Raw genomic sequence first — 55,980 nt, 5'->3', positions numbered from 1 at the left:
CAAGAAGAAAGCTCGCCGCAGCTTCCAGTTCTCGAAGCGCTAAGCGTCGAACAAACCTTTCGAAAAGGGCGGTCCTCGGGCCGCCCTTTTTGTTTGTCGGCGGGTCAACGGAATCGTTGACAGCAAGGGTCTTCGGCGGCATGAAACGCCTCATGACAAACAGGCCGACCATCCGCCGACGTATGATGGACGCTCCCGCTGCGCGAGCGCGATGACGGCTGTCCCAGTCTGATCGCAAGCCGCGCCCACCGCGCGGCTTTTTTGTTCTCTCCCACAAGCCATATATCAGCGGCCTGACAGGCAGATCGGATCGGCAATGACGACCATGGCGACCACGGCGGTAAAGACGGTTTTCATCGACGGGGAGGCGGGCACGACCGGCCTCGGCATCCGCGAGCGCCTGCGCGACATTCCCGGCATCGCGATCCGCAGCATCGCGCCCGAACTGCGCAAGGATCCGGCCGCCAAGCGGGACATTCTGGCCGAGGTCGATCTCGTCGTCCTCTGCTTGCACGACGATGCTGCGCGGGAGACGGTGAGCCTCGTCGAAGGGCTGAACGGCAAGCGTCCGCGCATCCTCGACGCCAGCACCGCTCACCGCGTCAGCCCCGGCTGGGCCTATGGCTTTGCTGAACTTGAGCCGGCGCAGCGCGACGCCATCGCCAAGGCAGAGCGCGTCGCCAATCCGGGCTGCTACCCGACCGGCGCGATTGCGCTGATCCGGCCGCTCGTGGATGCGGGTATCATCCCTGCCGACTATCCGATCAGCGTGAACGCGGTCAGCGGCTATAGCGGCGGTGGGCGTTCGATGATCGAAGCCTACGAGGCTGGCACGGCTCCGGCCTTCGAGCTTTACGGGCTCGGCTTCGAGCACAAGCATGTGCCCGAACTGCAGCGCTATACAGGCCTGACCCGGCGGCCGATCTTCATTCCGTCCGTCGGCAATTTCCGCCAGGGCATGCTCGTCAGCGTGCCGCTGCATCTCGACCTGTTGCCGGGCAAGCCTGCGGTGGAGGATCTCGAAGCGGTCCTTCAGAAGCACTATGCCGGCGGCGGTCAGGTCAGCGTGATCCCGACGGTCGATAGCGGCAAGCGCATCGAGCGGATCGAGCCGGAAGCGCTCAACGACACGGATCAGATGGAGCTGCGCGTGTTCCGGCACGACGCCTACCGTCACGCGGTCCTCGTCGCGCGCCTCGACAACCTCGGCAAGGGCGCGTCCGGCGCCGCGGTTCAGAACATCCAGCTGATGCTGGGCCTGATCTAAGGCCTCGTGTGTCCGTGCCCAGGATGGCTGGTGTCGAGGAGGCTGCCTTCGAACGCCATCACCCGCTGGCGCTGCTCGCCAAGGCCTTCGATCCCGAGGCTCATCACATCGCCGGGCTTGAGGAAACGCTGCGGCTTCATCCCCATGCCGACCCCCGGCGGGGTTCCGGTGGTGATCACGTCGCCCGCTTCCAGGATCATAAAGTGTGAGACGTAAGAGACGATCTGCGCGATGTTGAAGATCATCGTGCGGGTCGACCCCGTCTGCATGCGCTCGCTATTCACGTCGAGCCACATGGAGAGGTTATGCGGGTCTGCGATCTCGTCCGGCGTCACGAGCCAGGGGCCGAGCGGTCCGAAGGTCGGGCAGCCCTTGCCCTTGGTCCAGGTGCCGCCGCGTTCCATCTGATACTCGCGCTCCGACACGTCGTTGCAGACGCAGTAGCCGGCGACGAACTCCAGCGCTTCGTTCGCGCCCACATAGGATGCGCGCTCGCCGATGACGATCGCGAGTTCGACCTCCCAGTCGCCCTTTTGCGATCCGCGCGGAAGGATCACGTCATCATGCGGCCCCACGATGCAGGAGGGGGCCTTGTTGAAGATGATGGGTTCTGCCGGGATCGGCGCGCCAGTCTCAGCGGCATGATCGGCATAGTTCAGGCCAATGGCGACGAAATTGCCGACCTTGCCGATGCAAGGACCGAGGCGCTCGCCGGCTGGGGCGAGGGGCAGGGTGGTTGCGTCGACCTGGCCGAGGCGGGCTAGCGCGCCCTCGCCGAGGGTTACGCTGCTGATGTCGGCGACGACGCTCGATGCATCGCGGATCTGTCCGTTGCCGTCGATGAGGCCCGGCTTTTCGCACCCCGGCTTTCCAAACCGCACCAGCTTCATCCTGCGCTCCTCATCATGTGCCTTGATTATCTATCTGACAGATTCAAAACCCTCTGCAACGCACTTTTTGGACGTAAATATGTTGCCGTTTTGCCACTTGAGCACACAAATTGTGGAATTTTCGGGCCTGCAACGTCGGATAGAATAGCCGATCTGTGGTCGGCAAAATACAGCTGTTCATATATGAACCATCTCTGGTCAACTTAGATCTTCAAGTTGAGCAACAGTAAAAGTCAGTGCCGCGCAGCGTAATTCGCATGGGATTGGGTGGCGAAGCGTGCGCGTTCGTTTCTCATTAACCGATTGCGGCAAAAATAAAGCATGGGCAGACTGTCTCTCAACGCGGGTTCCGCGGCAGAATCAGAACAGTCCAATTTAGGGCAGGACCTTCCATGAGCCGTTTCAATCGTTCTTTGACCCTGGCTGCGGTTTCCTTCGCGGCTGTCATCTCCGCTCAAGGAGGAGCCCAGGCGGGCGCCTTCGGCCTTCACGAACAGAGCGCGACCGGCCTCGGCATGGCCTTTGCTGGCGTTGCGGACGGTGCCGCGGGCGTGTCCTCCATGTACTGGAACCCGGCCACCATCACGATGCGGCCCGGCTGGCAGTTCGAGTCGCATGTCAGCGGCATCATTCCGACCTCCGACGTCAACCCGACCTTGACCAATCCGCCCGGCCTGCTGGCTCTCGGCGGCGCTGGTGATGTCGGCCGGGATGGTGTCGTTCCGGCCTCCTATGCCAGCTTCCAGATCAACGATCGCCTCTGGCTCGCCTTTAATGCCAATGCGCCGTTCGGCCTGACCACGAAGCCGCACACCACCTGGGCCGGTCAGATCTATTCCCGGACCACGTCGGTGCTCTCCGCGGAGTTCGGCCCGACCATCGGCTACAAGGTCAACGATTGGATGTCTGTCGGTGCGGGCGTCCGCGCGCAGTACTTCAAGGTTCGCTTCTTCTCGGCCATTGCACCGACCCCGCTCGCTCCGAGCGCCGGTCTGGAAGGCGACAGCTGGGGCGTCGGCTACCAGCTCGGCGCGAACTTCACGCCATTTGCGGGAACTGCGATCGGCGTCGGCTTCCGGTCGGCCGTGAAACAGGAGCTCGAAGGCAGCTTCCAGCACTTCGGTGTTCCGATCAAAGCCAATCTGATGTTGCCGGAAACCGTTACGGTCGGTGTGACCCAGCGCATTACCGACGCGTTCTCTCTCTCTGGCACGGTGGAATGGACGAACTGGAGCCGTCTGGGCTTCCCGCGCGTCACCAACCAGCTGACCGGCACGCTCCTGGCCCAGTCGCCGTTTATTCCGCTCGACTATAAGGATGGCTGGTTCTTCTCGGTCGGTGGCGAATACATCATCAATCCGGCTTGGACGGTTCGCGCCGGTCTCGCCTACGAAATCTCGCCGATCGACGAGCATACGCGCAGCCCGCGCCTTCCCGACTCAGATCGCATCTGGCTGTCGCTGGGCACGACCTACAATTGGAGCGATCAGCTCTCGTTCGATCTGTCCTATGCGCATATCTTCACGGTCGGCAACACGAACATCAACATCGCGCCTGGCAACCCGACTTTCCTGACCCGCGGTGTCGTGCTTCAGGCGAATGTGGATGCGTCGGTCGACATTATTTCGGCTGCGATCAAGTATCGCTGGGATAACCCGGCGAAGGCGATCCCAGCCCCGATCGTGCGGAAGAACTAATATTCGCGAGGAAGAAGAAACGAGAAAGGCCGGCAGTTCGCCGGCCTTTTTTCTTATGTGCAGCGAATATCGGATGACAGTCGGCAGGAAGGAGCCGAAAGGATCGCGCTGGTTGGGGCCCTCATTGGATTTGCGCCGGTGATGACTGTTCCAATGGATCTCAAGGAGTTGTCTCCTGCTCAGCGCGCCGCGCTAGAGCATGTGGCGGCTCGTGCCGTCGTCGATAGGTTCTTCGAGGGCGAGCGGATTGGGGAATGGGGTGTGAAGCCATCTTTCTGGGCTGCGGTTCTATCGCGGCTTCAGACTGATGCGCGCGTCGCCGTTCATTTTCATCCGGACCGGCTCGGCTCCCGAGGTTTGAGCGTCGCCAAGGCTCTCTTCGAGGATGGTGTGTATCGCAGCCAGTTTGAGACGGGCATCTCCAACGGCGGGTTGAGCGCTTTTACAGGCGGGGAGCGGGACCTGTGGGAGGCCGATCTGTTTGGTAGCGCGTATCAGGTTATGGGCGTGGAGGCCGTTGAGCGGCCGAAATACGGTGCGCTGGATATTCTGCGCTTCGGGGATGGTCCCGCGCCTCGGTTCGGCTCCTGCTATCTTATCCTAAGGCAACCTGTCTTGCGCCGATGCACTTTCACCTTCGGGGACAGTCACAAGCCGACGGGACGCGTCGGGGTGATGGACCGCATGGAAGGCATTCTCCTGGCATTGCTGGAGGCTGTTGCCGCCGGAGCGTGGCCCGGCATCGAGGGAATGGGTGTGGTTCCAGCATTTCTGGAGGGCCTTGCCAATACGCTGCATGGGGCTCTGCCGGACCCCGCGACGCGCCCTCTCGGTCGTCTGCTCGACCACTATATCGAGGCGCAAATTCACGGGCCGCTGCGGCTCGATGCCGATGTCGAGCAATTGGTAGTCGATCCCTCGTTCCGTGGGACGCCGACCGGCTCGCTCCTGCAGGCAGCTTGTGAGCGCTTCGGCATTCCTCTCCGGTGGCACGCAGGCTTTTCCCTGCCGGTTGCGTCCGTCTGCGAGACATTTCGCGGGCCGGCAATGCCTATCCTTGCGCGCCGCATCGCCGGTGAGGGGTGGATCACGGCCGCAGTGATTGGCGAGGCCGCCGTGTCGCTACGCAGAAACCCCGAACAATGGGCCGATTGGGGATCGCCCGCGGAAACCGCCCAACACCTCAAACAACTCTGGCATGTGCTGGTCTATCGTGGAGCGCCCGACCGTTAGGAGCGCATCAAGACATAGGTTCCCGGCGCATTGCCAAGTGTGGGCAACTTGCCGCCGCCCGGTTCCCTGGCCGGGACCATCTTGGGGGCCTGCGCCTTGATCCATGACAGCCAGTAAGGCCACCACGTTCCCGGCGTCTCGGTGGCGTTCTGGACCCAGTCCGCCAGTTCGCCCTCCACCGGGCCGCCGGTCCAGAACTGGTATTTTGGCTTGCTGACGGGGTTGACGACGCCGGCGATATGGCCCGACCCCGCAAGGACGAATTCCACCGGGCCGCCAAACATCTTCGATCCGACGAAGACTGAGCGCGCAGGCGCGATGTGGTCCTCTTTCGTCGCCAGGTTGAAGATGGGGATTTTGATCTTCTTCAGACCCAGCTTGACGCCGCCGACTTCCATCTCGCCCTTTGCCAGCTTGTTCTCCAGGTAGCAGTTGCGCAGATAGAAGGCGTGGTTCGCCGCCGGCATCCGGGTGGAATCGGAGTTCCAGTAGAGCAGGTCGAACGGGAAGGGCGCGTGACCCTTCATGTAGACGTTGATCACATAGGGCCAGATCAGATCGTTCGGCCGTAGCATGTTGAAGGCGTTCGCCATCTGTGACCCTTCGAGATAGCCGCGCATCTTCATACTGGCCTCAAGGGACTTGATCTGCGTCTCGCCCGCAAAAACTTTCAGGTCGCCGGCGAATGTGAAGTCCACCTGCGCGGTGAAGAACGTGGCGCTGTCGATGCGCTTGTCGCGTTTGGCTGCCATGTAGGCGAGGGTGGTGGCCAGCAAGGTCCCGCCGACGCAATAGCCGATGGCGGTTACCTTCTTCTCGCCCGTTGCCTCCTGAATGACATCGAGCGCGGCGAAAATGCCCTCGTGCATGTAGTGCTCGAAGCTCTTGTCCGCGTGCTGCGCATCCGGATTCACCCAGGAAATGCAGAATACCGTGAGCCCCTGGGACACGGCCCATCGGATGAAGCTTTTCTCGGGGTTCAGATCGAGGATGTAGAACTTGTTGATCCACGGCGGCACGATCAGGAGAGGGCGCTTCAAAACCTCATCTGTTGTCGGAGAATATTGGATCAACTCCATCAGTTCATTGCGAAAAATAACTTTTCCTGGCGTTGTCGCAATGTTGACGCCGATCTTGAACCCGGTGGGGTCCGATTGGCGGATGCGCAACTCCCCGGCACCGGCCTCGATATCCTCGGCGAGCATCGTTATGCCGCGAACGAGGTTGGCGCCGTTCTGCCGGAAGGTTTCGCGGATGAGTTCGGGATTGGTCAAAAGGAAGTTCGAAGGCGAGAGCGCGCTTGAGATCTGCCGCAAATAGAATTGCGCCCGGTGCCGGGTCTGCTCGTCGATCCCCTCCGCGCCATCGACCATCTCCTCAGCCCAGCGCGAGATGATGAGATAGGCCTGCTTGAGGAAATCGAAAATCGGATTGGCGGACCATTCGGGGTCCTGAAAGCGATTGTCCCTCGGGTCCGGCTTCGCGACCGGCTCGGGCGATTCTCCCTGAGCGCGCTTGAGGGCCGAGGCCCAGAGTTCGAAGAACTGGACTCCGAGGCGGCCCTGCGCCTCCATGCTCTTATGCGGGTCGGACATCCACGATTCGGCAATGTGACCGAAGATCTTGATCGCCTCCTCGGTTTCAGTCGGAAGGCGCGGCTTGGCGGTTTGGTCCTCAAGGGGCTTAAAATAGGCGGCGGCGGCTTTCCCGGCCCCTTCGATGAACCGGGCCATGTTGCGCGACAGCTCCTCGAAATCGGGAGTGGAAGCCTGTGCCTTCTCGTTTTCGAGCATTGTGCTCATAAGGCGCTCTCCCGCCGGGGCCGACTGCCATTGCTCATGAGCCGCGTTTCGGACATTTTAACCTGCAAGCCGATCATACATCAGATATGCCTCACTCATGTTACGATTCTTGGAATTGAAAATGCGTTTCTCAAGCCCGCGCCGCCTCGCTATCTCCGGACTTGCGGTTCTCGCCGTCACCGGTCTTGCCGCCTGCGCAGGCGGGAATCCGACACGGGACGCTCTCGCGTCGGTCGGGGCGGGGCCGAACATGGCGGCAACTCCCGATTTCGTTGCTAAATCTCGGCCCGCTTCGATGGATTATATGCCGATAGGCACCTCCAAACCCGGCCGGGCGACCGCTGCGAAGACCGCCGATGAGATCAAGGCCGTCGAGGCGGAGCTCGACGCCATCCGGACGCAAAACGAAGCCGCAGGTGCTGCCGCCGCTAAATTGGGAGGCACGCCCGCGCCGGAGCCCAACGCGGTTCCGAAGAGGCTGGGTTCCGTAAAGAGACAATAAGCCAACGACCATTTCAAAGCGTCTGCTCCAGGATTTTGAGCCATGTCGGACTTTTACCGCATCAAGCGTCTTCCCCCTTACGTCTTCGAGCAGGTCAACCGCATTAAAGCCGCCGCCCGCGCCAACGGGGCCGACATCATCGACCTGGGGATGGGCAACCCGGATCTGCAGGCGCCGCAGCATGTCATCGACAAGCTGGTGGAAACGGTCGGCAAGCCCCGGACCGATCGCTATTCGGCATCCAAGGGCATCTCCGGCCTTCGCCGTGCCCAGGCCGGCTATTACGAGCGCCGCTTCGGCGTGAAGCTCAACCCGGATACGCAGGTCGTTGCTACCTTGGGCTCCAAGGAAGGCTTCGCCAATATGGCGCAAGCCATCACCGAGCCGGGAGACGTGGTTCTGGTCCCCAATCCCAGCTACCCGATCCACGCCTTCGGCTTCCTGATGGCGGGTGGCGTCATCCGTTCCGTGCCGGCCGAGCCGACCCCGGATTTCTTTCCGGCCGCCGAACGCGCTGTGGCGCATTCGATCCCCAAGCCGGTCGCGCTCGTCGTCTGCTACCCGTCGAACCCCACTGCCTATGTGGCCTCCCTCGACTTCTATCGGGACCTTGTGGCTTTCGCGAAGAAGCACGAGCTGATCCTGCTGTCGGACCTCGCTTATGCCGAGGTGTATTTCGACGAGGCAAACCCGCCGCCCTCGATCCTCCAGATTCCGGGCGCCATCGATGTCGCGGTGGAATTCACCTCTATGTCCAAGACCTTCTCGATGGCGGGCTGGCGCATCGGCTTCGCGGTCGGCAACGAGCGCCTTCTGGCTGCTCTGGCGCGCGTCAAATCCTATCTCGACTACGGGGCCTTTACTCCTGTCCAGGTGGCAGCGACCGCCGCGCTCAACGGGCCGGACGATTGCATCCGCGAAATGCGCGCGACCTATAAGCGCCGCCGTGATGTGATGGTCGACGCCTTCGACAAGGCGGGCTGGGCCATTCCTGCGCCCAGCGCCTCCATGTTCGCCTGGGTCAAGATTCCCGAGCAATTCCGCTCCCTCGGCAGCCTGGAATTCTCGAAACTCTTGGTGGAAAAGGCCGATGTCGCCGTCGCCCCCGGCATCGGGTTGGGCGAGCATGGCGACGAGTATGTGCGCATTGCTCTCGTGGAGAACGAGCAGCGTATTCGCCAAGCCGCCCGCAACGTCCGAAAATTCTTCGATACGGCGGATCAGACGCTTCACAACGTGGTGCCGTTCCCGCGAGCCGAGTAGGGGCCTACCACCGCCGGCACATGGACATGCAACCGTAGCAGTCGTAAAGAGCAACGCGACTTTTCCTGAAGGAGCTGTTGTTCGTGACACGTCCTCTTCGCATCGGCATTGCCGGCCTCGGTACGGTTGGTGCATCGGTCATCCAGATCCTCGACCGGCAGAACGCGGTCGTCGCGCAGCGCGGCGGGCGGCCTGTCGAGGTCGTGGCCGTCTCGGCCCGCGACAAGACCAAGAACCGGGGCTTCGACCTGTCGCGCTTCACGTGGTTTGACGATCCTGTTGCCCTGGTGAAGGCCGAGAACGTGGATTGTGTCGTGGAACTCGTGGGTGGTTCCGAGGGCGCGGCGCTCGAGACTGTGAGGACGGCCCTTTCGCTCGGCAAGCACGTGGTTACGGCTAACAAGGCGCTTCTCGCCAAGCACGGCCTGGAACTGGCGAAGCTCGCCGAAGACAAGGGTGTTTCCCTTGCTTTCGAGGCGTCCGTCGCAGGCGGCATCCCGATCATCAAGGTGCTGTGCGAGGCCCTGCCGGGCAACACGGTTTCGCGCCTCTACGGCATCCTCAACGGCACTTGCAACTACATCCTCTCGCGCATGGAGCTCGAGGGCCTGACCTTCGCCGAATGCCTCAAGGACGCACAGCGTTTAGGGTATGCGGAGGCTGATCCGACCTTCGATGTCGAGGGGTTCGACACGGCTCACAAGCTCGCCATTCTTACCAGTCTCGCCTTCGGGACCGAGGTGGATGCGGATGCCATCTACGTGGAAGGCATCTCCTCGATCACACCGCTCGATCTCTCTATGGCGTCCGAGCTCGGGTTCCGTATCAAGCTCCTGGGCGTTGCCGAACGGACTAAGACGGGCATCGAGCAGCGCGTTCACCCCACCATGGTGCCGAAGTCCTCCGCCATCGCGCAGGTCATGGGCGTCACCAACGCGGTGACCATCGATGCGGATGCGGTGAAGGAACTCACCCTGATTGGCCCCGGCGCAGGCGGCGATGCGACGGCTTCCGCCGTCGTGGCCGACATCGCCGATGTCGCTTCCGGCAAGGCGGAGCCGCCCTTCGGCCGCTCGGTGGCGCGGCTCGAAAAGGCTGAGCGCGCGCCAATGCAGCGCCATGAGGGCGGCTACTACATCCGCCTGACCGTTCACGACCGGCCGGGTGTTGCGGCGGGTGTCGCGACGCGCATGGCGGAGGCAGACATCTCTTTGGAAAGCATTCTTCAGAAGCGTTCCGAGGTCGCGGCTACGCAGGACCCGCACGGGCGCTCCGGCGCCCCCGTGTCGCTGGTCCTCATCACCTACGCGGCGACCGAGGCGGCGATCCGCTCCGCCGTGGAGAAAATATCCGCCGATGGCCTTATCGCCGAACCGCCCCAGGTCATTCGCATCGAACGGGATTAAGGGTTTAAGAGATGGCCTCGTCTGAGCCAGCGGGAGGGGTGATGTATCGGGTCGCGTTTTCCGGCAACGACTTCGACAACTACGACCTCGATAAGAGGCGATACTTTCTTCACCTCCCCGTTTCCGTAACTGACTTGGCTGCGATTCCCGGTGGTCCCAAGACAGGTATGCGGGTGATTATTTACGAGACTGGAGAGATGGAAATGGAGGCGGAACTAGAGTTCAGTCAGGAATGGGACTGCTGGATGGCACGCGCCTTCGATGACACCATCGTCTACTATCCTGAATCCCTGCCGCCATCATTCACTTGAAGCAGATTTTTCCTACGATCTGCGACTCAAATAGCCCCGAACATCTTTAGGGAGACGACACGTCCATGTCGCAAGACATTACCGTCAAGCCGGGCCAGCTCATCGAGCGCATTCTGACCCTGGAACTCGTCCGCGTGACCGAGCGCGCCGCCGTCGCGTCCGCTCGGCTGCGTGGACGCGGCAACGAGAAGGCCGCGGACCAGGCCGCCGTGGACGCCATGCGTCGCGAGTTGAACAAGCTCCCCATCGACGGCACGGTCGTGATCGGCGAGGGCGAGCGCGATGAAGCGCCGATGCTCTTCATCGGTGAAAAGGTCGGCAACAAGAACGGCCCCAAGGTCGATATCGCCGTCGATCCTCTCGAAGGCACGACGCTGTGCGCCAAGGACATGCCGGGCTCCATCGCCGTCATGGCGATGGCGGAAGCGGGCACGCTGCTCGCCGCTCCCGACGTCTACATGCATAAGATCGCCGTTGGCCCGGGCTATCCCACCGGGATTGTCGATCTCGACGCGTCGCCCGAAGAGAACATTCACAATCTCGCCAAGGCGAAGGGCGTGAAGCCGAACGAGATCAACTGCCTGGTGCTCGACCGCCCGCGCCACGCCGAGCTGATCGCCGCCATCCGAAAGACGGGTGCTGGCGTTCGCCTGATCACCGATGGTGACGTGGCCGGCGTGATCTTCACCACCAAGCCTGATGAGACCGGCATCGATCTCTATCTCGGCATCGGCGCGGCGCCCGAGGGCGTGCTGGCGGCAGGCGCGCTGCGCTGCATCGGCGGCCAGATGCAGGGTCGTCTGATCCTCGACACGGAAGAGAAGCGCGCGCGCGCCCTTCAGATGGGTGTGACCGATCCCAACCGGAAATACGACATGACCGATCTCGCCCGCGGCGACGTGATCGTGGCCGCGACCGGTGTGACCGATGGCGCGCTGCTCAAGGGCGTCAATTTCGGCAAGGACGTGATCACCACCGAGACGGTCGTCTACCGCTCGGCCACCGGCACTGTCCGCCGGATTTACGGCGAGCACCGCGAGCTGTCGAAGTTCCACCTCGACTAAGACACAAAGCGGCTCCCGTCGTCAGGCGAGGGGAGCCGTTTCGCAAACAAGCGGAAGAGAGGGGCGATATGTCTGACACTAACAACAATGGCATCGTCATTCGCCCCTTCCAGCCCGAGGATCGCGCGGCCTGGGGGCCGTTGTGGCAGGGCTATCTGACCTTCTACAAGGCGAGCCTCGCGCCGGAGGTTACAGAAACGTCCTGGCAGCGTTTGCTCAACCCCGCCGAGCCGATGCACGGCCTCGCCGCTCTGTTCGATGACGAGATCGTCGGCATTGTCCATTACCTCTATCACCGCTCGACCTGGATCCCAGGCAATTATTGCTATCTCCAGGATCTGTTCACGTCTGAAAAGGCGCGCAACAAGGGCGTTGGACGCGCGCTGATCGAGGCGGTCGCTACGAGAGCGAAGGCGGATGGCGCGAGCCGCGTCTATTGGCTGACCCACGAAACCAACGTGTCGGCGCAGGCCCTCTACGACAAGGTCGCCTCCCGCAGCGGATTCATTCAGTATCGGCGGGTGTTCTGATCGCGTTTGGCGGGTAACCTCTCAAGCGTGACCGAATCAGCTCCTCTTTCGACCCTCCGTCCGTTCCTGAACGTCACCGAATCCGTCCTCGGCCGCACTTGGGTCGAGCGATGCGATCCGGCGCAAAGTACCATCGCGGTCGCGATCGCGCAGACCCATGGTCTGCCGGATGTCTTGGCGCGCGTGCTCGCGGGGCGAGGGGTTGGGGTTCAGCAGACGGAAGGCTTTCTCAATCCGCGCTTGCGCGATCTGATGCCCGACCCGAATGTCCTGACCGACATGGAGGCGGCCGCCAATCGCCTCGCAGACGCGGTGCAGCGCCGGGAACAGGTCGCGATTTTCGGCGACTACGATGTGGACGGGGCGTGCAGCGCATCCCTGCTCGCTGAATACTTACGCGCCTGCGACGTACCTTATCTCATCCATATCCCCGACCGGATCACGGAGGGCTATGGGCCGAATGTCGATGCGATCCGGGGGCTGAAGGAGCAGGGGGCGCAATTGCTCGTGACGGTGGATTGCGGCACGGCGAGCGTCGCGCCGCTGGCCGAGGCGAAGCACCTTGGCCTCGACTCCGTGGTGCTTGATCACCACCAAGCGCCCGAAACACTTCCCGAGGCGCTCGCCATCGTCAATCCGAACCGGCAGGACGACCTATCGGGCCTAGGCCATCTCTGCGCGGCAGGCGTTGTCTTTCTGACGCTCGTTGCACTGAACCGCGCTTTGCGCGGGCGGGGCTTCTTCAACGGCAGGCAAGAGCCTGATTTGATGGCAAGCCTCGATCTCGTTGCGCTCGCCACGGTAGCGGATGTCGTGCCGTTGATCGGCTTGAACCGTGCGTTCGTACGCCAGGGCCTGGCCGTCATGCGCGGCCGCCGCCGGGTTGGCCTTGCGGCTTTGCTCGACACGGCAGGCTTGGCGGAGGCGCCAGAAAGCTGGCATCTCGGCTTTCTGGTTGGCCCGCGGATCAACGCGGGCGGACGAATTGGGGACGCCGCCTTGGGCTCCCGACTTCTGCTGACCGAAGATCCGGTTCAGGCTGGAAAGCTCGCCACCGAGCTCGATCAGCTTAACCGGGAGCGTCAGGCCATCGAGGTCGAGGCTGTCGCGGAAGCGGAGGCGCAGGCGCTTCTTGTGCTGGAGCATGCGCCCGATCTCCCCGTGGTGGTCACGGCGTCGCCCGAGTGGCATCCCGGCGTCGTCGGCCTCATCGCAGCGCGGACGAAAGAGCGCTTCCGGCGTCCCGCTTTCGCCTTCACCGTGAATCAGGACGGTACCGCGACCGGCTCTGGCCGCTCCGTGCTTGGTGTCGATCTCGGCGCGGTGGTGCGCGCGGCTGTCGAGATCGGTCTTGCGATCAAGGGCGGCGGGCACACGATGGCGGCGGGCATTACCATCAACGCGGGCGATGTGGACAAATTTCTGGCCTTCGTCACCGCCAAGCTCGCGGAGCCGGTGACGAGCGCGCGAATCAACGACCATTTCGCCATCGATGCCGCCCTGACTGCAGGGGGTGCGCAGCCGGGAATCGTGACCGATTTGGAACGGGCAGGGCCGTTCGGATCCGGCCAGCCAGAGCCCGTCTTTGTTTTCCCTCATCACCGAGTCGTCGAGGCGCGCGAGGTGGGAAGCGGCGGGCATGTGCGCGTGAAGCTGCGGGGCGGGGACGGCTCGTTCGTCGGCGGAATCGCCTTTCGCGCGGCCGGACAGCCGCTCGGAAACGCGCTTTCGGGGGCCATCGGCAGCCCGCTTCATGTGGCCGGAACGCTTTCCATCGACCGCTGGGGCGGTGGGGAAAAAGTCAGCTTGAGGATTATCGACGCGGCGAGGCCGGAATAGTTCATCTAGCGCTTGCCGTCTTCGGAGAACCCATCTATATGTCCGCCCACTTCGGCGGCACTGCCCCGATCAAGCGGCCTTCGTCTATCGGTTAGGACACCAGCCTTTCACGCTGGGAAGAGGGGTTCGATTCCCCTAGGCCGCGCCATTTCACATCCCCGTTAAAATTGCAGTATCTTATCGTTGCGGCGGCGTTAGTTTGATTCCGTCGCTCAGCCCTACGTTTTCCGCTTCGCGTTGGATGCCATGCCCCGATACTTCTTCAATATCCGCGATGGATACGATCTCGACGAGGATGATGAAGGAGTGGAGTTGCCGGACATCGAAGCCGCGCGCGCCGAAGCGCTGGCAACGGTCGAAGAACTCCGGGAGGAGTTGGCCGACGCGGGCAATATCGAACTCGAAATCACCGACGAAACCGGACGCCGACTTCTGACCGTGCCGTTCTTTCGTGGCGGCCGCGGTAAGCGGCGCTAACACTCCGGTACGGCCAAGCGTTACGCCGATTGGAAGGCTTGCATGGCCTCCGTGCGCAAAGCATCGCCCTCGGTGAGGTAGCGCGCGGAGTGATGAAACACGGTCAGGCGTGCGACATGCGCCTCGTGGGCAAGGCGCCCGGCTTCATGAGCGGTCAGGTGATGCGCTTCCTCGGCAAGTGCTCTGTCGCGTTCGGCAAAGACAGCCTCGATGAAAAGGTGGTCGGCGTTGCGCGCCAGAAAGAGGATCTTGCGCTCGTTCTGCAGGCTGATCGCCGTGTCGGTCACATAGGCGAGCGACTGGCCCGGACCGACGAAGAAAAGGCGATCCTTGATCGTGCGGAAATCGACTTTGCCGATTTCGGGTATGTCGATTCCCGCGTCCTCCACGCCCGCACGGACCATCGCTTTCGCTTCGTTGAGCCACTGGCCGCTCGGTAAACCGAGCTCCCTCAAGGCATCGCTGCGAACATTGACGCGCGTCGTCTCGCGAAAGCCGAAGGCGAGGCAGGGAATGCCGTGGTCGAGCGCGACGGCCTCGATCCGAAAGTCGTCTTCGGCCAACACAACCCCATCGGGCAGGTCTGCGACCGCCACGCCCTCGCGGCGGAAAACATGCCGGGCGGAAAAGACCGCTGCTCGCGTTAACCGTGGTTCGTCGAATTCAGCGACATGCAGCTGAAAGTCGATGGAGTGCTCGTTCACGAGATTCCAGGTGAAGCCCTGGAGCTTATGATCGACTCGGTCGATGAAACCCGGTGGGCCGATGAGATGGAGCGGCCCCGGCCGATGCAGACAGACGCGCAACAGCCTGTCGAAGCCGGCGAAGTGATCGATATGGGTGTGCGAGACGAAAACATGCGAGATGCGCATTAACTCGCGCGAGGAGAGGGGAGCAAGGTCACCCAGATCGAATAGGAGCGCGCGATGGCCGTAGCGAAAATCGATGTAGAGCCCCGGATCGTCGAAGGGGCTGTTAACTAGTCTCGGCTGGATCAGCCAGCTCATCCCGCCCGCAACGCGCGCAACGCCTCCGCGAAGGCTCGCGCGTTCTTTCTGATATCTTCAATAGGCATCGCCGGTGTGAAAAGGGCGGAGCCCAGGCCGAATCCATCCGCGCCTGCGTCCAGATAGGCTTTCATCGTGTCGGGCTTGATGCCACCGACGGGAAGGACGATGGCATCCTTTGGCAACACGGCTCGCCACGCTTTCACGACAACGGGCGGAATACCCTCGGCGGGAAAGACCTTGATGGCGTCCGCTCCGGCCTTCAGCGCGGCAAAGGCCTCCGTGGGCGTGGCGACGCCGGGCGTGCAGATGAGGCGCAACTCCTTGGCCCGCTGGATCACGTGCGTGTCGGCGTGGGGCATGACGATCAGTTGTCCGCCCACATCGTGAACGCCGTTGACGTCGTCGGGGTTGAGCACCGTGCCCGCTCCGATCAGAACATCCTTCGGAAGTGCCCGCGTGAGAATTCCGATGCTGTGGAACGGGTCCGGCGAATTCAGCGGTACTTCGATGATCCGAAAGCCCGCTTCCACGAGAGCGTGGCCGATGGCTTCGGCATTCTCAGGCTTGAGCCCGCGGAGAATTGCGATGAGGGGAAGCTCGATCAGGTAGTTCCGCAGCACCGCAATCTCCTCAAGCTTCAAAGGCGCTCCGCGCCGGCAAGCTCTTAGTTGGCGGAGGCGGGCCGCGCTTTCAACCTTTCCTGAGCGAGTTGCACAAGCTTCACACGCTGCAGCTTGCCGCTCGTGGTTTTCTGGAGCGTGTGAGGCGCAACATCGAAGACGTGATCGACCGCGATGCTCAGTTTCTGGCTCAGACGCTCGCGGATCGCCTTCCGCATCGTTTCGATGACATCAGAGGTCTTTTGGGTCGTCTCGAAGAACACGATCAGGTTTTCGGTCCCTTTGTCGGTATCGGGCACACCGATGGCGCCGACGGCACCGGAGCGGACGCCCTGAATCTCGGCTGCCACCTGCTCGATCTCATAGGGCGAGATGTTCGCACCGGCGCGGATGATGAGATCCTTGATCCGGCCGGTGACGTAGATCCGCCCCTTGTCGGTATAGCCAAGGTCCCCGGTTTCAAGCCAGCCGTCGTGGACGTTGCTCGGCTTCGTCTCGCCATAATAGCCACCGACCACGCTGGGACCATGCAGAAGGATCTGGCCCTGCACGCGGTCGGGGAGTGTGTTGCCGTCGCTGCCCACGACCCGCACGTCATGTCCAGGGATCATCGGCCCTGTGCAGGCAATCGGCAGCGCATCGGGGTCGGAAGCTTCGACCTCTACCGCCTGGCCAGCCGCGATCAGGCGCGAACGCGAGATCATGTCGAAACGCAAAGGCTCCGAGGGGCGCGAGATCGACGCCGCAACGGTGCACTCGGCCAGTCCGTAAGCGGGGACGAAGGCCTCACGTTTGAAGCCATGTGGTTCGAAGCGGGAGATAAAAAGCTCGACGGTTTGTTTCCGAATGAACTCGGCGGCGTTAAGCGCGCTGCGCCAGCGGGACAGGTCCAGCCCGCGTGTCCGGTGCTCGGGTGCGTGTGAGGCGACGAATTGGTAGGCGAAATTCGGTGCGGCAGACACTGTTCCGCCAAACGTGTGGAGCGCCCAGAGCCATCGGGCCGGGTTCATCGTGAACAGGTTCGATGGCATCAGCGCCACAGGCATCCCGGTCGTGAAACCCGTCAGCGTCATCGCGACAAGACCCATGTCGTGATAGAGCGGCAACCAGCTGACGACGACGTCGCTGTGGGCCCAATCCCTGGCCTGAGCTAGGCCGCGAACGTTGTTGAGCAGCGTGCGGTGGTTCACGAGAAGCGCCTTGGGCTGCGATGTCGTGCCCGAGGTGAACTGCAAGAAGACGGGATCCGTTTCGGACGCTTCGTGAAGATCAGCATCCGCCGGGTCTGGCAGCTCGCCGATGGCCTTTGCCGGGCAGCCTGCTGTTGTCAGAAGATCGCGGCAATCCTCCCGGACAAGAACCAGCTTGGCGTTTGCAAGGCGCGCGCGCGTCGCGATCCGCTCGGCCCAGTCGCCGCCATTCGCCCCCGCGGGCGGCGCTTCGACCACACAGGGGACGAAGGAGCCGACAAGGCATGCGAAGAAAGCGGTGACGAGGGAGGACGAGGTCTCAAGGGCGAGCAAAACGAAATCGCCGGACCGAACACCCTGGGCGGCAAGCCGCCGGGCCAGAGTCGTCGCCTTCTCCAGCAGGGCGCCGTTCGAAATCTCGGAAACGACCGTGTTGGATTCGATCACGAAGAAGGCGGACTTCTCGGGAGCGAGGGCGGCGCGACTGCGCAAAACCTCGACGACGGTTTTCTCGTCGCCGGCAAGCGGCACGCCGGCCATGTGCGACAGATCGATGGCGGCCTGCGGCTGGCCGAGCGTGCAGTGATGGGCCTTGTACATGGAATTGTCTCGCGAAATGGCGCTTCGCAGCGAGATCGCGGGCGAGCGGCTGCCCGCCCGGATCGCGCAAAGCGAGGGCTGTTGGCGTTCGGTCCTGCCTCGGGAGAGGCAGGGCCGGGTTCAGAAGCGGAGAAGGGCGCCTTCGAGAGTCAGGCCGGGGCCGAAGGCGAGCATGACGCCGAGCTCCCCGGGCTGCGGCTTGTCGTTCGCGATCAGATGCTCGAGCACCAGGAGAACGGTCGCAGACGCACAGTTGCCGTATTCGCTCAGCACGTGCCAAGTCGAAGCCAGCTGGTGTTCGGAGATATTGAGGCGTTGCGCCACCATATCGACGATCTTCGGGCCGCCCGGGTGGATCGCCCAGTGTTTGATATTGGCCGGATCGACGGATGCCGAGGCACACAGGTCGTCGATGAACTGGTTGATCAGGCTTGCGATGACGAACGGCACGTAGGGTGAAAGCGTCATGCGGACTCCGTCGTCGAGGACTGAGAGAGTCATCATGTCCGACGTGTCGTAGGACTGGTGCGTGTGGGTGGCGAGGATCTGTGGCCCATGGCCCGGTTCCCGCATCGCTAAAGTGAATGCGCCGACGGCATCGCCGAAGAGGTTGTGAACGATGGCCTGCTCGCGGCTTGGATCTGGTCGGAAATGAAGGCTGCTGAACTCCGCGCACACGCCAACCGTATATTCATTCGGCCGTGTTGTGACGGAGTCGATGGCCGTCTTGATGACATTGAAGGCGGCGAAACATCCCATATGGCCGATGAAGGTTCGGCGGATATTGGACTTGAAGCCGAAGCGCTTGGCGAGGAAATAGTCCGGCGTCGGTCCGTAATAGCCAGTGCTACTCGCCATCACGATGCTGCCGACATCCGTGGGATGCATAGTTTGAAGCAGATTCTCCACCGCTTCACCGGCGACCTCATCGACGATGCCGACAAAGTCTTTCATGCGCTCGCCGATGCCGCGGGTACGCCCCCCCAGCTCGCGGGCCGGGTCCCACGCCATGTGCCGCTTGCGGACGCGGGTGACGGTTCCGATATCGCGCGCGTCGGGAATGTCGGCGTACCAATCGTCGAACACGCTGTCCCACAGCGTGTTCTGGTCGAAGGCCTGTTTGGGAACGGCCGAGGAGAGACTCACGAAAGTCGGAAGGAGTGACGGGCTGTTGTGGAGCATTAGATTACTCCGCCGCAATTTGTTGATGGAACGCGCCGGCGATATAATCCGCCACGCTGCCGACGGTGTCGCGCGCCCCGGAAGCATGGGCGATGAACCAGTCTTCGAGGATAACCGCCGGATAGCGGGTTTCAATTCCGGCGAAGAATTGCATCAACTGCATTGAGTCGAAGCCGAGGTCGCGCGTGAGCGACATTCCCGGTTCGATCTCCACGGCATTTTTCTCAAGAATTGTCCGGCACAGGTCTGCGACCTGCGTCAAAACATGCGACTGCACACTCGTTGTCATGCTTGCCCCCATTACGTTTCGTAACGTTGCATGACTGATAATCTATTACGTTACGATATGCCATATCTTTTTTAGCATTAAAATCAGAAATTTAAGTTATAATATAACAAATATTGTGCGGCTATAGATCATTACTTTTTGCGCAACGATCTCTCATGGTTGAGATTGGCAACGGATTAGGCGGCACTGCGATGGTGGGATAAAGGAGGCGGACTCGCCGTTTGATTCCGGGGAGCGCTCCTTGTTTCGGGAAGCATCATGAAACAACCCGTCCGGCCGCTTGGCCGAAATGCCAAATCCATCCTCGATCGGATCGATCTTTCAATCCTTGAAACGCTCACGCGGGCCGGGCGCATCACCTATCAGGCCCTGTCCGAGAAAGTCGGGTTGTCGGCGCGGCCGTGCCTGGAGCGCGTCAAACGGCTCGAGCAGAAGGGAGTGATCCGCGGTTACACCGCGCTCGTTGAGCCGTCCGCGTTAGGGCACGACATCATCGCGCTCGCCGGCATCAGCATGCGCGACCCTTCCACGGAGTCTCGGCAGCGCTTGGAGCGTGCCCTGTGTGCTTATCCCGCGCTCATTGAACTGCACGTCGTGAATGGCGAGTACGATTATGTGGCCCGTTTCGTCGCGCCGACGCTGGCGGCTTACGAGAGCTTGACCGAAACCTTCCTCGGCGATCCGCGTCTCGGCATCGGACGCATTCACACGACCTTCGTCTTGAAAACCCTGAAGCCGTTCGAAGGTTACCCGGTTCTCGACGGACAGGATTAAGCGAGAACTAAGAGGGGTTGCGCGCACATTGCTGCACGACGCCTGACATTCCCGCCTGATCCTCCGGTCGAAGATTGTTGGCAAGAACGCGCTGCCATAGCCCGTTGCTGCGCAGCCCGCCGACGATGCAGGCACAGACGGCCCGGCACTGGCCCGGTTCGCCGTTTTGTCCGGCGCAGCTGGCTTCACATTGCTCTATGAAGGGGCGCGCGTCCGCCATCGGGTTCGGGCCCGTCAATTGGAGCACGCCGTAAAGCGCTGCCAGCAAGACAACTTGATGCAGCAGATAAATCGGCAGGCTCTTTCGCCCGGCGAAGATCAGAAGGCGCCAGAAAGGACTTGTTCCCCGCCACTGTGCGAGTGCCATCGTTTGCTTGTGCGGCAGTACACCTTTGGCGACGGCAATTCCCATCAGCACCGAGCCGAACCAAGGGAAGATGGGAACATAGTCGTTCGCAATCGGCTCGGACGCTCCAAGACCGAGCCAGTCAAGCCAAGGTTGATCGAGGACAGGGCTCGTCGGGAACCACGGAGCGGCAAAACAGAGCACGGCGGCGACAGCGACGAGGGCAGGGGGCATGCGCAAGAAAGGCAGGGCCAAAATGCTCGACACCGCGATGCAGTGCAGAATACCGAAGAAGATGTAGCTCTCGGGAAAAGCGAAGTAGGTGACCGCTGTCACGAGAATGGCCGCGCCGCTCACCTTCGCGAGACGGCGCAGGAAGGCTTGTCGGCGAAAGCCCTGGGCGTGGGCGAGAGCGAGCCCCACGCCAGCCAGGAACAGGAACGACCCTGCAATGCCGCGTGCGAACCATCGCCAGGCCGGAATCTGAATGATGTCCGTTTCGATCAGGTGCAGGAAGCTGACGTCCCAGCTGAAGTGATAGACGATCATCGCGCCAATCGCGATGCCGCGCGCGATGTCGATGGCGTCCCAACGCTGGGAGGCCGCGGCCTGAGCCTGAGGCAAATCTGCTTTTGCGTCCACGTCGGGCTTCCCTCGAGTGAAAGGGCGTTACGATCCGCATCGCGGCCCTTATATGAGTTTCATGACCGATAGCCTTGCCACGTCAATCGCCACGCTTCAGGAAATGATTCAAGAGGCTGCAATCGTTGCCGGCTTCACCGGGGCGGGAATCTCCACCGAGAGCGGCGTGCCGGACTTCCGGTCCCCGGGCAGCCCGTGGATGCGCCACAAGCCGATCCCTTTCGACCTTTTCGTCCGGAGCGTCGAAGCGCGGCGGGAGGCCTGGCGGCGCAAATCCATTATGGACGATCTTTATCGCGACGCGCGCCCGAGCCAGGGGCACCTCGCCATCGCGTCCCTCGTCGCATCCGGTCGGATGCCCGCCGTCATCACCCAAAATATTGATGGGCTTCATCAGGCCTCCGGCCTTGCCGAGGATCAGGTCATCGAGCTGCACGGTAACGGCACTTATGCCAAGTGCCTCGCCTGCGAGCGGCGCTACGATCTCGCTTGGGTTCGGTCGCGCTTTGAGGCGAGCGGCGATGCCCCGGTCTGCGAGGCTTGCGGCGGGATCGTCAAATCCGCGACCATCTCCTTCGGCCAGGCCATGCCCGAGGGACCTATGCGCAAGGCCCAGAAGCTCTCTTTGACCTGCGATCTCTTCATTGTGGTGGGTTCCTCCCTCGTGGTTTACCCCGCTGCCGGGTTTCCGGCTCTGGCGAAGGAGAGCGGGGCGAGGCTCGTCATCATCAATCGCGAGCCGACGCCCCTCGACGAGATGGCCGACTTGGTCATCCACGCCGAAATAGGACAAGTTTTCTCCTCTTTTGCGCACCCAGCGGCGCTGCTTAAAAATTCATCGACGCCTTGAAGGCGTTTCGGACTTTCCCAGATTTCGGACAATGTTATCCTATCGTTAAGAATCGGGTTCCTGATTCGAGTCTGGGTTTTTTCATGACTAGCGATTACGGCTCCAACTCACTCCACCACCGGGAGGAAGTTTCCGCTTTTGAGCAGGGGCGGCGTGAGGCCGATTCCCAGGCGGATGGGACCTCTCTCGAACTCGTTCAGGTCAGCGGGCGTATCAAGTGGTTCGACGTTGCCAAGGGCTTCGGCTTTATCGTGCCCGACAACGGGATGCCCGACGTCCTCCTGCACGTGACCTGCCTGCGCCGCGACGGCTATCAGGCCGCTAACGAGGGGGCGCGGATCGTGGTGGAAGCGGTTCAGCGTCCGCGCGGGCTGCAGGCCTTCCGCATCCTGTCCCTCGACGATTCCACGGCGCTCCATCCCTCCGAATTGCCGCTACCTCGGACGCATGTCCAGGTGGTGGCCACCACCGGCCTCGAGCGGGCTGTCGTGAAGTGGTTCAACCGGTTGCGCGGTTTCGGATTCCTCACCCAGGGTGACGATAAGCCGGATATTTTCGTGCATATGGAAACCCTTCGGCGTTACGGCATCGCCGAATTGAAGCCGGGCGAGCAGGTGCTGGTCCGCTTCGGCGACGGCTCGAAAGGCCTGATGGCCGCCGAGGTCCGGCTGGTCGACATGAACCTGCCGCATTCGCACTGATGCGCGCCTCGCTTTTGAGACGGCTCCAGCCGCTTTTCGCCGCCCTGATGCTGAGTTTGACGAGCGCCGGCGCGTGCTATGCGCAGGCGCTCGAGGCCCTTTCCATCGTCTCGGGCGGGCAGAAGCAGAGTTTCCAGGTCGAGGTTGCGCGCAACGATGCGGATCGGGCCCAAGGGCTGATGTTCCGCCGCTCCATGCCGGTCGACCGGGGAATGCTGTTCGATTTCGGCCGCGTCGAGCCGGTCGCCATGTGGATGCAGAACACCTATCTGCCCTTGGATATGCTGTTCATCCGCCCCGACGGCACGATTGCCCGCATCGCGGCCAATACGGAACCGTTGTCCACCCGCACCATCTCCTCGGGCGAGCCGGTGCTGGCGGTGCTGGAACTGAACGCTGGAACCGCGTCCCGCCTCGGGATCAAGCCCGGGGATCGCGTCGAACATCCGTTGTTCAAGCATTGAGGCTCGGTGCTTGCTGAAACCGGGTTCCTCGTGATAGCCAACAGCCCTTCGGTGAAGAAGACGGGGTGTAGCGCAGTCTGGTAGCGCATCTGCTTTGGGAGCAGAGGGTCGCAGGTTCGAATCCTGCCGCCCCGACCATCCTTACCGAGCGAACTTTTGAGAGAGTGCCGATCCGATGCCCGCACGGATTTATAAGCCCGCCAAATCCGCAATGCAGTCCGGCCTGGCCCGGACCAAGCAATGGCTCCTCGAATTCGAGCAGGACAAGCCGCGCGAGATCGAGCCGCTGATGGGCTGGACCAGCTCCGCAGACACGCGCCAGCAGCTCCGGCTCTGGTTCGACACCAAGGAAGAGGCGGTGGCCTACGCCACTCGCGAAGGCATCGCCTACCGGGTCGAAGAGCCGCATGAGGTCAAGCGGCGCATCATGGCCTATTCCGACAACTTCAAGTTCAATCGCGTCGGCCCCTGGACCCACTGACGCCCAGGCCTCGACCGACGGCCCCGTAGCTCAGCTGGATAGAGCAACTGCCTTCTAAGCAGTAGGTCGCAGGTTCGAGCCCTGCCGGGGTCGCCAATAAATTCAGTGCGTTAGGACTTGTTTCTAAAGTTGGTTGAGGCGGCGCTGAGCGTCGCCTTTTTTGTTGGGTGCGGCCTGTTTGCTGACGGGGTCGTGACTGCTCATCGGTGCCTATATGGAATAGGGTCTTTCGCGTCTGTCGTATGAGGAAGGAGAGGCGGCCATGAGTTGGCTTCCGACGAACGATCCCATTCTTGGCGATACCCAATCCTGCAACGCTCTGGAGCTCATCATCGTGCCTCGCGTTCGCGACCTCGGCGGTTTTGAGGTTCGGCGGGCGTTGCCCCATGGCAGGCGGCAGATGGTGGGGCCGTTCATCTTCTTCGATCATTTCGGGCCGGTGCAGTTCTTGGCCGGTCAGGGAATGGATGTGCGGCCACATCCGCATATCGGTCTTGCCACCGTCTCCTATCTGTTTGACGGCCGCATCCTGCACCGGGACAGCGAGGGCAATATCCAGGAGATCGTGCCGGGGGCCATGAACCTCATGACGGCCGGGCGCGGTATCGCCCATTCCGAGCGGACGCCGGAAATGGAGCGGGCGGGCCTGCATTCGATGCTCGGCCTGCAAAGCTGGATCGCTCTTCCAGAGGGCCAGGAGGAGGTCGATCCCTCATTCCAGCATTTCGATGCCGCAACGCTGCCCGTCATCGAGGACGCCGGCGTTCGGGCCCGCGTCATTGCTGGCTCGGCTTTCGGCAAGACCGCGCCGGTCAAATCCCTTTCGGAGTGGTTTTACGTCGAAGTCAGGCTGGAGGCGGGTGCTAGCGCGCCGCTCGATGCGACCTATGAAGAACGCGCGGTCTATGTGCTCGATGGCGAGGTGGAAATCACCGGAGATCGCTTCGAGGGACCGAGGTTGCTGATCTTCCGCCCCGGCGACCGGATCACGATCAAAGCCGTGCGGCCGTCGCGCATGATGTTCCTCGGCGGGACCGCCATGAAAGGCCCGCGCTATCTCTGGTGGAACTTTGTCTCATCGAGCCGGGAGCGGATTGAGCAGGCGAAGGAGGATTGGAGAACGGGCCGTTTCGCGCCGGTGCCGGAAGAGACCGAATTCATTCCGCTGCCCGAATAAGGGTGGTTCAACCCGCCTGTCCTTCTCCCGCAGCGAGCAGGGCCTGAAGCCCTTCGCGATAGGTTGGATACTTGAGCGCGACTCCAAGATCGCGCTTGATACGGGTGTTCAGCACGCGCTTGTTGTCCTGGTAAAAACTCTCTGCTGCCGCGCCCAGCTTTGCCTCTGCAAAGGGCTCGTCCGGCGGAGGCTCGCGACCGAGCAATTCGGCGGCATAGGAAATGACATCTTGCTGCGGCGCGGGCTCGTCGTCGGACACATTGTAGATGGCGTTTCGCGCGGGCGACCGGATTGAGGCCATAAGCAGCTGCGCGATATCGTCGACATGGATACGGTTGAAGACTTGCCCTGGCTTGATTACCCGGCGAGCGGTGCCATCCATGACACGCCGCAGGGCGTTGCGTTCCGGCCCGTAAATGCCTGCAAGGCGGAAGATCTGGACGGAGGCACGTGATGCGCGTCCGAGATCGAGCCAGCCATTCTCGGCGACAACCCGGGCGCTGGAACGCTCATTGATGGGAGCGGGAGGCGTCCCTTCATCGACCCATCCGCCGCCAGCATCGCCATAGACGCCGACGGTGGACAGATAGCCAATCCAGCTGAGGCGGGGCGATGAACGGATGACGTCGGAGAACTGGCTCAACACGGGGTCGGAGCCGGCGAGGGGAGGGATGGACACCAGAATGGCATCGGAGCGCAGAAGCTCGTCCTTCACCTGAGGATCCCAGTGCATTCCGTCTAACCGGAAGCTCGGAATGCCTGCTGATGTCAGCGCGCCCCTTTTGTCGTCCGAGCGCACGGTTCCGGAAATTTCCGCGAAATTTTGGCGATAAGCTTCGGCAAAGCGAAGGGCGCTGTAGCCGAGGCCGAAGATGAACAGTTTCATGTCAGAGACAGAGGTCCTTCGCCCGCAGGTGCGCGTTCCATTTCAATACACGTCCTGACAATAACGGCGCTGGCGTTCAAGATCGGCCACCATCAATTCCGCTGTGTCCGATGCCACGGCTGTCACCTCCGCGACAATACGGACGAGGATGGCGCGGACATCCTTCGCCATGCCTTTCGCATCGCCGCAGACATAGAGGCTCGCCCCGTTGTCGAGCCACCGGACAATCTCCGCTCGGTTCTCCCAGAGACGGTCCTGAACGTAAATCTTATTGGGCTCATAGCCCGAAAACGCGAGGTCGAGGCGATGCAACGAGCCGTCTGTCATGGCCTCACTCCATTCCGCGCGGTACGGAAAGCCGCGTTCCTCGTGGCGCGCGCCAAGGACGAGCCAGTTTCGGCCAGGAGCTTGAATGGCACGACGCTCCTGAAGAAAGGCGCGGAATGGCGCGATGCCTGTTCCCGCGCCGATCATGATGATGTCCGTCGCGGGGGCGGGTAGCCGGAACTGGTTGTTCGGTCTGAGCCTTACTCTGACCTGCGCGCCTATTGTCACGCGGCTAGTGAGATAAGCGGAAGCGACTCCGGCTTTGACAGGCGTCGTTGTCGCGGAGATGAGAAGATGGGCTTCGGTTCCAACCGCCTTACGTGAGGAGGCGATCGAGTAGGCACGGGGCCGCAGTGGCGTGGTCAGCACGAGAAGTTGCTGAGAGGTTAGCGTTGCAGGAAATCTTTCCAAAAGGTCGCTGAATTGCCGCCCCTCGATCCAAGCTGGAATGGCACCGCTACAAAGAAGTTCTCTTGCCTCGCGATGTCCGGTCGTCATGACGAACCTTTCGACGGTCGCGAGTGACAATGTTGTGATGTCGCGCTCATGAACCAGAGCGGTTCGCAAGTGGTCGTCGCCGGAAAGGCCCGCTACGTCGAGAACCTTGTCGACGAGGCTTTCGTCGTTCTGCGGATAGATTTCGAGCGCGTCTCCCGGCTCATAGGCGGGCGTCTTTTCCGGAAAACGTAAGGCGAGGTGAACTGTCTTTTTATCCGCGCGGGACGAGTCCAGTTCGACATGCCGCGCCACTTGACCGAGTACAGGTTCACGGTCGAGTTCGAGGACGGAAGGGGCGGAGGAGAGCTGCGAAGCGGCGAGAAGCGCGGTCTGGGGCATAAGGAAAAGTAGTCTGCCGTGCCAATCCCGGTCAAGAGGATCGTTCTTTTTAAAGAACGATACTTCGGGGGATTTTCTGCTACGCGGTCCCCGGAAAGGAAAATTGCCTTCGCGTTTGTTGACTCCGTCGCGCCGCTCGCGCTCCAGGATCCTGCGCGCGTCTGATTTGTTCTTTTTAGGGGATCGCTCGTTGTGCGTGGCAGTGCGCGCGGCGCGTGGGCAATCTTGTCCTGATGCGGGTTGCTCCGCATTTTTGGTGAATGACAGGAGGTTCCCGTGAACGGGCCATCCGGCGATACCAGAACCGCGCTGCGTACCTGGAAAGTGTCTGCGTGGCTTAAACGCGGGCTATTAGGCCTCACAGGCGTCGCCGTCCTATTCCTAGCCGATGGCGCTTGGGCGCAGACACACCTGCTTAACGTGTCCTACGATCCTACGCGCGAGCTTTACCGAGAGATTAACCAGGCCTTTTCTCATGTCTGGAAAAAGCTCACCGGAGAAACGGTGACGGTCCGCGCTTCGCATGGCGGCTCGGGCGCGCAGGCGCGGACGGTCATCGACGGCATCGATGCCGATGTGGTCACGCTGGGGATTCCGTCCGACATCGACGCCATCGCCAGGTTGACCAACAAGATCCCTGCCGATTGGCGCGCGAAGCTGCCCAACAATTCCTTGCCCTACACGTCGACCGTCGTCTTCCTAGTGCGCAAGGGCAACCCCAAGGGCATCAAGGATTGGGACGATCTCGCCAAGCCTGGCATCCGGATCATCACGCCCAATCCCAAAACCTCCGCCGGCGGTCGCTGGAATTTTCTGGCGGCCTGGGGCTACGCGCAGGCGAAGGAGGGCGGCACCGCAGAGAAGGCTCGCGAATTTGTAAGCGCGGTCTACAAGAATGTGCCCGTGCTCGACACTGGCGCCCGCGGCTCAACCGTCACATTCGCGCAGCGCGGTTTGGGCGATGTGCTGCCGACCTGGGAAAACGAGGCTTTCCTGGTGCTCGACGAATTCGGCAAGGACAAGTTCGATATCGTCGTGCCATCGGTCTCCATTCTCGCGGAGCCGCCCGTCGCGCTTGTCGAGGGTAACGTGAGCAAAAAAGGGACCCGCAAGGTGGCGGAAGCCTATCTCGAGTTTCTTTACAGCAATCAGGCCCAGGCGATTTTTGCCAAGCATCGCTATCGCCCGCTCAAGCCGGAGGCGGCGAAGCCGGAGGACCTTGCACTGTTGCCGCACCTCAAGTTGTTCATGATCGAGTCGATTGAACCCGATTGGGATAAGATCCAGAAAAATAACTTCGAGAACGGTGGACTCTTCGACCAGATCAGTAAGCGTTAGTCCATGAGCAAAGCCCTGGCGGTCAAGCTACGCCTGAAACAGCCCAGCGTTATTCCGGGCTTCGGGCTCACGTTGGGCTACACGCTGACGTACCTGAGCCTTATCGTTCTGCTTCCCCTCGCTGTCCTGCTAATCAGGGCGTCCGAAGCCGGATTGTCCGGAATTCTCGCAGCGGCGACCGAACCGCGCGTCGCCGCGGCGCTTTGGGTCAGTTTCGGAATTTCCTTGCTCGCCGCTCTGGTGGCATCCCTGTTTGGGCTGCTCGTGGCCTGGGTGCTGACCCGTTACGACTTTCCGGGGCGGGATCTCGTCGGTGCCATGGTCGATCTGCCCATTGCCTTGCCTACCGCCGTTGCGGGCATCGCGCTTGCTGCGCTCTATGCTCCCAATGGCTGGATCGGCGGACCGCTGGAGCGGCTGGGTATCACGGTGACCTATACGCCGCTCGGCATCTTCGTCGCGCTCGTGTTTATCGGGCTGCCCTTCACGGTGCGGACGGTTGAGCCATTGATCGCGGAGATCGACCGCGACCAGGAGGAGGTCTCCGCGACCCTTGGGGCGTCGAGAGTGAAGACCCTCTGGAGCGTGATGCTCCCGCCGCTGCTGCCGGCGATGCTCACCGGCTTCGCGCTCGCTTTCGCGCGCGCCGTCGGCGAATACGGCTCGGTGATCTTCATCGCCGGAAACTTGCCTTATGTTTCTGAGATCGCTCCGCTTCTGATCGTCATCAAACTCTCGGAGTTCGACTATACGGGCGCGATCGTGATCGCTACCATCATGCTCGCCATCTCGTTCCTGGCGCTCCTGGCGATCAATCTCGTGCAGGCCTGGAGCCGGCGGAGGTTCGGCGATGTCTGACGTATCCGTCTCGCGGGTCGGTCCCTCGCTTCGCCGCTCGGGCTCGGGGTGGCGCTCCGTGACGACGGAGCCGAGAGCGGTTCGTTGGATCGCCATCGCGTGTGCAATCGCCTTCCTGGCGGTTTTTCTGGTGCTGCCGCTGACCGTGGTCTTCGCTGAAGCATTCCGGCGCGGGGTGGGGGCTTACTGGGCGGCTTTTCAGGAACCCGATGCGCAAGCCGCTATTCAACTGACGCTCACCGTCGCTGCGATTGCTGTTCCACTCAACCTGATCTTCGGAGTCGCGGCCGCCTGGGCCATCGCCAAGTTCGAGTTCCGCGGCAAAAGCCTTCTCATCACCCTGATCGACTTGCCATTCTCCATCTCGCCCGTGGTGTCGGGCCTAGTCTATCTGCTTCTCTTCGGCGCGCAGGGATTGTGGGGTACGTGGCTCATGGAGCACGGGATCAAGATTGCGTTCGCGTTGCCCGGCATCGTTGTGGCGACGATCTTCGTGACTTTCCCATTCGTCGCGCGCGAGCTTATTCCGCTGATGCAGGAGCAGGGCACTGCGGACGAAGAGGCTGCGCTCACGCTGGGAGCCTCGGGCTTTCGGATCTTCCGGACGGTGACGTTGCCCAACATCAAATGGGGCCTGCTTTACGGCGTGCTGTTGTGCAATGCCCGCGCCATGGGCGAGTTCGGAGCGGTGTCGGTGATCTCAGGACACATCCGCGGGCTGACGAATACGATCCCGCTGCACGTGGAGATTTTGTACAACGAGTACAATTTCGTCGCCGCCTTCGCCGTCGCATCCCTTCTTGCCGGCCTCGCTCTCGTCACCCTGGCGGCAAAAACCCTCCTCGAATGGCGCTACGGTCATGTCCTCGCCAGCCGAACCCCTCACTGAAAAAGCGGGAAACGTCGACATCAGGATCGTCGACGTCGCGAAGGAATTCGGCGATGAGGCGGCGCTGTATGGCGTGAGCCTGCACATTCGTGCGGGCGAGTTGCTGGCCTTGCTTGGCCCCTCCGGTTCCGGGAAGACCACGCTGCTGCGCATCATTGCCGGTCTCGAAGTTCCTGACCGCGGACAGGTGTTCTTCGGCGAGCAGGACGCGACGAGCCTGCCCGTCCAACAACGACGGGTCGGATTCGTCTTCCAGCACTACGCGTTGTTCAGGCATCTCAATGTCGCAGACAACATCGCTTACGGTCTGCGGGCGCGTCCGCGCGGCTCTCGCCCGGCCGAAAAGGATATCAGGCGCCGCGTCTCCGATCTGCTCGATCTTGTGCAGCTCTCCGGCTATGAGCGGCGGTTTCCCGGGAACCTCTCAGGCGGACAATGCCAGCGAGTCGCGTTGGCGCGCGCGCTCGCGGTGGAGCCGCGCGTGCTGCTGCTCGACGAGCCGTTCGGCGCGTTGGATGCCAAAGTGCGTAAGGATCTGCGCGGATGGATTCGCCAGCTTCACCAACGGACGGGTCAGACCACCATCTTCGTGACGCACGATCAGGATGAGGCGCTGGAGCTCGCCGACCGCGTCGCGATCCTCAATGATGGGCGCTTGGAACAAGTTGGCAGTGTCGATGACGTGCAGGACCGGCCCGAAACGCCGTTCGTGATGGCCTTTCTCGGCGACGTATCTCACTTCATCGCCGAGGTGGTGGATAACCAGCTTCTCATCCAGGGCCGGCCGGTGCCCGTCGATCCGCCCGCTGATCTTTCGGGAAAGGTGCGCCTCTATTGCCGTCCGTGGGATTTGCGGCTGGCTCCCGCGGGGGAGGGGCATATCGCCGGCGTGGTCACGGGCATTCGCCGGGTTGGGTCCCTGCGCCGAGTCGAGGTGACAAGCCCGGCCGACACCAAGATCGAAGTCGAGGTTCCGGCCGCCACGGATTTGCGGATCGGCCAGGACATCGGCCTAGAGATCGTCCGAGGCCGTGTTACGGAATAGTCAGGCGGCGTCGCAGGCGATCTTCGCGGGGAGGGTCGCCCGTCTTGCGGCGCCGATATCACCCGAGACCCAATGCGGGCGGCAGACCGAGATGTAGCGGCTCTCGCCGCCGATCTCCACGACCTGCCCGGTCTTCACCGCCGTGCCGTCGGGGTCGTAGCGAAGGATCATCGTCGCCTTGCGCCCGCAGTGGCAGAGTTGCTTGATTTCCTTGATGTCTTCCGCCAGCGCGAGCAGCGTGGAGATGGCCGGGCTGAACAACTCGCCGAAGACGTTGTTCTTCAGCCCATAGGCCATCACCGGAATGTGGAGTTCGTCGACGATCCGCGCAGCCTGCCAGATGTGCTCCGGCGTCATGAACTGGACTTCGTCGATCAGGACGACGGTCACGGGCGTCTTCGCGTGGACCTCGCGGACCATCGCAGCCAGATCGTCGCTATGCCGGAGCGGGATCGCATCAGCCGAGAGCCCGATCCGCGAGGAGACCTTGCCAGCACCGGCGCGGTCGTCGAGGGCGCTCGTGAAAAGCATCACCAGGCCGCCGTTCTCGATGTAGTTGTACCGCACCTGCAGAAGCTGCGTGGTCTTGCCGGCGTTCATCACCGAGAAATGAAAATGCAGTTTGGCCATGGTTGAGCCCGAAACTCCGAATCCTGAAATCGGCGGCCAGATTCTTTCACTCTAAGACGCGACTCAAGATCCAGGGCCGGCAACCTGGTGCGGTATGAGGAGTCCCCCACAAGACAATCGTCCCATGTGTTCAAAAGGGTCGTTCGCCATTGGCTCTGAGCCGGTTAAAAAATGATCTGGGAGGGCGGATATTCCGAAGGGGTATGGAGTGCGAGACCCAGCTTAACTATCGTTATGTTGTAATAATAGAGCAAATTTAAATGCATTTCGGGATGGATCGACAATTTGTAATCGTGTAGGGCAAGTATAATTGTTGCGTTGATCCGCGATTCTACTTTTATCATCGATATGCGCGCTCTCGATCCGGTTACGCTTGGTGCCGCGTCCGTCTTGCTATGCGCATTGATGGGCGGCCTCTTGCTTTTCTCCTGGATGCAGAACCGGAGCGTTCACGCGCTGGGGTGGTGGGGACTGAGTTCTCTGCTTGGTTCGGTCGGCGTCGTTTTCCTTGGCTTGCAGGACTTCGCCTCGCGGGAGGCAAGCCACGCCGCTTTATTGGGAAATGCGCTCGTTACCGTGGGCTTCGGTCTGCTTTATTGCGGGTGCCGAAGTTTCAACGGAAGGCCGACCGAGATCCTTCGCGGTCTCGTTGGTCTTGTTGCTTGGCTCACCGCGTGGCCCTTTCTCCGAGATAGCTTCAACGCGCGTCTCGTCCTGATGGCGATGATCTCCGGCTCCTATTTGGGGTTGTCGGCTTGGGAGCTTCTGAAATACGCGCCTCAACGACTGATTTCTCAGCGCGCGACCATCCTGGTCTTTTCCTCTGCGGCGATTCTTTGCGCCCTCCGCGGGCTCTTCGGACCTTTTGTCGAAACGGGTCTCTGGATCGAGGTTCTGGCCCGTCGGTGGTCGGCCGAAATGGCCCTGCTGAACATGATGTACATTCCGACGAGCGCCGTGCTGCTCCTCTCCATGGCGAAGGAGCGGCTGGAATACGAATCCCGCCAGGCCGCGCTGCTCGATCCGCTGACCCTGATCCCAAATCGCAGAGCCTTCTTTCTCGACGCCGAAAAGCTCGCCTCGCGCGGTGGCAACGCCGCCTTGAGTTGCCTGGTGTTCGACCTCGATAATTTTAAGCAGATCAATGACATGCACGGCCATCCCGTCGGCGATGCGATTCTTCAGACTTTCGCGAGAGTTCTTGCGAAGGAACTCCCCGTCTGCGCCTTTGGCCGTTTAGGCGGAGAAGAGTTCGCCGCATTTATCCAGGCCGACGAGGCGGAAGCCGAGCGAATTGCGGAAGAGGTGAGGGCGGCTTTCGTCAGGGACCGTCAGGACGAGGTGCAATCGCGCATCCGCGCGACGGTGAGCGTCGGACACGCCACGGCCGTTGGATCATCGCCGCAGGAACTGCTCTCCGAGGCCGATGCGGCGCTTTACCAAGCGAAGGCGCGCGGACGTAATCGCGTCGCGGGGAGTGCAGAGGAGGGCGCCCGAGTCGCACGGCGTCATCGGGACCCGCAGTTTCAGGCCTGAGTCAAGCCTCGGACTAGGAAGCGTTTGCCGGCAAACATGACAAGGATGATGATTTTGGGGGATTTCTCCGAGGGGCCCCATTATTAGCCGGCAACCTGATTGTCTGATCGATCCAGGAGGGTTAAGCAGAGCGTTTCATTCTTACACGCCGCCTTTTGAGGAACGAATGTCCGCTACCGCCGTCACGATCCACCTGCTCGGTGAGATTGCCCTGCTCCTGTGGGGGATCAACATGGTCAATAGCGGGGTCCAGCGCGCCTTCGGCAGCGATCTGCGGTGGATTCTCGGTGTCGGGCTGCGGACGCGCCTTCGCGCCTTTATGGCTGGCCTTGGCGTCACAACCGTTTTGCAGAGCAGCACTGCCACCGCCCTGATGGTGGCTTCCTTCACCGCGGGCGGGGCGGTCGATCTTGTCCCGGCACTCGCCGTGATGCTCGGCGCGAATGTCGGCACGACGCTGATAGTTCAGGTCCTCTCCTTCGATATCAGCCTGATTTTTCCGGTCCTGATCTTCGTCGGCTTTATCGCTTTCCGGCGCGGGTCTTCGAGCCGTACGCGCGATCTCGGGCGCGTCGTCATCGGCCTGGGACTGATGCTGCTGTCGCTCCATCTTCTCAGCGAGACGGTCCGGCCGATCGAGTCGTCTGCCGCCTTGAAGGGCCTTCTTGCGGCGATTGCGCTCGATCCGGTGATCCTCGTTCTGCTCGCGGCGATCTTCGCCTGGGCCGCGCATTCAAGCGTCGCGGCCATGCTCTTCATCATGTCGCTGGCAAGCGCCGGCGTCATCGATGCCCATGCGGCGCTCGCCATGGTGCTGGGCGCCAATCTCGGCAGCGCGCTCAACCCGCTGCTGGAGGGGACCGGTGGAGATCCCGTCAAACTTCGGGTTCCTGCGGGCAATCTAGCCATTCGGCTCGTCGGCTGCGTTGTCGCATTGCCGCTCATCGATCCGATCCTGCGGTATGCAGCCATGTTCGACCCCAACCCGTCCCGGTTGGCCGCGAATTTCCACACGCTGTTCAACGTTGCGCTGGCGGCCGTGTTCATCCTGCTGCTGCCGTGGATTGCGACGCTGCTGCTCAAGTTCTTTCCGGAGAAAGTGCGCGCCTCGGATCCCGGCGTGCCGCAATATCTCGACAATGATGCGTTGGACACGCCGTCCGTCGCTCTCTCCAACGCAGCCCGCGAGGTTTTGCGCATGGCCGATACGGTCGAGACCATGCTCCGCAACTCGCAGGATCTGTTCCATGAGGACGATATCAGCAAGGTCGATGTCGTCAGCCGCACCGACGACGTCGTCGACCGGCTCTACAGCGCGATCCGACGTTATCTTAGCTCCATCAATCATGAGGCATTGAGCGATACGGAGGCTAGGCGGCTGTCCGACATCCTGGCTTTCGCGATTAATCTGGAACACGTGGGCGACATCATCGACAAGAACCTGATGGAGCTTGCCGCCAAGCGCATTAAGAACCACCTGCGCCTGCCGAAGGACAGCCTCGCCGATATCGACAACATGCACTCCAAGCTTTTGGAGCATTTGCAGCTCGCAGCGTCGGTCCTGATGTTCCAGGACGTCGGTTCCGCGCGGAAGCTTGTTGCCGAAAAGGAGCGCTTCCGCGACCTAGAGCGCGCCACCACCCAGAGAAACCTCGACCAACTGCGCTCGGGCAACACGGTAGGAGATACCAGCGCGCTTCAGCTCGATATCGTCCGCGATCTGAAGCGCATCGAGGCGCATATCGCGGCAACCGGGCATTCGCTTCTCGAGCAAAGCGGCGATCTCAAACCGAGCCGCCTGACATCGTAGCGTCTAGAGCCAGCCTTTCTCCCGCAACACTTTCCAATCGACGTAGCGGACGGGTTCGGGCAGACCGATATCGCGCTTTTCGTGGTCAGAAAGATCACACGGATTGAGGAGCGGCGGTTTACCCATGCTGGGGCCGTTGTGGAACCTCATCTTCAGGCGCAGCCACGCGCTTTCGACGCTGTTCAAACGGCGGACATGCTCGTATCTCATGACGGACACCGGTTTCTTGAAAGGGCCAGAGGCTCAAGGCCCTCGGCAATGCCCATTCAAGGTGCGCCTCGGAGCGAGGCTTGACAAAGTGAAAGCCGGAGGGCTGCCATAAGGCAGCCTTATGGGTCGACCATGTCCAAACTTCCCCCTATGAGTGCCGTGCGCGTCTTCGAGGCGGCGGCGCGACATCAAAGCTTCACCCGCGCAGCCGAGGAGCTCGGCATGACGCAGGCGGCCGTCAGCTATCAGATCAAGATGCTGGAGGACCGGGTCGGCGCAGCCCTGTTCACCCGCCTCCCGCGCCAAGTGATTTTGACCGCAAAAGGCCAACAGCTCGCGCCTGCAGTCACCGAGGCTTTCGAGGCGCTCCGCGCAGCCTTTGCTGATGTGGAGGAGAGCGTTCACACGGTTCTGTCGATCACGACGCTCACCACCTTCGCGTCAAGCTGGCTGGTTCCGCGTCTGGGGCGCTTTCAGGAGCTTCACCCGAAGATCGGAGTGCAAATCTCCGCCTCGCCGCAGATCGTGGACCTTGTCCAGAACGAGCTCGATGTCGGTATCCGCGCCGGCAAGGGCAATTGGCCGGGTCTTGACGCGAAGTATCTCTTCCCGAGCATCTTCACTCCCGTTTGCAGCCCCGATCTGCTCCGGCGGATGGATGTTCGCGAGCCGAAGGATCTTTTGAAGCTACCGCTCATCGGCGTGGGCGATCCGTGGTGGCAGGAATGGCTCACCGCCGCGGGCGTGACGGATTTCGACCTGTCGGATCGCCCCGATCATTCGCTCGGCACGCAGCAATTCGAGGTCATGGCAGCGATTGCCGGGCAGGGCGTGGCCCTCATCAGTCCAAATTTCTTCCAGGCGGATCTGGACGCCGGCCGCCTTGTTCAGCCATTCGATCTCGTGCTCGAATCGGATCGAAGCTACTGGATCGTCTATCCGAAAGGCCGCAAACGCCTGCCCAAGATCAAAGCTTTCGTGGATTGGGTCTTGAGTGAAGTCGCAAAAGATGCAGGTACTGTGAAGGCGCAGACGGCCTGAGCCGCCTGCGTTGAATTATTCGGCGGCTTGAATACCAGCCGGCGGGGTTCTCTTGAGGTGCATTAGCCGGTCAAGCAGAGCCCGGTCGTGCAGCACCACCATGCGCTCCTTGGGATGGAGCCAGGCAATCGCATCCTCGATGGTCTCGGCGTCGGTCAGTTTTGCCTCGGCCAGCGCACGTTCCGTTTCGATCGCACCACGTTTGCGGGGCGCTTCGAGGGGGAGCATGTCCACATGCCGCTCCCGAAGCGCACCGTCCTCGAACAACGCGCGGAGGCTGTCCGCGTCATCGAAGCCGAAAGCGGTATTGCGCACCTGCAATTCGTTGGCGCGCGTCGCAATCGACGGAGGCTCGTGCTCCTCGGGTGTCATCAGAAGGCCGAGTTTCTTCAGCGCCAGACCAGCACCCAACTGGCCGCTGAGCCAGGACAGGGGGATGGCGAGAAGAAGGCCGAGAATCGTCGGCGACATCCAGAGGAACAGGGAGGTCGCGATCATGAAGGCCGACAGGCCGGCCAGAACGCCAAGCACCGTGTGAGAGCGGTGGCGGCGGATGATGTCGTTCAGCGGAATCGATCCGTCGTCACGGCGCTGCGGCTGCCAGCCGGTATCGCGCCCCAGAAGGATCTGGAACACCGAGCCCGACTGAATCAGCATCAGGATGGGTGCCAGCAGCGCCGACAGAACGATCTCGATCAGCGAGGACACGATAAGCCGGATGCCGCCGCCGGAAGCCCGCCGGTCCTTGCCGCGAAGCAGCATCAGGATCAGGCCGAAAATCTTCGGCGCGAGCAGAATGCCCATGGTCAGCGCGAAGAGCGCGAGAGCGCGCTCGGGGTCGAACCGCGGCCAGATAGGGTAGAGTCGGAAGTCGCGAGCAAAATATTCCGGCCGGATATAGGTGGTCTGCAAAACCAGCGCGATACCGACGATGAGCTGGAACAGCCAGAACGGCGATGCCAGATAGGACATGATGCCGGTGGCGAAGTGCTGGCGCGTCGGGAGCTTCAGGCCCTTGGCGCCGATGACACGGGAATGCTGCAGGTTGCCCTGGCACCAGCGCCGGTCGCGGGCTGACAAGTCGATGAGGGAGGGCGGGCTCTCCTCATACGATCCGCCAAGATCGGGAAGCATGTAAACGGACCAGCCGGCGCGGCGCAGGAACGCTGCCTCGACGAAGTCGTGGCTCAGGATATGTCCGCCGAGCGGCGGCTTGCCCTTGAGGTCCGGCAAGCCGCCATGGGCGGCGAAGGCCTTGGTGCGGATGATCGCATTGTGGCCCCAGTAATTGCCGTCGCGACCCATCCAGACCGCAAGGCCTGTGGCGATGACCGGGCCGGTCACGCGCGCCGCGAATTGCTGCACGCGCGCAAAGAGTGTGTTGCGGTTGATGATGAGAGGCAGAGACTGGATGATGCCGGCATCGGGGTCGGCCTCCATGGCCGCCGCGAGACGGGTGATGCACTCGCCGGTCATCAGACTGTCGGCGTCGAGAACGAGCATATGCTCGTAGTGCCCGCCCCAGCGGGTCACGAAATCCGCGATGTTGCCGGCCTTGCGATGATAGTTTTTGGCCCGGTGGCGGTAATAGAAGCGCGCATTCGAGCCGAGGCGGGCCTTGAGGGCTAGGAAGGCGCGCTCCTCCGCAACCCAAGCATCCGGCTGGGTCGTGTCGGAGAGAATGAAGTAGTCAAAATGCGCGCCGAGCCCGGTCGCCTCGATGGACTCGTAGATAGCCTCCAGCGCGGCAAAGGTCCGGGACGTCTGCTCGTTATAGACGGGCATGACGATGGCGGTTCGCTGCGAGAGCGAAGACGGCGCGCCGGACCGGCTTTCTGGCTGGTGAAGCAGGACGAAGAAGCCCAGAAGCGCGCTGGTGAAAGCGACCGCGATCCAGGAGAAGTTCACGGTGAACAGCGCAACCAGCACCCACTGGAGGATAGTGGTGCGGCTCACCGACACCACCTGATACATCTCATAGGTGCCGTAGGCCGTGAGCAGCAGGCCGCCGCCAAAGACGAAAAGACGTGCGAGCGACGTCCTCAAGCGAGGATGCTGCACGGTGGGCTTGCGTTCCTGCGAAGACGACCAGCGCCGCAGCGACTGAGTCGGCATTTCCAACCGACTCTCCGGCGGCATCGCGGAATCGGGCCGCTGAAGGGACGCTACGTTCGAATCGGGACCTAGGGTGTCCAACGATAAAGCCATGTCTCGCTAATCGGTTTCCCGCCTGCCTCTAGAATGAGACGCATCTCACACGCGTTTTCGTTGCCTGGGTCAAGCTCGAAAGCAACGCGCACCGTCTTCCGATCCGGATAAGGCCAGAGTTTGACGTTCTGAATATTTCCCGGCCCGACCGTCAGCACCGGTTTCATGTCGGTCGGCAGGGCGTCGCCAAACATATCACCGGAAAAGTCCACCGCGAAGCGCCGTCTGCGGCCTCCGGAGCCGCGCCCGACGCGGGTTGCTGTCACGGTCGCAAGGGGCGGACGTTCAGGCGGAGCCCAGCACCAATATTGCCGATAGGCGAACGACACCTCGGAGCCTGCGGCCATGGGAGCCTTGGGCCGCCAATAGGTCAGGATGTTCTGGTTGATCTCGGCATCGGTCGGAATTTCGAGAAGCTGGACGCTCCCTTGTGCCCAGTCGCCCAGGGGTTCGATCCAGAGGCTCGGGCGGCGCTCGAGGCGGCGGTCGTCATCCTGGAAGGCCTCATAGGAACGCTCGCGCTGGAGCAAGCCGAAGCCGCGCGGGGCGGTGTCCACGAAAGCCGAGATCTGCAGCGTCTCGGGATTGTGAAGCGGTCGCCAGAGCCATTCGCCCTTGCCGTTCAACATCTGTAGGCCCGAGGATTCATAGACGGCGGGCCGGATGTCATCCGCATTGCGGCGATCGTTGGGGCCGTAGAAATAGGTCGAGCCGATGCCGCCCAGTCCCACATGCTCCAGATTGGCGCGCGGGAAGAGGGTCGTCTCCACGTCGATGATGGTCATGTCACCGGGACGGAAGGTCATGCGGACCGAGCCGGTGGTCGATTCGGAATCGAGAACGCCGTGGACGGTAATTCCATTGCTTCCGACAGCCGGGCGCTCCAGCCAGAAGGCGCGGAAAACCGGGAACTCCTCGCCCTTCGCCTCAGCTGGCTTGAGGGTCAGAGCGCGCGCGGTCGCGCCGAAAGTCTGGCCCCTCGCAATGGCGCGGAAGAAGGTCGCCCCTTGGACAATGGCAAAATCGAAGGGGGGCTTGTCGCTCTCCGTCGAGATCAGCTTGAAGCCTGAGAACCCGATATCGCCAATATTGTTGGGCGGGTTAGGGCGCCCGTAATCGAAGGCTGCGGGATCGTAGCCGATCCGACGCACCACGCCGTCCTCGACGAGGTAGAGATCGACCGCATTGTTGAAGACGAAGCCGCGATGCAGGGGCTCCATTGCGACCCCACGCCCCTCCGTGCCCCAGATGACGGGGCGGAGAGACTTGATCGCGACATACTGGTCGTAGGTCAGATTCGCGAAGAAATCCGGCAGGTCGTTCGGCGGCGGAACGAAGGGCTTGCGGGCGAGCTGCCGGGCGATGTCGGTCACATTGGCCGGATCGAAGGGCTGATTGGTCCCCATCCGCGCGGAAATGGCGGCCTGCGGAGTTTGAGCCAGGGCTGCGGGCGCAAGCGCAAGCCCCGCGGCGGAAGCGCCGAGGTAGGCCAGCACGTCACGCCGGCGAGGAGAGAGAGGAGCTTCATGCTCCAACGGAACCGGCACAGCGATACTCTTGTGTGAACGAGGCTAGTCAGCCAGAAAAGGGAATCTCCATACATATCGGCAATCGTGAGCGCGAAGTAAACGAGTTGGTGATGCAATCTGCCTCATCCCCCATGGAATGATTGCCGAATTCATCCTGCTGGGTTAGCTCCACCGCAATTCCCCATTTGGAACGAAATTCTATGACATCAAGCGTTTCTCCGAAGACGGCCTCCTCCCGTTCCTGCCTCGCCATCGTGTTGGCGGCCGGGGAGGGCACGCGGATGAGATCCGACCGACCGAAGGTCCTACACGAGGTCGCCAACCGGTCGATGGTGGCCCATGTTGTCGCAACTATGGTTGCCGCAGGCGCAACCGAAGTGGCGGTCGTGGTGGGGCCGGACCGCGAGGACGTCGCCAACGAAGCGCGAAAAGTTGTTCCGGGGGCCAAGATCTTCGTGCAGCGCGAGCGGCTCGGCACCGCCCATGCGGTGCTTAGCGCACGGGAAGCGCTGGAGCAGAAGCCCGATGATGTCATCATCGCCTATGCCGATACGCCTCTCGTCAGCACCGAGACCTTCGAGAAGCTGCGCGCGCCGCTTGCCGACGGCGCAGGCGTCGTTGGACTTGGCTTCAATGCCAAGGACCCGACAGGTTATGGACGTTTCCTCATGTCGGGCGATCAGCTGCTCGATATCCGCGAGCACAAGGACGCGACGGAGGCAGAGCGGGCAATCACGCTCTGCAACGCGGGCTTGATGGCTTTCCGCGGCGAGGTCGGGCTGCCGGTTCTCGACAAGGTCGATAACAAGAACGCCAAGGGCGAGTATTACCTCACCGACATCGTCGCCATCGCACGTCGGCTCGGGCATTCAACGGTGGTCATTACCGTCGCGGAAGAAGAGGTGCACGGCGTCAACGACCGCGCGCAGCTCGCCGCCGCCGAGCGGATGCTCCAGGACCGCCTGCGCCACAAAGCGATGGCCGCGGGCGTGACACTGATCGCGCCGGAAACGGTGTTCTTCAGCTACGACACCCAGCTCGGGCGTGACGTGGTGGTGGAGCCGAACGTCGTCTTCGGCCCCGGTGTGGTCGTGGAGGACAAGGTCGTCATCCATAGCTTCAGCCATCTCGAAGGGGCGCATGTGGCGTCGGGCGCCGCGGTCGGCCCCTTTGCCCGCCTCCGGCCGGGTGCATCGATCGGCACGAAGGCGCGGGTCGGAAACTTCGTCGAGATCAAGAACGTGCAGCTTGGCGCGGGCGCAAAGGTCAATCACCTGACCTATCTCGGCGACGCGACGGTCGGCGCGAACGTCAATATCGGCGCGGGCACCATTACCTGCAATTACGACGGCTTCGGCAAGTACCGTACCGAGATCGGCGAGGGCGCGTTCGTGGGCTCCAATTCCTCGCTCGTCGCTCCAATTACCATAGGGAATGGCGCGTTTGTCGGCTCCGGCTCCGTGATTACCAAGAACGTGCCCGACAATGCGCTCGGCCTCGGACGTGGCCGGCAGACCGTCAAGGAGGGCTGGGCGTCCGCTTTCCGCGAGAAGGCGATAGCCGCCAAGAAAAAATGATACCGCGTGTCACAATCGGTCACGCAAGTTGATTTGAGAAGAAGCGGCCGCACCATTAGCACGGCCGCAAGCTTAGTAGTCGAAGTGAATCAGAGGACGGTTTGAGGCATGTGCGGAATCGTTGGAATTATCGGTAAAACGCCCGTCGCACCTCAGATTGTCGAAGCCCTGAAGCGACTGGAATACCGGGGTTACGATTCCGCAGGCGTCGCTACACTGGAAGGCGGCAAGCTTGAGCGTCGCAGAGCTGAGGGAAAACTTCGCAATCTCGAAACCAAGTTGTCCCAGGCTCCGCTCTCCGGCATCATCGGCATCGGCCATACCCGCTGGGCGACCCACGGCAAGCCGAACGAGACCAATGCCCATCCTCACGCGACGGATCGGCTGGCTGTCGTCCACAACGGCATTATCGAGAATTTTCGCGAGCTGAAGACTGGGCTTGAAGCCAAGGGCGTCGCCTTCGAGACGGAAACTGACACGGAAGTCGTAGCGCAGCTCGTCACCTACGAGATGCGCCAGGGCCGTGGGCCGGTGGAGGCCGTGGCCGTGACGTTGCCGCGCCTGCGTGGCGCGTTCGCGCTGGGCTTCGTCTTTTCCGGCGAGGATGACCTGATGATCGGCGCCCGCCACGGCGCGCCGCTCGCAATCGGTTACGGGCAAGGGGAAATGTATCTCGGCTCGGATGCGCTAGCGCTGGCGCCGTTCACCGATGAGGTCTGCTACCTCGAGGATGGCGATTGGGCGGTGTTGTGCCGGACCGGAGCCGATATCCACGACGAGACGGGACGACTGGTCCAGCGTCCGCGCCACAAGATCCAGAGCGCGGCCTTCATGGCCGACAAGGGCAATTTCCGTCACTTCATGGCGAAGGAAATTCACGAGCAGCCGGAAGTCGTCGGCCGCACGCTGGCTCACTATGTAAATTTCTCGGCTGGCCGGGTCGAGTTGCCCTTCGCGCTGCCGTTCGATTTCAAGGACCTCAAGCGCATTTCGATTTCCGCTTGCGGCACGGCGTATCTCGCCGGACTGATTTCGAAGTACTGGTTCGAGCGTCTCGCCCGCATTCCGGTCGAGATCGACGTGGCGTCGGAGTTCCGTTATCGCGAGGCTCCGCTGGAACCGGGTAGCCTGGCACTCTTCGTGTCGCAGTCGGGCGAAACTGCCGACACGCTGGCTTCGCTCCGCTACGCGAGTGCGGAAAAGCAGCATACGCTGTCAGTCGTCAACGTTCCGACGTCCACCATGGCGCGCGAAAGCAACGTCATTGCGCAGACGCTTGCAGGCGTCGAAGTCGGCGTTGCCTCGACGAAGGCTTTCACCTGCCAGCTGACCGTTCTTCTGACCCTCGCCATTGCGGCGGGCCGCGCCCGCGGCACGCTCAGCGCCGAGGCCGAGAAGGAGCTGGTGGATGCCCTCATCGGTGTCCCCGGCCTCCTGAGCGAGGCGATGAAGCGCGAGCATCAGATCGAGATCCTGTCGCGCGAATTGTCCAAGGCGCAGGACGTGCTCTATCTCGGCCGCGGAACGTCCTATCCGCTGGCGCTCGAAGGCGCGCTGAAGCTCAAGGAAATTTCCTACATTCACGCCGAAGGCTATGCGGCCGGCGAGCTCAAACACGGCCCCATCGCGCTGATTGACGAGACCATGCCGGTCATCGTCATCGCGCCGCATGACCACATCTTCGAAAAGACCGTTTCCAACATGCAGGAGGTCGCCGCGCGCGGCGGACGCATCGTCCTCATCACGGACGAGAAGGGTGCGCTTGAGACGGGGCTCGATACGATGGCGACCATCGTCATGCCTTCCGCTCACCCGATCATTGCGCCGATCCTGCACGCGGTCCCGATCCAGCTTCTGGCCTACCACACCGCCGTCTTCATGGGCAAAGACGTGGACCAGCCGCGCAATCTCGCGAAGTCGGTGACCGTCGAGTGAGGAGCTAGCCCGCCCGCAGCAAGCGGATCGCGGCGTCGCGCTCGAACAGGTACAGCAAGACACGTAAGGCGCTTCCGCGCTCGCTCGTCAGTTCGGGGTCTCGCTCGACGATCAGGCGCGCGTCGTCCCGCGCCGCAGAGAGCAGCTCGCCATCCACTTCGAGACGGGCGAGCTTAAAGCCGGGCAGGCCGGATTGACGGGTGCCAAGCACCTCGCCTTCGCCGCGCAGGCGCAAATCCTCTTCCGCGATACGGAAGCCGTCCTCGGTCTGGCGCATCATTTCAAGCCGCGCCTGGGCAGTTTGCCCTAGCGGGCCCTTGTAAACGAGCAGACAGGTTGAGGAACGCGAACCGCGCCCGATGCGGCCGCGCAGCTGATGCAACTGTGCAAGCCCGAACCGCTCCGCATGTTCGATCACCATGATCGTGGCCTGAGGCACGTCGACACCGACCTCGATGACGGTGGTGGACACCAGGATCTTGGTTTCGCCGCGCGAAAACCGCTCCATGGCGGCATCCTTGTCCTTGCCCGCGAGCTTGCCGTGGACGAGGCCGACCTGATCCCCAAAGATGCCTTTCAACAGCTCGTACCGTTCCTCCGCCGCGGCGAGATCGACCGTCTCGGATTCGCCGACGAGCGGGCAGACCCAATAGACCTGATCGCCATTCTCAAGCGCGCGCCCCATAGCGCCGATGACCTCGTCGAGGCGCTCGATGGAAATGAGCTTGGTGGCGATGGGTTTGCGGCCCGCCGGCTTCTCGCTCAGCACCGACACGTCCATGTCGCCGAAATAGGTGAGGGCCAGCGTGCGCGGGATCGGCGTCGCCGTCATGACGAGAATGTCCACAGCCTCGCCCTTCGCGCCGAGCGCAAGTCGCTGGTGGACGCCGAAACGGTGCTGCTCATCGACGACCGCGAGGCCGAGATCATGAAAGGCGACGCCCTCCTGAAACAGGGCGTGGGTGCCGACGACGATCTGCAGGCTGCCATCCGCGAGACCGGCGAGCACCGCTTTGCGCTCCGCGCCCTTGTCGCGCCCGGTCAGGAGCGCGATGGTCAGACCGGCCTCCCGCGCCAGCGGTTCGAGACGCTCGAAATGCTGGCGAGCCAGAATCTCCGTCGGGGCCATGAGCGCCGCCTGACGGCCTGCCTCGATGGCGCTCGCCATGGCCAGAAGCCCGACGACGGTTTTGCCGGCGCCGACGTCGCCTTGGAGAAGACGCAGCATCCGCTTGTCGGCGATCAGATCGTGGCGGATGTCCTCGACGGCCTTGGCTTGAGACGTTGTGAGTTCATAGGGCAGGGCGCGCTTCAGGCGCTCGACGAGGTGTCCGTCGCCCGCATTCACCCGGCCCGGCAGGCGGCGCATCCGGCTGCGCACGAGGGCGAGGGCAAGCTGGGAGGCCAACAATTCGTCATAGGCGAGGCGGCGGCGCGGAGCGGATTTGGCGAGTGCCTCTTCGGAAAGCTGCGCGGCATTTCCGGGCCGGTGAAGGGCGGCGAGCGAGGCCGAGAAATCGGGGAAGGCGCTTTGGTTTAGCCAGGCGTCATCCTGCCATTCCGGCAGATGCGGCACTCGGTCGAGGGCGGCGCCGATATAGCGTCCCACCATGCGGGAGGAGACCCCTTCGGTCAGGCCATAAATGGCCTCGACGGGTGGCAGATCGGCGATCCCGCGCTCATCCAGAATGCGGTCCGGATGGACCATCTGTCGCGTCCCGTCCCAAAGCTCGATCTTGCCCGAGACATAGCGGCGCTCGCCGACCGGCAGGAGCTTTTCGAGCCGGCCTTTGTGGCCGTTGAAGAACACCAGAACCACGTCGCCGGTCTCGTCCTCGACCACGATGCGATAAGGCGCCCGGCGGCCTGGCGGTGGGGCACGGTGGGAGACGACCGTGACCGCAAGTGTCACTGGCTCGCCAACGGGAGCATCCGCAATGGAGCCCTTCATCTCGCGGGCGATGCCGCCGGTCGGGACATGAAACAAAAGATCCATAACCCGCGCGGGACAGTCGAGCTCGCCGAGCAGGCGATCAAGCAGGGGCGCGATCTTGGGGCCGACACCGGGGAGGGTGGTGGCGGGCGCGAAGAGCGGGTCGAGGATGGAAGGGCGCAATGACATCAAACGGGTAGTAAGTCAGGGGGAGATGTTTATATAGCGGCGATGCCGTTTTGATGCGACGTCATCCTCAATCCTTTGGGAGAATCTTCATGAGCGGAACGACACGCACCAGCGCCGAACTCGATGTCCGCCGTCGGAAGGTTCTATTCCGGGCCTGGCATCGGGGGATGCGCGAGATGGACCTGATTATGGGCCGCTTCGCCGATGCCGAGATCGCCACATTTTCCGAGGAGGATCTGGCCGAGTTCGAGCGGCTGATCGAGGTCCTCGACCGCGATCTCTTGAGCTGGATCACGGGGGAGGCGGCAACGCCCGAAAACTATGACACGCCGCTGTTCCGCCGCCTGAAGGGCTTTCATACCCACACCTCGCCGATCCACGTCTGACCCATTGCCATGAAGTCTGCCCTGACCCGCGCCCTCGATGCCCTCAAAAAAGGGCAAAGCCTGACGCTGTCCAGCGTCCCGGATGGCTTCGACGCGCTCGCCATCGCCGATTTGGCGCGCGGGCTCTCAGGGCATGTTGAGGGGCCTGCCGTTCTAGTCCATGTCGCACGCGACGGTCAGCGGCAGCAGAACTTCGTCAATGGGCTTTCCTTCATCGCGCCGGAGATTGAAGTCCTGTCCTTCCCGGCCTGGGACTGTCAGCCGTATGACCGCGTGTCGCCGAATGCCGCCATCACCGCGCAGCGTATGACAACGCTGGCGCGGTTGGCGCGCTCCAAGACGTCCGAGGATCGCCCGCGCATCCTTTCGACCACGGTCAACGCCCTCGTCCAGCGCGTGCCGCCACGCGCCCGCATCGCGGCCGAGACGTTTTCTGCCGCGCCGGGCAACGTGGTCGATACGACGCTTCTGGTGAACTGGCTCGAAACCAACGGCTTTTTGCGCACCGGCACTGTGCGCGACACCGGCGAATATGCGGTGCGCGGCGGCATCATCGACCTTTATCCGGCGGGCCTGCCGAACCCGGTCCGTCTCGACTTTTTCGGCGACGCGCTGGAATCGATCCGCTCCTTCGACCCGGAGACGCAGCGCACTGTCGGTATGCTCCGCTCGCTCGACCTCGTGCCGATGAGCGAGGTGCAGCTGACGACCGAGAGCATCAAGCGCTTCCGTCAGGCCTATGTCGCTGCCTTCGGCGCGCCCACCCGTGACGACCGGCTCTATGAGGCGATCAGCGAGGGGCGGCGCTATCCCGGCCTGGAGCATTGGCTGCCCCTGTTCCACGACCATCTCGACTCTCTGCTGGACTATGTGCCCGGTATCCCGGTGATCTTCGACGCCCTGGCGGATGATGCTGCCGGTGAACGCCTCTCTCAGGTCAAGGATTACTACGACGCCCGGCGCGAGGGCATGAGCATGAACCAGCCCGGCGTCGCGCCCTATCGCCCGCTGCCGCCCGACGCGCTTTACTTCAAGCCGGACGAATGGGCTGCGCGGACGGATGCGCTCGCGCTTGCAAGGCTGACGCCATTTGCCGTTCCCGATGCGGATAACCGCCTCGTCGTCGATTGCGAGGCGCGACGCGGGCGCAATTTCATCGCCGAGCGGGCGGACGAGAGCGCCAACGTGTTCGAGGCCGTGATCGGCCACATCCGCGACTTGCAGAAGTCCGGCAAGCGCGTGGTGCTCGGCGCATGGTCGGAAGGATCGCGCGAACGCCTGACGACCGTTTTGCACGATCATGACCTGCGCCAGACGAAGCCTATCTCCCGCCTCTCCGAGACGATGGCCTATCCGCGCAACGAAATTCCGGTTGGCGTCTGGAGCCTGGAAACCGGTTTCGAGGCGGGCGATCTCGCGGTCATCAGCGAGCAGGACATTCTGGGCGACCGCCTCGTGCGCCAGAAGCGCAAGGCGAAGCGTCCGCAGGACTTCTTGACCGAGGTTGCGGCGCTCACTCCCGGCGATCTGGTGGTGCACGTAGACCACGGCATCGGGCGTTTCGAGGGGTTGAAGACCATCGAAGCGGCGGGCGCGCCGCATGACTGCCTGGAGCTTCATTATGCAGGCGGCGACCGCCTGTTCCTTCCGGTCGAGAACATCGAGCTTCTGACCCGCTATGGGTCGGAGGAGATGGAGGTTCAGCTCGACAAGCTGGGCGGCGGAGCCTGGCAGGCCCGCAAGGCGCGCCTGAAGAGGCGCATCCGCGAAATGGCCGGCGCGCTCATGAAGATCGCCGCCGCGCGCATTCTCAAGGAAGCGCCACGCCTGACGCCGCCCGATGGCCTCTATGGCGAGTTCTCGGCCCGCTTCCCTTATGACGAGACTGAGGATCAGCTGAACGCCATCGAAGCGGTGTTGGATGATCTCGGCTCAGGCCGTCCGATGGATCGCCTCGTCTGCGGTGACGTCGGCTTCGGCAAGACCGAGGTCGCTTTGCGCGCCGCTTTCGTCTCGGCCATGAACGGCAAGCAAGTCGCCATCGTCGTTCCCACGACCTTGCTAGCACGCCAGCACCACAAGACTTTTGCCGAGCGCTTCCGCGGCTTGCCGCTGAACATCGCCCAGGCCTCCCGCTTCGTGCCGTCGGCCGACCTGAAGAAGGTGAAGCAAGGGCTTGCGGATGGCTCCGTCGACATCGTGGTGGGCACGCACGCGCTGCTCAGCAAGACCATCGCCTTCAAGGATCTCGGCCTCATCATCGTGGATGAGGAGCAGCATTTCGGCGTGACCCACAAGGAGCGCCTGAAGGAACTGCGTGCTGAGGTGCACGTGCTGACACTCTCGGCAACACCGATCCCGCGTACGCTGCAGCTGGCGATGACGGGCGTGCGTGAACTCTCCCTCATTACGACGCCGCCGGTCGACCGTCTGGCTGTGCGCACCTTCATCACGCCCTTCGATCCGCTGCTCATTCGAGAAGCGCTGCTGCGTGAGCGCTATCGCGGCGGGCAGGCCTTTTATGTGGTGCCGCGCATCGACGACCTCGGGGAGGTGAAGGCCTTCCTCGACAAGGAGGTGCCGGAGGCAAAGGTCGCCGTTGCGCACGGACAGATGGCGGCAGGCCAGCTCGAAGATGTCATGACGGCGTTCTACGAGGGCAAGTACGACATCCTGCTCTCGACGACGATCGTGGAGTCCGGCCTCGATATCCCGACGGCGAACACGCTCATCGTCCATCGTGCGGACATGTTCGGCTTGGCTCAGCTCTATCAGCTGCGCGGTCGCGTCGGCCGTTCCAAGACTCGCGCTTACGCGCTGTTCTCCGTGCCCTCGAACAAACCGCTGACGGTCCAGGCCGAACGCCGCCTCAAGGTGCTGCAATCGCTCGATACGCTCGGAGCAGGCTTCCAGCTTGCAACGCACGATCTCGACATTCGCGGCGCGGGCAATCTCTTGGGCGAAGAGCAGTCCGGCCACATCAAGGAAGTCGGCTACGAACTCTATCAGCAGATGCTGGAAGAGGCGGTGGCTCAGCTCAAAGCGGGCATCGAGGAGCCCGCGGAAGATCAGTGGTCGCCCACCATCTCGGTCGGTGCACCGGTCACGATCCCCGAGCACTATGTGGAGGATCTGCAACTGCGCCTCGGCCTCTACCGCCGCCTCTCGACGCTGGAGACCGATGCCGAGATCGACGCGTTCGGCGCGGAACTCATCGACCGGTTCGGCTCGCTGCCGTCGGAGGTCGATCAGCTTCTCAAGATCATGGCAATCAAGGTGCTCTGCCGCCGCGCCAACGTGGAAAAGGTCGATGCCGGGCCGAAGGGCATCATCGTCTCGTTCCGCGACAATGCATTCGCCAATCCGAATGGTCTTGTGGCTTATGTGGCGGAGCAGGCCTCGTTTGCAAAGGTCAGGCCGGATATGAAAATCGTTTTCATCCGCGACGTGGAAACGCCGGACGAGCGCATCAAAGTATCCACCACGATCCTGCGCAATCTCGTCCGCATCGCGGAGAAAAAGGCCGCGTGAGATGACCGAAGCCTGGGCCGTGGTGAGAAACGGGGCTGTGACCGAGTTGCACGACGCCGACCTCATCGTGCCCTGGTGGAGCTTCACGAAGACTGCGATCGCCGCAGCCTGTCTGGCTCTTGTGAGGGACGGAGTGCTGGCATTGGACGAGCCGCTTCCGAACCGCCCCTACTCGCTGCGTCAACTGCTCGAGCATCGCGCCGGGCTTCCGGAGTATGGCGAGCTTTCCGCCTATCACGAAGCCGTAGCACGCGGCGACGATCCTTGGCCCGTCGCGTCGCTTTTTGAACGCGTTGGGGCGGATCGTCTTCGCTATGAGCCCGGCACAGGGTGGGGTTACTCCAACGTCGGATACGCGATCGCGAGGCAATTACTCGAATCCATGACCGGGCAGGGGCTCGATGACGCGCTGCAACGCCTCGTCCTCAAGCCGCTCGGTGTAAACGCGTGGGTTGCTCAGGAGCGGCGCGATCTCGAAGGCGTCATCATGGGCGAGGCAACGGCTTATCATCCCGGGTGGGTCTATCACGGGCTTCTTGTGGGCTCCGTCAAAGAAGCCGCGCTGCTGCTCGACGGGATCATTGCAGGCGACCTATTGCCCAAAGAATTGCGCGAAGAAATGCTTGCGCCGCTCGTCATCGGAGGTCCCATCCCTGGGCGGATCTGGACGGTTCCGGGCTATGGGCTGGGCATCATGACGGGTGCAACCTCGCGGGACCTCTCGATTGCCGGCCACACTGGCGGCGGCCCTGGAAGTTCCATAGCGGTCTATCAGGCTGGTGCCGAAACCTCGGCGTATTTTACAACCAACGACCCCGCTCGATCGGAGGGGCGCGCGGCGGAACTGCTCTCGACCTGAAGCCTCAGAGCCCGATGGCCTTCACGCCAAGCGCCGTCTCCAGAAGAGGCGCGATGCCGGCTACACCCGCCGCGACGATGACGGGGACGCCGCTGGAGGGGAGCGAACGACGCAGGCGGCTCGCCAACTCCATGAAGCGGCGGCGCTCGGAAAAGTCGGCGCGTTGGGGAACTTGCAGAACGATTGCGCCAGGGCTCGGCATCATGGCCAGAACCTCGTCCGCGGCTTCAAAGGGCGCCGTCACACTCGCAAAGCCCATGCCGGCGAGCTCGGCGGAAAGGCCGCTTTCGGCGGCGCGTTCGCCATTGTCGACGACAAGTATTTTCTGCAACTCGTTCATGCCGATACCCTGCAGCGAAATACGATGGCGAAAATAAGAAGGTTCTCACCAACGCCACGGTGAGGGCATTTGTTTCACCCCCAGCCTGAACGCCAGCTCAACAGTTTGGGCGGCTATGCTTCAGGAAACGCTTCAGCGCTTTTCGCGCCACCAGAAATCGATGTTGCTGCCGAAAAGCGGCACCTTATCGGGCCGCCTCAACTCGTGGTCATAGGCAAGCCATTGATCTTTCACGTAAAAAAGCGGGGCCACGTAAAAGCCTGACAGCAGCACCCGGTCCAAGGCGCGAACGGCGGAGACAAAGTCCTCACGCTGTTTCGCCTCCAGAATGGCGTCGATCATTCCGTCGATGGCGGGGGACGCGGCGCCGGAGAAATTGAGCGATCCGCTTCTGTTGGCAGCGGCTACGCTCCAACGGTTACGTTGTTCGTTCCCGGGCGAGGCCGTGACCGGCCAGACCCATTGAATCATGTCGAAGTCGAACTTCGATAGGCGGCGCCAATATTGCACGTCGTCGACAAGCCGGACGCGGGCGTCGATTCCGATCCGCATGAGCGATTGCGCAAAATTCAGCGCCAGCCGCTCCTGTTGGCGCGAGTTGACAAGCATTTCGAAGACGAAGGACTGGCCGGTTTCCTTGTTGCGAAGGACATTGTTCTCCAACACCCAACCGGCCCCGGCGAGGAGGCTGAGTGCGTGCCGCGCCGCATCACGGTCTCGTCCCGAGCCGTCGGAGGAGGGCGGGGCCCATCGACCGTCAAGGATGTCCTCGCGGACCGCCCCTGGGAAACGCGCTAGCAAGGAACGCTCGCGCTCGTCGGCGGGGCGTCCTGCTGCGGACAGGTCGGAACCGGCAAAGTAGCTGTCGGACCGGGTCAGCAGGTTGAAGAAAAGATTGCGGTTCACCCAGTCGAAGTCGAACACAAGCCCCAGCGCCTCACGCACGCGAGAGTCGCGGAAGATGCCGCGCCGCGTATTGAAAACGAAGCCGTTCATGCCTTTCGGCAGGCGGATGGGGAGGGTCTCCCTGACGACGCGCCCGCTGGTTACTCCGGGAAAGTCGTAGCCGGTCGCCCAGCGGCTCGGATCGGACTCGACGCGAAAATCGTAAAGTCCAACCTTAAATGCCTCGAATAAGCTGTTGGCATCCCGATAGAAATCGTACCTAATTTCGTCGAAATTATAGAGACCGCGCGTCACTGGAAGATCCTCGCCCCAATAATCAGAGCGCCGTTCCAGCACGACGCGCTCGCCCGGTTTCACCTCGGTGATGGTGTAGGGACCGGATCCGACGGGCGGGGTGAGGGTGGTTTTTGCAAAGGTCTCCGGGTTCGTCGCGTGAGCCGGGAAGATCGGCATGGTCGCGATGATGAGGGGGAGTTCCCGATCGTTGATGCCCGTCAGGTCGAACTTGATGCGATGGGGGCTCTCGATCGTGATCGCCTTGACCTGTGCGAAGCCCGAACGTGGATCAGAGTGGAAGGGTTTGCCGTTCTTTTTCAGCAACTCGTATGTGAAGCGCACATCCACCGCCGTGAGTGGCTTGCCGTCGGAAAAACGCGCTCTCGGATCGAGGTTGAAGGTGACGAAGTTACGGTCCTCGGGCATCTCCACGGAACGTGCGACAAGGCCGTAAACCGTGAAGGGCTCATCGAGAGAGCGGACCATCAGGCTCTGCAGCACGTATTTCGGCACCACGTCGGGGGCGACGCCCAGGACAATAAGTGGATTCAGGCTGTCGAACGAGCCTTGCAGAGCCAGAGTGATTCGCCCGCCCTTGGGTGCCTTCGGGTTGACATAGGGTAGGTGATCGAAGCCAGCCGGGAGTGCCGGCTCGCCGTGCATGGCGATTCCATGCCGGGCAGTTTCCGCGCTCGACGGGGAGACAATTCCGAGGGCCGTCAGCACGGTTATGGTAAAAATACCTATGGATCGTCGAAGGTTGAGGCCCATGGCGCTCCTGGCCTGTCACGGCGTTTTCCGGACTGGATATTATAAAGAAAGTTACCCGAACCGACTGGAAACGTAGCGCATGAAAGGTTAAAGGAGCGCGACACGCCATGTCTTCGCCTTAATCGGCAAAGATTCACCGTCCCATTGAAGGTTCCGAACCGCGCCGAGCTAACGGCCTTTCAAAAGCCGACCTTTCGACTGAAGAGGATCTACGACATGTCATTCGCGACCCGTCTCGCGAGCCTGGGAGGCACCCGCGGCCTCGCGACCGCAATGGCCCTTCTCGTGAGCGCGCCCGTTCTGGCGCAGACCGCGCCGCGTCCGGCGGCGCCTGCTGCCCCGGCCGCTCCCACCGCTCAACCGAAGCCTGCGACCCCGGCGGCTCCCGCCCAGGCTCAGCCCGTGCAACCCGGTCAGGCCCCGCAGGGCACAGGCCCCATGATCGTTCAGGTCAAGCCCGAGCCTTCGCAGCCGGAATGGACGAAGGTTTGCGGTAAGGACCCGGGCACCAATTCCGAAATCTGCTACACCACCCGCGACTTCGTGTCGGATCAGGGCCAGCCGGTTCTCGCCGTGGCTCTCTACGATGTGAAGGGTCAGCAGGCGCAGAAGATCGTCCGCTTCCTGATGCCTCTCGGCCTGCTCCTGCAGCCGGGCATTCGCTTCACGGTCGATCAGGGTCAGCCGACCCCCGGCCGCTATGCGGTCTGCTTCCCGAACGGCTGCTTCGCCGAAGCGCAGGTGAAGGACGATTTCGTCGCCGCTCTGAAGAAGGGCACGAGCCTGAACGTCAGCGTTCAGAACCAGGCTGGCCGCGAAGTCACCTTCGCCGTCCCGGCCGCCGGCTTCGGCAAGGCCTTCGACGGCGCGCCGATCGACCCGAAGGTTCTCGAAGAGCAGCAGAAGAAGCTTCAGGAAGAACTCGAGAAGAAGAGCGAGGAGCTTCGCAAGCAACTCGGAAACTCCGGCGCTGCCGCTCCGGGCGCTGCCCCGGCGGCCCCGAAGCCGTAAAGCACGCTTCAGAATGAAAAAGGAAACGCCGGGCTCATGGCTCGGCGTTTTCGTTTGGTGTCAGGGATTGCACTAGTGCGCGATGATCGGCTTGGCCCGGTATGCGCCGTTCGGATCCCGGGTGAACATTTCCCCGATCAACGGATTTCGCAGCGGATCGCCTGAATGGTCGGGGACCAGGTTCTGTTCGGAAACATAGGCGATATATTCGGTTTCCGCGTTCTCGGCGAAGAGGTGATAAAACGGCTGCTCCTTGTGCGGCCGGATGTCCTCCGGGATCGCGAGCCACCACTCTTCCGTGTTGTCGAATTCGGGATCGACGTCGAAAATCAGGCCCCTGAACCCGAAGACCCGATGCCGGACCACCTGGCCGATCGCGAATTTTGCTGAACTCGCTTTCATCATCTTCACTCCTGGACCCGCATATAGCGACGTCGGCGGCCATGTCCAAATGACTTGGGGGCACAATCCGGGGAAGCCGCGGCCCGCGACGGAGTGTTGCATTTTGGGACTGGGAGGCCTCAGCAGGGCGGCATTGTTCCATCGCGGGAAGCTTGGCAGAAGAACGGGCCTTTTCCGCTTGTGGAGCCCGCGATGTCCGACCTGATCGGGTTTTTCAACCTGCTCGCCCCTTTTTTCGGACTCATCGGACTCGGGTTCTTCTGCGGCAAGACCGTCAAGCAGCCCGAGGCCGGGCTCGCCTGGATGCAGTTCTTTCTCATCTATGTGGCCCTGCCGTGCCTGTTCTTCCGGCTCATCGCGGATAAGCCGCTTGATCAGCTGACCAACTGGCCTTTCGTCGCCGCTACGACTCTCTCAACTTTCTGCGCCTTCGCCCTGTCGTTCTCCGCCGGCTGGCGGCACACGCGGGAGCTGCCGCAGTCGGTCATGCAGGGCGTGGCGGGGGCCTATTCCAATGTCGGCTATATGGGGCCGCCACTGATCCTCGCGGCGTTAGGTGAGGGCGCCAGTGCGCCGGTCGTCTTGATCTTTGTCTTCGACAATCTGCTGCTGTTCTCGCTGGTACCGCTTTTGATGTCGATTGCCGGTGTGGAGAAGCTCACTCTCGGCGCGACGGTGCGCAAGATCATTTGGCGGGTCGCAACGCATCCGTTCAATGTCGCGACCGCACTGGGCGTTTCAGCGAGCTATCTGCATCTTCAATTGCCGCAGGCGCTCAATCAGATGGTGACTTGGCTCTCCGGCGCCGCTGCGCCCTGCGCCCTGTTTATTCTGGGCGTGACGGTGGCCCTGCGGCCGCTAATGCGCATTCCCGGTGAGGTTCCGGCGCTCGTCTTCATCAAGCTGATCCTGCACCCGCTTTTCGTGTGGGTTCTGCTGTCCGCTATCGGCGATTTCGGTCCCATCTGGACCTATGCGGCCATCACGATGGCGGCGCTGCCGCCCGCACTGAACATCTTCGTGATCTCGACCCAGTACAGCGTCGGCGTCGAGCGCGCCTCCGCCTGCGTTCTCATCGGCACGTTGGCGTCGATGGTCACGCTGACGGCGTTGCTCTTTGTGTTGAATAGCGGCGCTTTGCCCTACGACTTGTTTCCATAGGGCTTGATCATGTCTCCTTGAAACATGAACAAGCCCTCGATTCCTTATTGTCGCATGATCCTGGCGAACAACCGGTTTCCGCTCGTTCTGATCATGTTCTAAGCCGCGATGCCCTGCATGAGGCGCGGCGCGCCCACATGAGGAAGCACGCCTTCCTTCATGACCGCCCGCCGCAAGGGGCCGATGTGGCTGATGGCGAGAAGCCCGGCGCCGCGTAGGAAATCGGCCGGGATCAGGCCCGAGAGCAGAGTCCGGTTCAGCCCGTCGACAGCGGCCGTCCGCAGGCGCACGTCGAGATCGCGCCCACGCTGATATTGCTGCAATGTCTCATCCGCTCCCGGCTCAAGGCCGTTGTCGTGTGCGTCCACGACGGCATCGCGAAGGGCTGCGACATCGCGGAAGCCGAGATTGAGGCCCTGTGCGCCGATAGGCGGGAAGACATGTGCCGCCTCGCCGACAAGCGCCATGCGGGGGGCCTGGAAGCGGCTGACTGAAAGACCGCTCATCGGCACGAGGCCGCGCGGGCCGTCGATGCGCATGGCGCCGAGCAGCGATTTCGCCTGATGCTCGATGGCGCGGGCAAGGGATGCGTCGTCGAGATCAGCAAGGCGCTTGCCGTTCTCAGGGCTTGTGACCCAGACGAGGCTCGATCTGCGTCCCGGCAGGGGAACAAGAGTGAAGGGGCCGTAGCGGGTGTGGAATTCTGTCGAAGTCTCGCGATGATCGCGCTCATGAGCGAGAATCGCCGTCACGGCCGATTGCGGATAGGCCCACGTCTTGACCTCGATCCCCGTGATCTCCCGCAATCTCGAATTCCGCCCGTCAGCTGCAACGACGAGGCGGGCCGTGAGAGTCTCGCCACTCGAGAGGCTGACAGTCGCAGCGATGTCGCCAGCCTCGAAGCCTGCAGCCTGCTCGGGAAGAATGGTCAGGCCATCATAGCTCTTTGCCG

At 62.3% G+C, this 55,980-nt stretch carries 51 protein-coding genes and 3 tRNA genes (2 of these 54 cut by a window edge); 35 read left to right on the top strand and 19 right to left on the bottom strand.

What is annotated here, in order from left to right:
- Positions 1 to 43, top strand: partial view of a 30S ribosomal protein S9 gene (rpsI, locus tag HB375_RS13435; protein WP_167673499.1) — the 3' portion only. 434 nt of this gene lie to the left of the window's left edge; 43 of the gene's 477 nt are visible here — the last part of the coding sequence; its start codon lies beyond the left edge, outside the window; its stop codon occupies positions 41 to 43.
- A gap of 273 nt (positions 44 to 316) precedes the next feature.
- Entirely contained in the window at positions 317 to 1,267 is a 951-nt protein-coding gene (gene argC / locus HB375_RS13430) for an N-acetyl-gamma-glutamyl-phosphate reductase (RefSeq protein WP_425515178.1), read from the top strand.
- Here argC and HB375_RS13425 read toward each other — a convergent pair.
- The gene (locus HB375_RS13425; protein WP_167673498.1) at positions 1,264 to 2,157 is read right to left on the bottom strand and encodes a fumarylacetoacetate hydrolase family protein; all 894 of its coding nucleotides are present in this window, start codon (positions 2,155 to 2,157) and stop codon (positions 1,264 to 1,266) included. The two genes, argC and HB375_RS13425, sit on opposite strands and share 4 nt — an antisense overlap.
- Positions 2,158 to 2,549: 392 nt before the next feature.
- Here HB375_RS13425 and HB375_RS13420 point away from each other — a divergent pair, with 392 nt between their 5' ends.
- Positions 2,550 to 3,854 carry an OmpP1/FadL family transporter gene (locus HB375_RS13420; RefSeq protein ID WP_167673497.1) on the top strand — a complete coding sequence of 435 codons (1,305 nt, stop codon included), beginning with the start codon at positions 2,550 to 2,552 and terminating at the stop codon, positions 3,852 to 3,854.
- A gap of 141 nt (positions 3,855 to 3,995) precedes the next feature.
- Positions 3,996 to 5,087, top strand: a complete 1,092-nt coding sequence (locus HB375_RS13415) for a DUF3626 domain-containing protein (RefSeq protein ID WP_167673747.1) — start codon at positions 3,996 to 3,998, stop codon at positions 5,085 to 5,087.
- Here HB375_RS13415 and HB375_RS13410 read toward each other — a convergent pair.
- Complete coding sequence (locus tag HB375_RS13410) at positions 5,084 to 6,889, bottom strand: PHA/PHB synthase family protein (protein ID WP_425515177.1); 1,806 nt, start codon at positions 6,887 to 6,889, stop codon at positions 5,084 to 5,086. The two genes, HB375_RS13415 and HB375_RS13410, sit on opposite strands and share 4 nt — an antisense overlap.
- Before the next feature lie 121 nt (positions 6,890 to 7,010).
- On the opposite strand from HB375_RS13410, the gene HB375_RS13405 reads away from it, so the two are divergent.
- The 9 genes from HB375_RS13405 (at position 7,011) to HB375_RS13365 (ending at position 14,281) form a co-directional block, all read left to right on the top strand.
- Positions 7,011 to 7,391: a hypothetical protein gene (locus HB375_RS13405; protein WP_205800184.1), complete on the top strand. Its 381-nt coding sequence runs from the start codon at positions 7,011 to 7,013 to the stop codon at positions 7,389 to 7,391.
- A gap of 42 nt (positions 7,392 to 7,433) precedes the next feature.
- Positions 7,434 to 8,654: an LL-diaminopimelate aminotransferase gene (locus tag HB375_RS13400; RefSeq protein ID WP_167673496.1), complete on the top strand. Its 1,221-nt coding sequence runs from the start codon at positions 7,434 to 7,436 to the stop codon at positions 8,652 to 8,654.
- 83 nt (positions 8,655 to 8,737) lie between these two features.
- A complete protein-coding gene (locus tag HB375_RS13395; protein ID WP_167673495.1) occupies positions 8,738 to 10,060 on the top strand; it encodes a homoserine dehydrogenase in 1,323 nt (440 codons plus the stop codon).
- Between the two features lie 41 nt (positions 10,061 to 10,101).
- Complete coding sequence (locus tag HB375_RS13390) at positions 10,102 to 10,371, top strand: hypothetical protein (RefSeq protein ID WP_167673494.1); 270 nt, start codon at positions 10,102 to 10,104, stop codon at positions 10,369 to 10,371.
- A gap of 65 nt (positions 10,372 to 10,436) precedes the next feature.
- A complete protein-coding gene (glpX, locus tag HB375_RS13385; RefSeq protein WP_167673493.1) occupies positions 10,437 to 11,435 on the top strand; it encodes a class II fructose-bisphosphatase in 999 nt (332 codons plus the stop codon).
- Between the two features lie 68 nt (positions 11,436 to 11,503).
- Entirely contained in the window at positions 11,504 to 11,965 is a 462-nt protein-coding gene (locus tag HB375_RS13380) for a GNAT family N-acetyltransferase (protein ID WP_167673492.1), read from the top strand.
- 6 nt (positions 11,966 to 11,971) lie between these two features.
- Positions 11,972 to 13,804, top strand: coding sequence for a single-stranded-DNA-specific exonuclease RecJ (gene recJ / locus HB375_RS13375; protein ID WP_205800183.1), 1,833 nt, complete (start codon positions 11,972 to 11,974; stop codon positions 13,802 to 13,804).
- 73 nt (positions 13,805 to 13,877) lie between these two features.
- Positions 13,878 to 13,952 (top strand) — tRNA-Glu (locus tag HB375_RS13370).
- 98 nt (positions 13,953 to 14,050) lie between these two features.
- Positions 14,051 to 14,281 (top strand): DUF6894 family protein, encoded by a 231-nt coding sequence (locus HB375_RS13365; RefSeq protein ID WP_167673490.1) that lies wholly within the window; start codon positions 14,051 to 14,053, stop codon positions 14,279 to 14,281.
- A gap of 20 nt (positions 14,282 to 14,301) precedes the next feature.
- On the opposite strand, the gene HB375_RS13360 is transcribed toward HB375_RS13365, so the two are convergent.
- The 5 genes from HB375_RS13360 to HB375_RS13340 form a co-directional block, all read right to left on the bottom strand.
- Entirely contained in the window at positions 14,302 to 15,288 is a 987-nt protein-coding gene (locus tag HB375_RS13360; RefSeq protein WP_167673489.1) for a ribonuclease Z, read from the bottom strand.
- Entirely contained in the window at positions 15,285 to 15,911 is a 627-nt protein-coding gene (locus HB375_RS13355) for a 2-dehydro-3-deoxy-6-phosphogalactonate aldolase (RefSeq protein ID WP_167673488.1), read from the bottom strand. The genes HB375_RS13360 and HB375_RS13355 overlap by 4 nt, the downstream gene beginning before the upstream one ends.
- Positions 15,912 to 15,955: 44 nt before the next feature.
- On the bottom strand, positions 15,956 to 17,701 hold the full coding sequence (locus tag HB375_RS13350) for an AMP-binding protein (protein ID WP_167673487.1): 1,746 nt from the start codon (positions 17,699 to 17,701) through the stop codon (positions 15,956 to 15,958).
- A gap of 120 nt (positions 17,702 to 17,821) precedes the next feature.
- Positions 17,822 to 18,883 (bottom strand): type III polyketide synthase, encoded by a 1,062-nt coding sequence (locus tag HB375_RS13345; RefSeq protein ID WP_167673486.1) that lies wholly within the window; start codon positions 18,881 to 18,883, stop codon positions 17,822 to 17,824.
- Between the two features lie 4 nt (positions 18,884 to 18,887).
- The gene (locus HB375_RS13340; protein WP_167673485.1) at positions 18,888 to 19,172 is read right to left on the bottom strand and encodes an acyl carrier protein; all 285 of its coding nucleotides are present in this window, start codon (positions 19,170 to 19,172) and stop codon (positions 18,888 to 18,890) included.
- Positions 19,173 to 19,430: 258 nt separating this feature from the next.
- On the opposite strand from HB375_RS13340, the gene HB375_RS13335 reads away from it, so the two are divergent.
- A complete protein-coding gene (locus tag HB375_RS13335) occupies positions 19,431 to 19,946 on the top strand; it encodes an Lrp/AsnC family transcriptional regulator (RefSeq protein ID WP_167673484.1) in 516 nt (171 codons plus the stop codon).
- 7 nt (positions 19,947 to 19,953) lie between these two features.
- Here HB375_RS13335 and HB375_RS13330 read toward each other — a convergent pair whose 3' ends face one another.
- Positions 19,954 to 20,934, bottom strand: coding sequence for a heparan-alpha-glucosaminide N-acetyltransferase domain-containing protein (locus tag HB375_RS13330; protein WP_167673483.1), 981 nt, complete (start codon positions 20,932 to 20,934; stop codon positions 19,954 to 19,956).
- A 61-nt stretch (positions 20,935 to 20,995) separates the two neighbouring features.
- Between HB375_RS13330 and HB375_RS13325 the strand changes: the two genes are divergently transcribed.
- The 7 genes from HB375_RS13325 (at position 20,996) to HB375_RS13295 (ending at position 24,607) form a co-directional block, all read left to right on the top strand.
- Positions 20,996 to 21,784, top strand: a complete 789-nt coding sequence (locus tag HB375_RS13325; RefSeq protein WP_167673482.1) for an SIR2 family NAD-dependent protein deacylase — start codon at positions 20,996 to 20,998, stop codon at positions 21,782 to 21,784.
- An 83-nt stretch (positions 21,785 to 21,867) separates the two neighbouring features.
- A complete protein-coding gene (locus HB375_RS13320) occupies positions 21,868 to 22,485 on the top strand; it encodes a cold-shock protein (protein ID WP_167673481.1) in 618 nt (205 codons plus the stop codon).
- A gap of 47 nt (positions 22,486 to 22,532) precedes the next feature.
- Positions 22,533 to 22,949 carry a DUF192 domain-containing protein gene (locus tag HB375_RS13315; protein WP_246728511.1) on the top strand — a complete coding sequence of 139 codons (417 nt, stop codon included), beginning with the start codon at positions 22,533 to 22,535 and terminating at the stop codon, positions 22,947 to 22,949.
- A 61-nt stretch (positions 22,950 to 23,010) separates the two neighbouring features.
- Positions 23,011 to 23,087, top strand: a tRNA-Pro gene (locus HB375_RS13310).
- Positions 23,088 to 23,124: 37 nt separating this feature from the next.
- Positions 23,125 to 23,430, top strand: coding sequence for an ETC complex I subunit (locus tag HB375_RS13305; protein ID WP_167673479.1), 306 nt, complete (start codon positions 23,125 to 23,127; stop codon positions 23,428 to 23,430).
- 19 nt (positions 23,431 to 23,449) lie between these two features.
- Positions 23,450 to 23,526: transfer RNA gene (locus HB375_RS13300), tRNA-Arg, on the top strand.
- 166 nt (positions 23,527 to 23,692) lie between these two features.
- A complete protein-coding gene (locus HB375_RS13295; protein WP_167673478.1) occupies positions 23,693 to 24,607 on the top strand; it encodes a pirin family protein in 915 nt (304 codons plus the stop codon).
- Between the two features lie 7 nt (positions 24,608 to 24,614).
- Here the strand turns inward: HB375_RS13295 and HB375_RS13290 are convergent, their stop codons facing one another.
- Together HB375_RS13290 and HB375_RS13285 are read right to left on the bottom strand one after the other, a co-directional pair.
- On the bottom strand, positions 24,615 to 25,493 hold the full coding sequence (locus tag HB375_RS13290) for an SDR family oxidoreductase (protein WP_167673477.1): 879 nt from the start codon (positions 25,491 to 25,493) through the stop codon (positions 24,615 to 24,617).
- Positions 25,494 to 25,535: 42 nt separating this feature from the next.
- Entirely contained in the window at positions 25,536 to 26,657 is a 1,122-nt protein-coding gene (locus tag HB375_RS13285; RefSeq protein WP_167673476.1) for a flavodoxin domain-containing protein, read from the bottom strand.
- A 324-nt stretch (positions 26,658 to 26,981) separates the two neighbouring features.
- On the opposite strand from HB375_RS13285, the gene HB375_RS13280 reads away from it, so the two are divergent.
- From HB375_RS13280 to HB375_RS13265, 4 genes are read left to right on the top strand one after another with little or no spacing between them, the layout of a single operon-like run.
- The gene (locus HB375_RS13280) at positions 26,982 to 27,995 is read left to right on the top strand and encodes a sulfate ABC transporter substrate-binding protein (RefSeq protein WP_425515183.1); all 1,014 of its coding nucleotides are present in this window, start codon (positions 26,982 to 26,984) and stop codon (positions 27,993 to 27,995) included.
- 3 nt (positions 27,996 to 27,998) lie between these two features.
- Positions 27,999 to 28,853 (top strand): sulfate ABC transporter permease subunit CysT, encoded by an 855-nt coding sequence (cysT, locus tag HB375_RS13275; RefSeq protein ID WP_167673475.1) that lies wholly within the window; start codon positions 27,999 to 28,001, stop codon positions 28,851 to 28,853.
- On the top strand, positions 28,846 to 29,742 hold the full coding sequence (gene cysW / locus HB375_RS13270; RefSeq protein ID WP_167673474.1) for a sulfate ABC transporter permease subunit CysW: 897 nt from the start codon (positions 28,846 to 28,848) through the stop codon (positions 29,740 to 29,742). Before cysT ends, cysW begins: the two co-directional genes overlap by 8 nt.
- Positions 29,714 to 30,787, top strand: a complete 1,074-nt coding sequence (locus HB375_RS13265; protein WP_167673473.1) for a sulfate/molybdate ABC transporter ATP-binding protein — start codon at positions 29,714 to 29,716, stop codon at positions 30,785 to 30,787. The genes cysW and HB375_RS13265 overlap by 29 nt, the downstream gene beginning before the upstream one ends.
- On the opposite strand, the gene HB375_RS13260 is transcribed toward HB375_RS13265, so the two are convergent.
- Positions 30,788 to 31,417 (bottom strand): thymidine kinase, encoded by a 630-nt coding sequence (locus HB375_RS13260; protein WP_167673472.1) that lies wholly within the window; start codon positions 31,415 to 31,417, stop codon positions 30,788 to 30,790. It lies immediately after the preceding gene.
- Positions 31,418 to 31,822: 405 nt separating this feature from the next.
- Here HB375_RS13260 and HB375_RS13255 point away from each other — a divergent pair, with 405 nt between their 5' ends.
- Together HB375_RS13255 and HB375_RS13250 are read left to right on the top strand one after the other, a co-directional pair.
- Positions 31,823 to 32,953, top strand: a complete 1,131-nt coding sequence (locus HB375_RS13255) for a GGDEF domain-containing protein (RefSeq protein WP_167673471.1) — start codon at positions 31,823 to 31,825, stop codon at positions 32,951 to 32,953.
- Positions 32,954 to 33,119: 166 nt separating this feature from the next.
- The gene (locus tag HB375_RS13250) at positions 33,120 to 34,763 is read left to right on the top strand and encodes a Na/Pi cotransporter family protein (RefSeq protein ID WP_167673470.1); all 1,644 of its coding nucleotides are present in this window, start codon (positions 33,120 to 33,122) and stop codon (positions 34,761 to 34,763) included.
- Between the two features lie 3 nt (positions 34,764 to 34,766).
- Here the strand turns inward: HB375_RS13250 and HB375_RS13245 are convergent, their stop codons facing one another.
- Complete coding sequence (locus HB375_RS13245; RefSeq protein WP_167673469.1) at positions 34,767 to 34,973, bottom strand: hypothetical protein; 207 nt, start codon at positions 34,971 to 34,973, stop codon at positions 34,767 to 34,769.
- 132 nt (positions 34,974 to 35,105) lie between these two features.
- On the opposite strand from HB375_RS13245, the gene gcvA reads away from it, so the two are divergent.
- The gene (gene gcvA / locus HB375_RS13240) at positions 35,106 to 36,014 is read left to right on the top strand and encodes a transcriptional regulator GcvA (RefSeq protein ID WP_167673468.1); all 909 of its coding nucleotides are present in this window, start codon (positions 35,106 to 35,108) and stop codon (positions 36,012 to 36,014) included.
- 15 nt (positions 36,015 to 36,029) lie between these two features.
- On the opposite strand, the gene mdoH is transcribed toward gcvA, so the two are convergent.
- Together mdoH and HB375_RS13230 are read right to left on the bottom strand one after the other, a co-directional pair.
- Complete coding sequence (mdoH, locus tag HB375_RS13235) at positions 36,030 to 38,222, bottom strand: glucans biosynthesis glucosyltransferase MdoH (protein WP_167673467.1); 2,193 nt, start codon at positions 38,220 to 38,222, stop codon at positions 36,030 to 36,032.
- Positions 38,198 to 39,769 carry an OpgD/OpgG family glucan biosynthesis protein gene (locus HB375_RS13230; RefSeq protein ID WP_343232419.1) on the bottom strand — a complete coding sequence of 524 codons (1,572 nt, stop codon included), beginning with the start codon at positions 39,767 to 39,769 and terminating at the stop codon, positions 38,198 to 38,200. Before HB375_RS13230 ends, mdoH begins: the two co-directional genes overlap by 25 nt.
- Before the next feature lie 182 nt (positions 39,770 to 39,951).
- Between HB375_RS13230 and glmU the strand changes: the two genes are divergently transcribed.
- Positions 39,952 to 41,328 (top strand): bifunctional UDP-N-acetylglucosamine diphosphorylase/glucosamine-1-phosphate N-acetyltransferase GlmU, encoded by a 1,377-nt coding sequence (gene glmU, locus HB375_RS13225; protein WP_167673466.1) that lies wholly within the window; start codon positions 39,952 to 39,954, stop codon positions 41,326 to 41,328.
- 108 nt (positions 41,329 to 41,436) lie between these two features.
- Positions 41,437 to 43,263 carry a glutamine--fructose-6-phosphate transaminase (isomerizing) gene (gene glmS / locus HB375_RS13220; protein WP_167673465.1) on the top strand — a complete coding sequence of 609 codons (1,827 nt, stop codon included), beginning with the start codon at positions 41,437 to 41,439 and terminating at the stop codon, positions 43,261 to 43,263.
- 4 nt (positions 43,264 to 43,267) lie between these two features.
- Here the strand turns inward: glmS and recG are convergent, their stop codons facing one another.
- Positions 43,268 to 45,385 carry an ATP-dependent DNA helicase RecG gene (recG, locus tag HB375_RS13215; protein WP_167673464.1) on the bottom strand — a complete coding sequence of 706 codons (2,118 nt, stop codon included), beginning with the start codon at positions 45,383 to 45,385 and terminating at the stop codon, positions 43,268 to 43,270.
- 89 nt (positions 45,386 to 45,474) lie between these two features.
- Here recG and HB375_RS13210 point away from each other — a divergent pair, with 89 nt between their 5' ends.
- Genes HB375_RS13210 through HB375_RS13200 form a run of 3 tightly spaced genes read left to right on the top strand, consistent with a single transcriptional unit; the run spans position 45,475 to position 50,161 of the window.
- Complete coding sequence (locus HB375_RS13210) at positions 45,475 to 45,771, top strand: FAD assembly factor SdhE (protein WP_167673463.1); 297 nt, start codon at positions 45,475 to 45,477, stop codon at positions 45,769 to 45,771.
- Between the two features lie 9 nt (positions 45,772 to 45,780).
- Complete coding sequence (gene mfd / locus HB375_RS13205) at positions 45,781 to 49,302, top strand: transcription-repair coupling factor (protein WP_167673462.1); 3,522 nt, start codon at positions 45,781 to 45,783, stop codon at positions 49,300 to 49,302.
- Between the two features lies 1 nt (position 49,303).
- The gene (locus HB375_RS13200) at positions 49,304 to 50,161 is read left to right on the top strand and encodes a serine hydrolase domain-containing protein (protein ID WP_167673461.1); all 858 of its coding nucleotides are present in this window, start codon (positions 49,304 to 49,306) and stop codon (positions 50,159 to 50,161) included.
- Positions 50,162 to 50,165: 4 nt separating this feature from the next.
- Here HB375_RS13200 and HB375_RS13195 read toward each other — a convergent pair whose 3' ends face one another.
- A complete protein-coding gene (locus tag HB375_RS13195; RefSeq protein WP_167673460.1) occupies positions 50,166 to 50,501 on the bottom strand; it encodes a hypothetical protein in 336 nt (111 codons plus the stop codon).
- A 132-nt stretch (positions 50,502 to 50,633) separates the two neighbouring features.
- Positions 50,634 to 52,454: an extracellular solute-binding protein gene (locus HB375_RS13190; protein ID WP_167673459.1), complete on the bottom strand. Its 1,821-nt coding sequence runs from the start codon at positions 52,452 to 52,454 to the stop codon at positions 50,634 to 50,636.
- Positions 52,455 to 52,670: 216 nt separating this feature from the next.
- On the opposite strand from HB375_RS13190, the gene HB375_RS13185 reads away from it, so the two are divergent.
- Positions 52,671 to 53,465 carry an invasion associated locus B family protein gene (locus HB375_RS13185; protein ID WP_167673458.1) on the top strand — a complete coding sequence of 265 codons (795 nt, stop codon included), beginning with the start codon at positions 52,671 to 52,673 and terminating at the stop codon, positions 53,463 to 53,465.
- Positions 53,466 to 53,537: 72 nt separating this feature from the next.
- Here HB375_RS13185 and hspQ read toward each other — a convergent pair whose 3' ends face one another.
- Positions 53,538 to 53,870, bottom strand: a complete 333-nt coding sequence (gene hspQ, locus HB375_RS13180; protein WP_167673457.1) for a heat shock protein HspQ — start codon at positions 53,868 to 53,870, stop codon at positions 53,538 to 53,540.
- A gap of 189 nt (positions 53,871 to 54,059) precedes the next feature.
- Between hspQ and HB375_RS13175 the strand changes: the two genes are divergently transcribed.
- Complete coding sequence (locus tag HB375_RS13175) at positions 54,060 to 55,028, top strand: AEC family transporter (RefSeq protein WP_167673456.1); 969 nt, start codon at positions 54,060 to 54,062, stop codon at positions 55,026 to 55,028.
- A 98-nt stretch (positions 55,029 to 55,126) separates the two neighbouring features.
- Here HB375_RS13175 and HB375_RS13170 read toward each other — a convergent pair whose 3' ends face one another.
- On the bottom strand, positions 55,127 to 55,980 hold the 3' portion of the coding sequence (locus tag HB375_RS13170; protein ID WP_167673455.1) for a UbiH/UbiF family hydroxylase. It continues 352 nt past the right edge of the window; only the last 854 of its 1,206 coding nucleotides appear in the window; the start codon falls outside the window, past its right edge — the gene reads right to left on this strand; its stop codon occupies positions 55,127 to 55,129.

Source organism: Microvirga terricola, assembly GCF_011777495.1.
Taxonomy (GTDB): domain Bacteria; phylum Pseudomonadota; class Alphaproteobacteria; order Rhizobiales; family Beijerinckiaceae; genus Microvirga; species Microvirga terricola.
This window is presented reverse-complemented; position numbering and strand designations above follow the sequence as displayed.

Bases quoted from the DNA above. Each gene is read 5' to 3' on its own strand.
- argC (WP_425515178.1), top strand. From the start codon at position 317: ATGACGACCATGGCGACCACGGCGGTAAAGACGGTTTTCATCGACGGG.
- HB375_RS13425 (WP_167673498.1), bottom strand. From the start codon at position 2,157: ATGAAGCTGGTGCGGTTTGGAAAGCCGGGGTGCGAAAAGCCGGGCCTC.
- HB375_RS13420 (WP_167673497.1), top strand. From the start codon at position 2,550: ATGAGCCGTTTCAATCGTTCTTTGACCCTGGCTGCGGTTTCCTTCGCG.
- HB375_RS13415 (WP_167673747.1), top strand. From the start codon at position 3,996: ATGACTGTTCCAATGGATCTCAAGGAGTTGTCTCCTGCTCAGCGCGCC.
- HB375_RS13410 (WP_425515177.1), bottom strand. From the start codon at position 6,889: ATGAGCACAATGCTCGAAAACGAGAAGGCACAGGCTTCCACTCCCGAT.
- HB375_RS13405 (WP_205800184.1), top strand. From the start codon at position 7,011: ATGCGTTTCTCAAGCCCGCGCCGCCTCGCTATCTCCGGACTTGCGGTT.
- HB375_RS13400 (WP_167673496.1), top strand. From the start codon at position 7,434: ATGTCGGACTTTTACCGCATCAAGCGTCTTCCCCCTTACGTCTTCGAG.
- HB375_RS13390 (WP_167673494.1), top strand. From the start codon at position 10,102: ATGTATCGGGTCGCGTTTTCCGGCAACGACTTCGACAACTACGACCTC.
- glpX (WP_167673493.1), top strand. From the start codon at position 10,437: ATGTCGCAAGACATTACCGTCAAGCCGGGCCAGCTCATCGAGCGCATT.
- HB375_RS13380 (WP_167673492.1), top strand. From the start codon at position 11,504: ATGTCTGACACTAACAACAATGGCATCGTCATTCGCCCCTTCCAGCCC.
- HB375_RS13365 (WP_167673490.1), top strand. From the start codon at position 14,051: ATGCCCCGATACTTCTTCAATATCCGCGATGGATACGATCTCGACGAG.
- HB375_RS13360 (WP_167673489.1), bottom strand. From the start codon at position 15,288: ATGAGCTGGCTGATCCAGCCGAGACTAGTTAACAGCCCCTTCGACGAT.
- HB375_RS13350 (WP_167673487.1), bottom strand. From the start codon at position 17,701: ATGTACAAGGCCCATCACTGCACGCTCGGCCAGCCGCAGGCCGCCATC.
- HB375_RS13345 (WP_167673486.1), bottom strand. From the start codon at position 18,883: ATGCTCCACAACAGCCCGTCACTCCTTCCGACTTTCGTGAGTCTCTCC.
- HB375_RS13340 (WP_167673485.1), bottom strand. From the start codon at position 19,172: ATGACAACGAGTGTGCAGTCGCATGTTTTGACGCAGGTCGCAGACCTG.
- HB375_RS13335 (WP_167673484.1), top strand. From the start codon at position 19,431: ATGAAACAACCCGTCCGGCCGCTTGGCCGAAATGCCAAATCCATCCTC.
- HB375_RS13325 (WP_167673482.1), top strand. From the start codon at position 20,996: ATGACCGATAGCCTTGCCACGTCAATCGCCACGCTTCAGGAAATGATT.
- HB375_RS13320 (WP_167673481.1), top strand. From the start codon at position 21,868: ATGACTAGCGATTACGGCTCCAACTCACTCCACCACCGGGAGGAAGTT.
- HB375_RS13315 (WP_246728511.1), top strand. From the start codon at position 22,533: ATGCTGAGTTTGACGAGCGCCGGCGCGTGCTATGCGCAGGCGCTCGAG.
- HB375_RS13305 (WP_167673479.1), top strand. From the start codon at position 23,125: ATGCCCGCACGGATTTATAAGCCCGCCAAATCCGCAATGCAGTCCGGC.
- HB375_RS13295 (WP_167673478.1), top strand. From the start codon at position 23,693: ATGAGTTGGCTTCCGACGAACGATCCCATTCTTGGCGATACCCAATCC.
- HB375_RS13290 (WP_167673477.1), bottom strand. From the start codon at position 25,493: ATGAAACTGTTCATCTTCGGCCTCGGCTACAGCGCCCTTCGCTTTGCC.
- HB375_RS13285 (WP_167673476.1), bottom strand. From the start codon at position 26,657: ATGCCCCAGACCGCGCTTCTCGCCGCTTCGCAGCTCTCCTCCGCCCCT.
- cysT (WP_167673475.1), top strand. From the start codon at position 27,999: ATGAGCAAAGCCCTGGCGGTCAAGCTACGCCTGAAACAGCCCAGCGTT.
- cysW (WP_167673474.1), top strand. From the start codon at position 28,846: ATGTCTGACGTATCCGTCTCGCGGGTCGGTCCCTCGCTTCGCCGCTCG.
- HB375_RS13265 (WP_167673473.1), top strand. From the start codon at position 29,714: ATGTCCTCGCCAGCCGAACCCCTCACTGAAAAAGCGGGAAACGTCGAC.
- HB375_RS13260 (WP_167673472.1), bottom strand. From the start codon at position 31,417: ATGGCCAAACTGCATTTTCATTTCTCGGTGATGAACGCCGGCAAGACC.
- HB375_RS13255 (WP_167673471.1), top strand. From the start codon at position 31,823: ATGGGCGGCCTCTTGCTTTTCTCCTGGATGCAGAACCGGAGCGTTCAC.
- HB375_RS13250 (WP_167673470.1), top strand. From the start codon at position 33,120: ATGTCCGCTACCGCCGTCACGATCCACCTGCTCGGTGAGATTGCCCTG.
- HB375_RS13245 (WP_167673469.1), bottom strand. From the start codon at position 34,973: ATGAGATACGAGCATGTCCGCCGTTTGAACAGCGTCGAAAGCGCGTGG.
- gcvA (WP_167673468.1), top strand. From the start codon at position 35,106: ATGTCCAAACTTCCCCCTATGAGTGCCGTGCGCGTCTTCGAGGCGGCG.
- mdoH (WP_167673467.1), bottom strand. From the start codon at position 38,222: ATGGCTTTATCGTTGGACACCCTAGGTCCCGATTCGAACGTAGCGTCC.
- glmU (WP_167673466.1), top strand. From the start codon at position 39,952: ATGACATCAAGCGTTTCTCCGAAGACGGCCTCCTCCCGTTCCTGCCTC.
- glmS (WP_167673465.1), top strand. From the start codon at position 41,437: ATGTGCGGAATCGTTGGAATTATCGGTAAAACGCCCGTCGCACCTCAG.
- recG (WP_167673464.1), bottom strand. From the start codon at position 45,385: ATGTCATTGCGCCCTTCCATCCTCGACCCGCTCTTCGCGCCCGCCACC.
- HB375_RS13210 (WP_167673463.1), top strand. From the start codon at position 45,475: ATGAGCGGAACGACACGCACCAGCGCCGAACTCGATGTCCGCCGTCGG.
- mfd (WP_167673462.1), top strand. From the start codon at position 45,781: ATGAAGTCTGCCCTGACCCGCGCCCTCGATGCCCTCAAAAAAGGGCAA.
- HB375_RS13200 (WP_167673461.1), top strand. From the start codon at position 49,304: ATGACCGAAGCCTGGGCCGTGGTGAGAAACGGGGCTGTGACCGAGTTG.
- HB375_RS13195 (WP_167673460.1), bottom strand. From the start codon at position 50,501: ATGAACGAGTTGCAGAAAATACTTGTCGTCGACAATGGCGAACGCGCC.
- HB375_RS13190 (WP_167673459.1), bottom strand. From the start codon at position 52,454: ATGGGCCTCAACCTTCGACGATCCATAGGTATTTTTACCATAACCGTG.
- HB375_RS13185 (WP_167673458.1), top strand. From the start codon at position 52,671: ATGTCATTCGCGACCCGTCTCGCGAGCCTGGGAGGCACCCGCGGCCTC.
- hspQ (WP_167673457.1), bottom strand. From the start codon at position 53,870: ATGATGAAAGCGAGTTCAGCAAAATTCGCGATCGGCCAGGTGGTCCGG.
- HB375_RS13175 (WP_167673456.1), top strand. From the start codon at position 54,060: ATGTCCGACCTGATCGGGTTTTTCAACCTGCTCGCCCCTTTTTTCGGA.